At 72.7% G+C, this 57,671-nt stretch carries 48 protein-coding genes (1 of these 48 cut by a window edge); 25 read left to right on the top strand and 23 right to left on the bottom strand.

The genetic code is table 11. The features are described from left to right. Window positions 1-603 carry the beginning of a glycosyltransferase family 2 protein gene (locus tag J2X26_RS07705; protein ID WP_307491182.1) on the bottom strand. 969 nt of this gene lie to the left of the window's left edge, so 603 of the gene's 1,572 nt are visible here — the first part of the coding sequence; it begins with the start codon at window positions 601-603; its stop codon lies off the left edge, out of view. Between the two features lie 95 nt (window positions 604-698). Beyond that, window positions 699-1,715, bottom strand: coding sequence for a class I SAM-dependent methyltransferase (locus J2X26_RS07700; RefSeq protein WP_307491180.1), 1,017 nt, complete (start codon window positions 1,713-1,715; stop codon window positions 699-701). Window positions 1,716-1,844: 129 nt separating this feature from the next. On the opposite strand from J2X26_RS07700, the gene J2X26_RS07695 reads away from it, so the two are divergent. Continuing rightward, complete coding sequence (locus J2X26_RS07695) at window positions 1,845-2,942, top strand: glycosyltransferase family 4 protein (RefSeq protein ID WP_307491178.1); 1,098 nt, start codon at window positions 1,845-1,847, stop codon at window positions 2,940-2,942. After that, window positions 2,939-4,000, top strand: coding sequence for a glycosyltransferase family 2 protein (locus tag J2X26_RS07690; protein ID WP_307491176.1), 1,062 nt, complete (start codon window positions 2,939-2,941; stop codon window positions 3,998-4,000). The genes J2X26_RS07695 and J2X26_RS07690 overlap by 4 nt, the downstream gene beginning before the upstream one ends. An 18-nt stretch (window positions 4,001-4,018) precedes the next feature. Here J2X26_RS07690 and J2X26_RS07685 read toward each other — a convergent pair whose 3' ends face one another. After that, the gene (locus J2X26_RS07685; protein WP_307491173.1) at window positions 4,019-5,353 is read right to left on the bottom strand and encodes a class I SAM-dependent methyltransferase; all 1,335 of its coding nucleotides are present in this window, start codon (window positions 5,351-5,353) and stop codon (window positions 4,019-4,021) included. Window positions 5,354-5,627: 274 nt separating this feature from the next. On the opposite strand from J2X26_RS07685, the gene rfbB reads away from it, so the two are divergent. From rfbB to J2X26_RS07670, 3 genes are all read left to right on the top strand, one after another. Beyond that, on the top strand, window positions 5,628-6,623 hold the full coding sequence (gene rfbB, locus J2X26_RS07680) for a dTDP-glucose 4,6-dehydratase (RefSeq protein ID WP_307492232.1): 996 nt from the start codon (window positions 5,628-5,630) through the stop codon (window positions 6,621-6,623). A 73-nt stretch (window positions 6,624-6,696) separates the two neighbouring features. After that, window positions 6,697-7,938, top strand: a complete 1,242-nt coding sequence (locus J2X26_RS07675; protein WP_307491172.1) for an LCP family protein — start codon at window positions 6,697-6,699, stop codon at window positions 7,936-7,938. Window positions 7,939-8,037: 99 nt separating this feature from the next. Then, window positions 8,038-9,348: an LCP family protein gene (locus J2X26_RS07670; protein ID WP_307491170.1), complete on the top strand. Its 1,311-nt coding sequence runs from the start codon at window positions 8,038-8,040 to the stop codon at window positions 9,346-9,348. Between the two features lie 4 nt (window positions 9,349-9,352). On the opposite strand, the gene J2X26_RS07665 is transcribed toward J2X26_RS07670, so the two are convergent. The 3 genes from J2X26_RS07665 to J2X26_RS07655 all read right to left on the bottom strand — a co-directional run bounded on the left by J2X26_RS07665 (window position 9,353) and on the right by J2X26_RS07655 (window position 12,350). Further along, window positions 9,353-10,480 (bottom strand): acyltransferase family protein, encoded by a 1,128-nt coding sequence (locus tag J2X26_RS07665; protein ID WP_307491169.1) that lies wholly within the window; start codon window positions 10,478-10,480, stop codon window positions 9,353-9,355. A 71-nt stretch (window positions 10,481-10,551) separates the two neighbouring features. Then, complete coding sequence (purE, locus tag J2X26_RS07660) at window positions 10,552-11,091, bottom strand: 5-(carboxyamino)imidazole ribonucleotide mutase (RefSeq protein WP_307491168.1); 540 nt, start codon at window positions 11,089-11,091, stop codon at window positions 10,552-10,554. Between the two features lie 92 nt (window positions 11,092-11,183). After that, on the bottom strand, window positions 11,184-12,350 hold the full coding sequence (locus J2X26_RS07655) for a 5-(carboxyamino)imidazole ribonucleotide synthase (RefSeq protein WP_307491166.1): 1,167 nt from the start codon (window positions 12,348-12,350) through the stop codon (window positions 11,184-11,186). A 122-nt stretch (window positions 12,351-12,472) separates the two neighbouring features. On the opposite strand from J2X26_RS07655, the gene J2X26_RS07650 reads away from it, so the two are divergent. Then, a complete protein-coding gene (locus tag J2X26_RS07650; protein WP_307491165.1) occupies window positions 12,473-12,982 on the top strand; it encodes a GtrA family protein in 510 nt (169 codons plus the stop codon). A 13-nt stretch (window positions 12,983-12,995) separates the two neighbouring features. On the opposite strand, the gene manA is transcribed toward J2X26_RS07650, so the two are convergent. The 3 genes from manA to J2X26_RS07635 all read right to left on the bottom strand — a co-directional run bounded on the left by manA (window position 12,996) and on the right by J2X26_RS07635 (window position 16,319). Beyond that, window positions 12,996-14,192 (bottom strand): mannose-6-phosphate isomerase, class I, encoded by a 1,197-nt coding sequence (gene manA, locus J2X26_RS07645; protein WP_307491163.1) that lies wholly within the window; start codon window positions 14,190-14,192, stop codon window positions 12,996-12,998. A 102-nt stretch (window positions 14,193-14,294) separates the two neighbouring features. Further along, window positions 14,295-15,617, bottom strand: coding sequence for an ATP-binding protein (locus J2X26_RS07640; protein ID WP_307491161.1), 1,323 nt, complete (start codon window positions 15,615-15,617; stop codon window positions 14,295-14,297). A 3-nt stretch (window positions 15,618-15,620) separates the two neighbouring features. Continuing rightward, window positions 15,621-16,319 (bottom strand): response regulator transcription factor, encoded by a 699-nt coding sequence (locus J2X26_RS07635; RefSeq protein WP_056585365.1) that lies wholly within the window; start codon window positions 16,317-16,319, stop codon window positions 15,621-15,623. Window positions 16,320-16,472: 153 nt separating this feature from the next. Between J2X26_RS07635 and J2X26_RS07630 the strand changes: the two genes are divergently transcribed. The 5 genes from J2X26_RS07630 (at window position 16,473) to J2X26_RS07610 (ending at window position 25,909) form a co-directional block, all read left to right on the top strand. Then, the gene (locus J2X26_RS07630) at window positions 16,473-17,807 is read left to right on the top strand and encodes a sensor histidine kinase (RefSeq protein WP_307491158.1); all 1,335 of its coding nucleotides are present in this window, start codon (window positions 16,473-16,475) and stop codon (window positions 17,805-17,807) included. Further along, complete coding sequence (locus J2X26_RS07625) at window positions 17,804-18,520, top strand: response regulator (RefSeq protein ID WP_307491157.1); 717 nt, start codon at window positions 17,804-17,806, stop codon at window positions 18,518-18,520. Before J2X26_RS07630 ends, J2X26_RS07625 begins: the two co-directional genes overlap by 4 nt. Window positions 18,521-18,623: 103 nt before the next feature. Further along, entirely contained in the window at window positions 18,624-19,424 is an 801-nt protein-coding gene (locus tag J2X26_RS07620) for an ABC transporter ATP-binding protein (RefSeq protein WP_439897827.1), read from the top strand. Further along, the gene (locus tag J2X26_RS07615; protein WP_307491155.1) at window positions 19,424-22,015 is read left to right on the top strand and encodes an FtsX-like permease family protein; all 2,592 of its coding nucleotides are present in this window, start codon (window positions 19,424-19,426) and stop codon (window positions 22,013-22,015) included. The genes J2X26_RS07620 and J2X26_RS07615 overlap by 1 nt, the downstream gene beginning before the upstream one ends. A gap of 111 nt (window positions 22,016-22,126) precedes the next feature. Next, window positions 22,127-25,909 (top strand): FtsK/SpoIIIE domain-containing protein, encoded by a 3,783-nt coding sequence (locus J2X26_RS07610; protein ID WP_307491153.1) that lies wholly within the window; start codon window positions 22,127-22,129, stop codon window positions 25,907-25,909. On the opposite strand, the gene J2X26_RS07605 is transcribed toward J2X26_RS07610, so the two are convergent. Beyond that, entirely contained in the window at window positions 25,891-26,286 is a 396-nt protein-coding gene (locus J2X26_RS07605) for a hypothetical protein (RefSeq protein ID WP_307491151.1), read from the bottom strand. The genes J2X26_RS07610 and J2X26_RS07605 overlap by 19 nt on opposite strands. Window positions 26,287-26,668: 382 nt before the next feature. On the opposite strand from J2X26_RS07605, the gene J2X26_RS07600 reads away from it, so the two are divergent. Then, window positions 26,669-26,917: a WhiB family transcriptional regulator gene (locus J2X26_RS07600; protein ID WP_055912771.1), complete on the top strand. Its 249-nt coding sequence runs from the start codon at window positions 26,669-26,671 to the stop codon at window positions 26,915-26,917. Window positions 26,918-27,009: 92 nt separating this feature from the next. Here the strand turns inward: J2X26_RS07600 and J2X26_RS07595 are convergent, their stop codons facing one another. Beyond that, window positions 27,010-28,491 (bottom strand): sensor histidine kinase, encoded by a 1,482-nt coding sequence (locus J2X26_RS07595; RefSeq protein ID WP_056024611.1) that lies wholly within the window; start codon window positions 28,489-28,491, stop codon window positions 27,010-27,012. 100 nt (window positions 28,492-28,591) lie between these two features. Here J2X26_RS07595 and J2X26_RS07590 point away from each other — a divergent pair, with 100 nt between their 5' ends. The 5 genes from J2X26_RS07590 to J2X26_RS07570 all read left to right on the top strand — a co-directional run bounded on the left by J2X26_RS07590 (window position 28,592) and on the right by J2X26_RS07570 (window position 33,928). Then, entirely contained in the window at window positions 28,592-29,134 is a 543-nt protein-coding gene (locus J2X26_RS07590) for a DUF2505 domain-containing protein (RefSeq protein ID WP_307491144.1), read from the top strand. Between the two features lie 287 nt (window positions 29,135-29,421). After that, on the top strand, window positions 29,422-30,723 hold the full coding sequence (locus J2X26_RS07585) for an ABC transporter substrate-binding protein (protein WP_307491142.1): 1,302 nt from the start codon (window positions 29,422-29,424) through the stop codon (window positions 30,721-30,723). Window positions 30,724-30,811: 88 nt separating this feature from the next. Further along, window positions 30,812-31,819, top strand: coding sequence for a carbohydrate ABC transporter permease (locus tag J2X26_RS07580; RefSeq protein ID WP_307491141.1), 1,008 nt, complete (start codon window positions 30,812-30,814; stop codon window positions 31,817-31,819). Continuing rightward, window positions 31,816-32,730: a carbohydrate ABC transporter permease gene (locus J2X26_RS07575; protein ID WP_307491139.1), complete on the top strand. Its 915-nt coding sequence runs from the start codon at window positions 31,816-31,818 to the stop codon at window positions 32,728-32,730. Before J2X26_RS07580 ends, J2X26_RS07575 begins: the two co-directional genes overlap by 4 nt. Before the next feature lie 157 nt (window positions 32,731-32,887). Then, window positions 32,888-33,928 carry a LacI family DNA-binding transcriptional regulator gene (locus J2X26_RS07570; RefSeq protein ID WP_307491138.1) on the top strand — a complete coding sequence of 347 codons (1,041 nt, stop codon included), beginning with the start codon at window positions 32,888-32,890 and terminating at the stop codon, window positions 33,926-33,928. A gap of 57 nt (window positions 33,929-33,985) precedes the next feature. On the opposite strand, the gene J2X26_RS07565 is transcribed toward J2X26_RS07570, so the two are convergent. Further along, window positions 33,986-37,267 carry a bifunctional proline dehydrogenase/L-glutamate gamma-semialdehyde dehydrogenase gene (locus tag J2X26_RS07565; RefSeq protein ID WP_307491137.1) on the bottom strand — a complete coding sequence of 1,094 codons (3,282 nt, stop codon included), beginning with the start codon at window positions 37,265-37,267 and terminating at the stop codon, window positions 33,986-33,988. Between the two features lie 217 nt (window positions 37,268-37,484). On the opposite strand from J2X26_RS07565, the gene J2X26_RS07560 reads away from it, so the two are divergent. The 3 genes from J2X26_RS07560 to J2X26_RS07550 all read left to right on the top strand — a co-directional run bounded on the left by J2X26_RS07560 (window position 37,485) and on the right by J2X26_RS07550 (window position 40,344). Further along, window positions 37,485-37,877: a hypothetical protein gene (locus tag J2X26_RS07560; RefSeq protein ID WP_307491136.1), complete on the top strand. Its 393-nt coding sequence runs from the start codon at window positions 37,485-37,487 to the stop codon at window positions 37,875-37,877. A gap of 87 nt (window positions 37,878-37,964) precedes the next feature. After that, window positions 37,965-39,236: a Glu/Leu/Phe/Val family dehydrogenase gene (locus J2X26_RS07555; protein ID WP_307491134.1), complete on the top strand. Its 1,272-nt coding sequence runs from the start codon at window positions 37,965-37,967 to the stop codon at window positions 39,234-39,236. Between the two features lie 55 nt (window positions 39,237-39,291). Then, a complete protein-coding gene (locus tag J2X26_RS07550; RefSeq protein ID WP_307491132.1) occupies window positions 39,292-40,344 on the top strand; it encodes an LLM class flavin-dependent oxidoreductase in 1,053 nt (350 codons plus the stop codon). Here J2X26_RS07550 and J2X26_RS07545 read toward each other — a convergent pair whose 3' ends face one another. The 9 genes from J2X26_RS07545 to J2X26_RS07505 form a co-directional block, all read right to left on the bottom strand. Further along, window positions 40,345-40,851: a GNAT family N-acetyltransferase gene (locus tag J2X26_RS07545; protein WP_307491130.1), complete on the bottom strand. Its 507-nt coding sequence runs from the start codon at window positions 40,849-40,851 to the stop codon at window positions 40,345-40,347. It abuts the gene before it with no gap. 34 nt (window positions 40,852-40,885) lie between these two features. Then, complete coding sequence (locus J2X26_RS07540; protein ID WP_307491128.1) at window positions 40,886-41,242, bottom strand: META domain-containing protein; 357 nt, start codon at window positions 41,240-41,242, stop codon at window positions 40,886-40,888. 12 nt (window positions 41,243-41,254) lie between these two features. Continuing rightward, window positions 41,255-41,947, bottom strand: a complete 693-nt coding sequence (gene hemQ / locus J2X26_RS07535; protein ID WP_307491126.1) for a hydrogen peroxide-dependent heme synthase — start codon at window positions 41,945-41,947, stop codon at window positions 41,255-41,257. A 22-nt stretch (window positions 41,948-41,969) separates the two neighbouring features. Continuing rightward, complete coding sequence (locus J2X26_RS07530; protein WP_307491124.1) at window positions 41,970-43,187, bottom strand: ferrochelatase; 1,218 nt, start codon at window positions 43,185-43,187, stop codon at window positions 41,970-41,972. An 89-nt stretch (window positions 43,188-43,276) separates the two neighbouring features. Further along, on the bottom strand, window positions 43,277-44,299 hold the full coding sequence (locus J2X26_RS07525) for a carbohydrate ABC transporter permease (protein ID WP_439897826.1): 1,023 nt from the start codon (window positions 44,297-44,299) through the stop codon (window positions 43,277-43,279). Next, the gene (locus tag J2X26_RS07520) at window positions 44,296-45,234 is read right to left on the bottom strand and encodes a carbohydrate ABC transporter permease (RefSeq protein WP_307491123.1); all 939 of its coding nucleotides are present in this window, start codon (window positions 45,232-45,234) and stop codon (window positions 44,296-44,298) included. The genes J2X26_RS07525 and J2X26_RS07520 overlap by 4 nt, the downstream gene beginning before the upstream one ends. 79 nt (window positions 45,235-45,313) lie before the next feature. Further along, on the bottom strand, window positions 45,314-46,687 hold the full coding sequence (locus tag J2X26_RS07515; protein ID WP_307491122.1) for an ABC transporter substrate-binding protein: 1,374 nt from the start codon (window positions 46,685-46,687) through the stop codon (window positions 45,314-45,316). Window positions 46,688-46,763: 76 nt separating this feature from the next. Then, window positions 46,764-48,395 (bottom strand): glycoside hydrolase family 13 protein, encoded by a 1,632-nt coding sequence (locus tag J2X26_RS07510; RefSeq protein ID WP_307491121.1) that lies wholly within the window; start codon window positions 48,393-48,395, stop codon window positions 46,764-46,766. A 259-nt stretch (window positions 48,396-48,654) separates the two neighbouring features. Then, window positions 48,655-49,683 (bottom strand): LacI family DNA-binding transcriptional regulator, encoded by a 1,029-nt coding sequence (locus J2X26_RS07505; protein WP_307491120.1) that lies wholly within the window; start codon window positions 49,681-49,683, stop codon window positions 48,655-48,657. Window positions 49,684-49,851: 168 nt separating this feature from the next. Here J2X26_RS07505 and J2X26_RS07500 point away from each other — a divergent pair, with 168 nt between their 5' ends. Further along, window positions 49,852-50,712: a serine/threonine-protein kinase gene (locus J2X26_RS07500; RefSeq protein ID WP_307491118.1), complete on the top strand. Its 861-nt coding sequence runs from the start codon at window positions 49,852-49,854 to the stop codon at window positions 50,710-50,712. Here J2X26_RS07500 and J2X26_RS07495 read toward each other — a convergent pair. Further along, window positions 50,701-51,186 (bottom strand): MarR family winged helix-turn-helix transcriptional regulator, encoded by a 486-nt coding sequence (locus J2X26_RS07495; protein ID WP_307491117.1) that lies wholly within the window; start codon window positions 51,184-51,186, stop codon window positions 50,701-50,703. The two genes, J2X26_RS07500 and J2X26_RS07495, sit on opposite strands and share 12 nt — an antisense overlap. 191 nt (window positions 51,187-51,377) lie before the next feature. Here J2X26_RS07495 and J2X26_RS07490 point away from each other — a divergent pair, with 191 nt between their 5' ends. The 4 genes from J2X26_RS07490 to J2X26_RS07475 all read left to right on the top strand — a co-directional run bounded on the left by J2X26_RS07490 (window position 51,378) and on the right by J2X26_RS07475 (window position 56,866). Continuing rightward, window positions 51,378-52,853 (top strand): endo-1,4-beta-xylanase, encoded by a 1,476-nt coding sequence (locus tag J2X26_RS07490; RefSeq protein ID WP_307491116.1) that lies wholly within the window; start codon window positions 51,378-51,380, stop codon window positions 52,851-52,853. 95 nt (window positions 52,854-52,948) lie between these two features. Then, window positions 52,949-53,524, top strand: coding sequence for an NYN domain-containing protein (locus J2X26_RS07485; RefSeq protein ID WP_307491115.1), 576 nt, complete (start codon window positions 52,949-52,951; stop codon window positions 53,522-53,524). 260 nt (window positions 53,525-53,784) lie between these two features. Beyond that, window positions 53,785-54,450, top strand: a complete 666-nt coding sequence (locus J2X26_RS07480; RefSeq protein WP_307491113.1) for a hypothetical protein — start codon at window positions 53,785-53,787, stop codon at window positions 54,448-54,450. Window position 54,451: 1 nt separating this feature from the next. After that, window positions 54,452-56,866 carry a hypothetical protein gene (locus J2X26_RS07475; protein ID WP_307491112.1) on the top strand — a complete coding sequence of 805 codons (2,415 nt, stop codon included), beginning with the start codon at window positions 54,452-54,454 and terminating at the stop codon, window positions 56,864-56,866. 50 nt (window positions 56,867-56,916) lie between these two features. Here the strand turns inward: J2X26_RS07475 and J2X26_RS07470 are convergent, their stop codons facing one another. After that, on the bottom strand, window positions 56,917-57,669 hold the full coding sequence (locus tag J2X26_RS07470) for a hypothetical protein (protein ID WP_307491111.1): 753 nt from the start codon (window positions 57,667-57,669) through the stop codon (window positions 56,917-56,919). Window positions 57,670-57,671 lie beyond the last annotated feature (2 nt).

The following is a 57,671-nucleotide window of genomic DNA, read 5'->3' as shown; positions in this document are numbered from 1 at the left end:
GTAGTACACCTCCGGCAGGTGCACGATCGAGCGGGCCTGCTCGGTGACGCGCAGAACGAGGTCGTGGTCCTGGGACCCGTCGGTGCCCACGACGAACCCGCCGACGTCCCGGACCAGCGAGGTCCGCAGCACGGAGAGGTGTCCCGTGTACATCTGGCCGAGGAGCCGCTCGGGGGACCACTCGGGCTTGTCGAAGGCGTCGAAGAAGTCGCCCTGGTCGCTGATCTTGTCCTCGTCGGTGTAGAGGTAGTCCGCGTCGGGCTGCTCGATCAGCGCCTCCGCCACCGCGGCGAGCGCACCCCGCGCCAGCATGTCGTCGTGGTCGAGCAGCGCCACGAACTCGCCCGTGGCGAGCCGCAGCGCATCGCTCGACGCGGCGACGATGCCGCCGTTCTCGGACCGCGTGTGCACGACGATCCGCTTGTCGAGCGCGGCGAGCTCCCGCAACGTCGTCGCCACGGCGGGCGACGGCGAGCAGTCGTTCACCAGGATGAGCTCCCAGTGCGGGTAGTCCTGGGACCGGACGGAACCGATGGCCGCCCGGAGCGCCTCGACGGGAGGGTTGTACACCGGGGTCAGGATCGAGATGACCGGCGCGGGCACTCTCCTACCCCGGGCCTTCCTCGGGTCCTTCACCGTCCTCGTGCTCCCCATCGTCTCCCCCGACACGCCGCCCCCTGCCTTGCTGACCGCTAGCGTCACGCGCTTCCTCGGATCGTGCGCCGCACCCGGCTCAGCGGCGAGACGACGAGCTGACCGACCCGCCAGCTGGCCGACAACCGGAGCTCGGCAACGTCGTGCTCCGCCTTGGCCAGCTTGCGCGCCATGATCGCCTGCTCCCGACGGGCGGTGCCGAGCTCCGCCTCCGCGCCGATGGCGTGGTCCCGCATCGTCAGGACCTTGCGCCGCAGCGCCGTGATCTCCTCGACGAGCGCACGCTTCTCGAGCAGGAGTGCGACACCGTGCTCCTCCGCCTCGCTCATCTCCGGCAGGACGTCCGCCGTCTCCAGCTCGGGTCGTGCCACCGCAGCGCCCGCCGTGGCCGGCTCGACAGCGAGCACGTACTGGTAGTTGAAGCTGTCCGGCTTCGAGCGGACCCACTCCACGAGCTCGGCCGGCAGGTCCTCGGCGTCGAGCTCGACCTCGGACGAGAGCGGGTCGACGACCGTCGACCGCAGCCGGGTCACCTGCAGTCCCGCCTCGGCGACGAGCTCCTGGATCGAGGCTTCCGTGAAGAACCGGACGTGCGTCCGGTCGAGCAGGCCGGTGTCGCGGTAGTCCCAGCGCCCCTGGAGCAGCGCCAGCCGCAGCGAGCCGTGCGTGACGTTCGGGACGGAGATGATGATCTGCCCGCCGGGTGCCAGGAGCATCGCAGCGGCCGCGAGGACGGCTCCGGGTCGCACGAGGTGCTCGAGGACCTCCGACAGGATGATCCGGTCGTACCGCTCGCTGCCGATCGCCGCGGGCAGGTCGTCGTGGTCGAGGTCCAGCACGGTGACGGTGCGCAGACCGCGCTTGCGCGCCAGCTCGGCCGCCTCGGGATCGATCTCGACCCCGTCCACCGTGCAGCCCCGGTCGATCAGGACCTCACCGAGGAAGCCGGTGGAGCAGCCGATGTCCAGGACTCGCTGGCCGGCACCGACGAGGTCGATGACGAGCGCGTGCCCGGTGTTCGTGGCCTCAGGATCGATCGACTCGAGGTCGTAGACACTCACGGCGAGGCGCTCCATCCGTCGCAGGGGTACCACCGGGTCCGGAGGTTCGGCACGATCGTAGCCGCTGGTCCGACGCGACCGGCACGGCAGGGGCCTGCGCTCCGGCCCCGCCGTGGCACCATGTGCGACGTGCGGATCACCCTGGACGCGACCCCTCTCGTCGGAGTCCGCACGGGCATCGGCCGGTACGTCGAGCACCTGGTGGCGGCCCTGCCTGACGCGTTCGAGCGTCGGGGCGTCGCCGCCGAGGTCCGGGTCTCGACGTGGACCGCCCGCGGTGGGGCCGTCCCGGACCTGCCGCCGTCGGTCACCCAGGTGGGCCGACGGGTGCCTGCGCGACTGGTCCGGTCGCTGTGGCGGCGGGGCTCCTGGCCGCCGGTGGAGCTCCTCGTCGGCACGACCGACGTGTTCCACGGGACCAACTTCGTCTCGCCTCCGACCCGCCACGCGCGCGAGGTCGTCACGGTGCACGACCTGACGTACGAGGTGCACGCGCAGACCGTCAGCGACGCCAGCCTGCTGTACCGGGAGCTCGTGCCCCGCGCCCTGGCCCGCGGGGCGCACGTGCTGACGCCGACCGAGGTCGTGGCGGCGGCGGTGCGGGAGCAGTACGGGTTGCCCGCGTCGCAGGTGAGCGTGACGCACCTCGGCGTGGACGCGCCCTGGTTCGACGCGGCGCCGGCGACGTCGGCGTGGCTCCGGTCGCGCGGCCTGCCGGACGAGTACCTCGTTTTTGTCGGCTCGCGCGACCCCCGCAAGAACCTGCACCGGCTCCTGGAGGCCCATGTCGCGCTGCGGGCCCAGGACCGGTCCACCCCCGACCTCGTGCTCGCCGGTCCCGCCGGCCGGGAGGTGGACCTGTCCGAGGGGGCCGGGGTGCACGTGACGGGCTGGCTGACGGACGCCGAGCTGCGGGACCTCGTCGCCGGCGCCCGGGCGCTCGTGCTGCCCTCGATCGACGAGGGCTTCGGGCTGCCCGCCCTCGAGGCGCTCGCTGCCGGCAGGCCCGTGCTCGCCGCCGACATCCCCGTGCTGCGCGAGGTCGCGGGCGAGTGCGCCGTCTTCGCCCCGCCGACGGACGTCGACGCGCTGGCCGCCGGGCTCGCGCGTGTGCTCGCCGAGCAGGACACCGCCGACGCCCGCGCGGCCCGCCGGCGACGCGCACGCGAGTTCACGTGGGACCGGACCGCCGACCGCACGGTCGAGGCCTACCTGGGCGCGTCATGACCGCCGACGTCACCGTCGTCACCGTCTCCTGGGAGGGCCTCGCGCTCACCCTGACCTGCCTGGACGCTCTTCGCACGCAGGACCTCGACGGCCTGCGGATGGACGTGGTCGTGGTGGACAACGGGTCCACCGACGGCACCGCCGAGCGCGTCGCGGAGCTGCACCCGTGGGTCCGCGTGCTGCGCTCGGAGACCAACCGGGGCTTCGCCGGGGGGAACAACCTGGCGCTCCGGCAGGTCCGGACGCCCGCGGTGATCCTGCTGAACAACGACGCCGCGCCGGAGCCGGACTTCGTCGCGGCCCTCGTGCGGGGACTGACGACGGCGGACCCGCGCGTCGCCGCGCTGGCCGCGACGGTGCTGCTGGCGGACAGGTTCCGAGCGGCCGGTCCGGACGACGACCCGGGCGCTGTCGTGACCGGGCCGGACGGGACGTGGGTCGCGGACCCGTCGGGCGCGGTCCGGCTGGTCAACTCGACCGGCAACCAGCTGCGTACCGACGGCTTCGGTGTCGACCGCGGCTGGCTCGCCGACGCCGCGCGGCACGACCCGCCTCCGGCGGTGTTCGGGTTCAGCGGTGCGGCGGCGATCCTGCGCACCTCAGCGCTCACCGAGGTCGGCCTCTTCGACGAGCGCCTCTTCATGTACTACGAGGACACGGACCTGTCCTGGCGACTGCGCCTGGCGGGGTACCACGTCGAGCACGCCGCCGGTGCCGTCGTCTCGCACGTGCACGCCGCATCGTCCCGCGAGGGCAGCGACTTCTTCCGGTTCCACGACGCGCGCAACCGGCTGGCGGTCATCACGAAGAACGCCACACCGCGGTTCGTGCTCCGCGTCTGGGGTGCCTACGTGCTGACCACGGCGTCGGTCGCGCTGCGTCGGCGGCAGCCGTGGGCCCTCGTCCGCACCCGGCTGCGGGCCCTGGGCTCCTGCATCGCGATGCTGCCGCACCTGCTGTCGCAGCGGCGACGCATCGGACGCCGCGCGGTGGTGCGGCGCGACGCGGTCGAGACGCTGTTCATCACGCCTGGCGCCTCGGGCGGCTACCGGGGCTGAGCCCAGCTCACCGCCGGGTCAGCCGCGACGCAGGCGCGAACGGACCGCGCGCAGCGGCTTGGTCACTCGCCAGGAGACGGACCCCTCGACGAGACGCCGGTGCTCCTCACTCGCGGCGAGCCGCTTCTCGCTCCGTGCCAGCCGCTCGTGGAACCCCGCCAGGACGGCGGACTGCTCCGCGTCGAGCCGGGCGGCCGACTCGAGCCGGGCCCGCAGGTCGGCCTGCTCGCTGCGGGCTCGCCGCAGGTCGTCCTCCAGCCCGGCCTGCTCCGCCATCACCGTGTCGACGCCGCCCCCGGCCTCGACGGCGCCGAGCTGGGCCGCCAGCCGGAGGTTCTGGTCCCGCACCGCCGCCAGCTCCTCGCGCACCCGCTCCCGCTCCGCCGAGGACTCCACCGCGATCCGCTCGGAGAACTGGTCGGCGAGGATGTACGACGCTCCGCCCGCGACCTCGTCGAACGCGCGGAACCTCCGCTCGCGGTCGAAGACGACGACGGAGTCGTAGAAGTGCACGCCACCCAGCTCGCGCGCCCACACTGACGACCGGTCGAGGCTCTGGTGGTGCTGCGAGTGCAGGTCGTCGACCCGGTCCCGCGCCCACGTCAGGAACGCGCCGGGCTCGCCCAGGCCGCCCCCGAAGCTGGGCCAGTACGACGTGTGCGTGTCCTCGACGATCAGCAGCCCGTCGTCCTTGAGCAGCGGGAACAGCGTCTCCGCGGTGACGATCTGCTGCTGCATCGTGTGCCCGCCGTCGTCGATGACGACGTCGAACGGGCCGTAGGTCTCGTGCAGTCCACGGAGGAACGCCGGGTCGGCCTGGTCCCCCAGCTCGACCACGAACCGCCCCTTGGTCGCCCGCACCGCGGCGTCGTCGATGTCGGCGCCCACGATGACCGCGTCGGGCCCGAAGTACTTCTGCCACATCGTGAGCCCGCCGCCGCGGTAGACGCCGATCTCGAGGACGCGCACCGGTCGGCCCCGGTACCGCTCGAGGTGGCGGTGGTAGACCGGGAAGTAGTGGGGCCACTTGTGCAGGACGCCGCCACCCGACCGGTTCGCGAGGAAGTAGGCGAAGAGCGGGTTGTCGGCCAGCTCGGGCCAGCGCTCGCCGAGGTAGAAGGCCGCGCGGTAGCACTCGTTGACGATGTCCTTGTCGAGTCCCGCGTCCGCGCAGGCGTCGCCGAGCTGCCGCGCGAGCTCCGTGGGCGGGAGGTCCCGTCGCAGGATGTCGCAGAGCCGCACCACGAGGGCGTCGGAGGCGTGGTCGGACCCCTCGAGGATCAGCCGGGCGTGGGTCGCGTCGTCCGTGGAGACCGCGTACAGCACTCGGGCGATCGTCGTTCGGTCCAGCATGACCACTCCTCCAGGTGACGTCGCGCGGGCCCGGAGGCGTCGACCTCGACGTCGCACGGCCGTCCGTCCGGCGACGGTGTCGGTTGCATCTCTCGCCGTCCCCTGCGCCGCGTACGGACTGCCGGTCGAGCATGCTCGGCGAAACGGTACCAGCGAGGTCCCCGTGACCCGCGACACCGGATCGTGCGAACTGCCCGTCCCCTGCGCTCCTTCGGCCGTCGCGGGCGGCGGCTAGGCTGTGATGTCCCCACCGACCCACCCGGAGGTCCTCGCCGTGCACGTGCTCGTCACCGGCGGAGCCGGCTTCATCGGCTCCAACTTCGTCCACCAGACCGTCCGCGAGCGTCCCGACGTGCAGGTCACGGTGCTCGACGCACTGACCTACGCGGGCGACGAGCGGAGCCTGGACCCGGTCGAGGGGAAGGTCGTCTTCGCCAAGGGCGACATCGCGGACCCGGACATCGTCGACAGCCTGGTCAAGGACGTCGACCTGGTCGTGCACTTCGCGGCGGAGTCGCACAACGACAACTCGCTGCACGACCCGTGGCCGTTCCTGCGCACGAACATCATCGGCACGTACCAGCTCCTCGAGGCGGTCCGGCGGCACGACGTGCGCTTCCACCACATCTCGACCGACGAGGTCTACGGCGACCTCGAGCTGGACGACCCGGCGAAGTTCACGCCGGAGACCCCGTACAACCCGTCGAGCCCGTACTCCTCGACGAAGGCGTCCTCCGACCTCCTGGTGCGCGCCTGGGCCCGCAGCTTCGGCGTCCACGCGACCATCTCCAACTGCTCGAACAACTACGGGCCGTACCAGCACGTGGAGAAGTTCATCCCGCGGCAGATCACGAACGTGATCGACGGGGTGCGCCCCAAGCTCTACGGGTCGGGCGAGAACGTCCGGGACTGGATCCACGTCGAGGACCACAACAGCGCGGTGTGGGCGATCATCGAGCGCGGCCGCCGGGGCGAGACCTACCTCATCGGCGCGGACGGCGAGGAGAACAACAAGACCGTCGTCGAGGACATCCTCGAGATCATGGGCCAGCCGGCCGACGCCTACGACCTGGTGAGCGACCGACCCGGCCACGACCTGCGCTACGCGATCGACTCCACGAAGCTGCGCGACGAGCTCGGCTGGGAGCCTCGGTACCCGAACTTCCGCACCGGTCTGGAGGCGACGGTCGCCTGGTACCAGGCCAACGAGGCGTGGTGGCGACCCCAGAAGGACGCCACGGAGGCGAAGTACGCCCAGCTGGGCCGCTGATCTGCACAGATCCTCCACGACGCCCCTGCGCGCGCTCCCCCGGACAGGCGGGTAGCCCTTCTACCATCGACGGGTGACTCTCCGCCACGCTGCTGTCCAGCGCCCTCGTGCCGCCCGGCACTCACGACGTCTGCGGACCCACGGTGTCGCGCGAGCGATCGCGCTCGGCGTCACCGCCGTCGTGGTCTTCGGTGCGAGCGGGGTGGCCGCGGTCGCGGCCAAGCTCAACGGCAACATGGACAAGGTCGACGTCTCGGCGCTGGTGAACCCGATGCCGACGCCCACCAAGGAGCCGGACCCGGACGACCCGAACGCCGGTCAGGCCGTCAACCTCCTGATCCTCGGCTCCGACCAGCGCGACGGGCTGAACGGCGAGATCGGTGGCGACACCGAGGGGATGCGCTCGGACACGACGATGGTCCTGCACATCTCCGCCGACCGGTCGCGCGTCGAGCTCGTGTCCATCCCGCGCGACTCCCTCGTGGACATCCCGTCGTGCACGATGACCAACGGCAAGACCACCCGCGCGACGCACGGCATGTTCAACTCGGCCTTCGCGACGGGCTGGGACAACGGCGGGGACATGACCTCGGCCGCCGCGTGCACCATCAACACGGTCCAGCTGAACACCGGCCTCACCATCGACCACTTCGTCGTCGTCGACTTCGCGGGCTTCCAGCAGATGGTCGACTCGATCGGCGGCGTGCCGATGTGCATCCCGCACGACATGAGCTCGGAGCAGGCCCAGCTGGAGCTGGCGGCCGGGTTCCAGACGCTCGACGGCCCCACGGCCCTCGCCTACGCACGAGCGCGCAAGGGTCCGGGCGTCGGCGACGGCTCCGACACGAACCGCATCGGCAACCAGCAGAAGCTCATCGCCGCGATGGTGCGCGAGGTCCTCTCCCGGGACGTCCTGACCAATCCGCAGAAGCTGATCTCGTTCCTCAGCGCCGCGACCGGCTCGCTGACGACGGACAGCGGGATGTCGATCGGCAACATGACGGGCCTCGCCTACAACCTTCGCAACATCAGCAGTGGCAACATCACCTTCATGACGATCCCGTTCGCCGCCGCCAAGTCCGACCCGAACAGGGTCGAGTGGACCTCCGCGGCCGACGCCGTGTGGGCGAACATGGTCGCCGACACCCCGGCGCTCGGCGAGACGCCCGTCGCACCGGTCGCGACGACTCCGCCTCCCACCACCACGACGACCGCTCCGGTGGAGCCCGTCGCCCCCGTCGAGCCGGCCCCGGTGGAGACGAAGAAGGCCGGCCAGGAGGCGTTCAGCGTCGACGACACGACGGACGTCTGCTGAGGCATGGCTGCCGACGACCGGACCTCGCGCACACCACCCCCGAGCTTCGCACCCGGCTCTCCTGCACGTCCGGTGCGCCCGGACGACGCGGAGCCGATCGTGGTCGGACGTCCGTCGCGGCCCACCGCGCCGGCCCGGCCCGCGCGTTCGACGGCGGCGCGCGCCCCCCAGCCGGCGGCTCCGAGCTCTGACGCCCGACCGGCGTCCGGCCGTCCGCCGACGATCGCTCCCGCCGGACAGGGCACACGCTCCTCAGGGGCGTCGACACCGGTCGAGGTCCCCGGCCGCGCCGGCCGGCCCACGACACCCGCGCCCGCGCCGGCCCCCGCCGCTCCCCGGTCGACGTCCTCCCGTCCCGCGACCAGCCGTCCGGCCCAGCCGATCCGGCCGGCGGCCGGACGTCCGCCCTCCGGGCCGGCCGGGCCTCGACCGCCCGCGCCGACCGCGCAGCCGGGTGCTCGTCGCCACCGCCAGCTGGCCGTCGGCGCCGTCGCCACCCTGGTGCTCGTCGCGCTGCTCGCCTGGCCGATCGGCCTCGCGGTCTGGGCGAACGGCAAGGTCCAGCACACCCCGGCGCTCAGCGGTGCCGCGAACACCCCCGGCACCACCTACCTGCTGACCGGCTCGGACTCGCGCGGCGACGGCGGCATCGAGGAGGACGGCACCGAGGGCTCCCGGACCGACACGATCCTGCTGCTGCACGTCCCGGACAGCGGACCCACAGCGCTCATCTCGCTCCCGCGGGACACGTACGCCGAGATCCCCGGGAACGGTGCGGCCAAGCTCAACGCCGCCTTCTCCTGGGGTCAGGCGCCGCTGCTCGTGCAGACGGTCGAGGGGCTGACCGGGCTCACGGTCGACCACTACGCCGAGATCGGGATGGCGGGGGTCGAGCAGATCGTCGACGCGGTCGGCGGGGTGAACCTGTGCCACGACGCCGACGTGAACGACGCCGACTCCGGCATGGTGTGGACCGCGGGCTGCCACGACGTCGACGGCACCCAGGCGCTCGCGTTCGCCCGCATGCGCAAGGCGGACCCCACCGGGGACGTCGGCCGTGCGGAGCGGCAGCGGCAGCTGATCGGTGCCGTCATGTCCAAGGTCAAGCCCAGCCAGCTGGTCTTCCGGCCGGGCCAGCAGGTCGCGCTGATCGACGCGGGCACGCACGCGCTGACCGTCGACGACGGGTCGGGCATCCTCGACATGGCGAAGCTCGCGCTCGCGTTCCGCGCGGCCAACGGCGAGGACGGCATCACGGGGACGCCGCCGATCTCCTCCATCGACTACCGCCCGGGGGGCAACGTCGGCTCCACGGTCCTGCTGGACCCGGACCTGGCGCCGGCCTTCTGGGCCGCGATCCGGGACGGGTCCCTGCCGGCCGGTCCCGTCGGGGGCATGCCGGGCGCCTGACGCGTCAGGACATCGCCTGGACCATCCGTGGCCCCCGCATCACGCGGTCGAGGACCACGGACCGCGCACCCTCCAGCAGCGCGAGGGTCTCCCGCCTCAGGTACGGACCGCACGGCACCTCGACGTACCGGTGCACGGCCCAGGCCAGGCCCGTCACGACGACCAGTGCGGCCGCGAGCGCCACGGCCGCGGGCACCTGGTCCGCGAGCAGGCGGATGACGCCGAGCCCCCAGTACTCGTGCACGAGGTACAGCGGGTACGTGAGACCACCGAGCGCGACCAGTCCCCCGTGCTCCCAGCGCGACACGCGCGTCAGGACGACGACCGCGACCGCCGCCACGCACGCCACGACGGCGAGGGCGAGCAGCGGGGCCGAGGGGACGTACCCGGTGGTCCGCTCGAGCACCGCGGTGCGCGACGGCACGACGAGCGCCACGGCCAGCGCGGTGTTCGTCCCGACCGCCAGCCACGGCAGCAGCCGCCGTTCGGCCCTCTCGCGGTCCCCGACGAGCACGAAGAGCGCCATCCCCGCGGCGAACAGCGGGGCGTAGTCGGCCACGAGCAGCGTCGCGAGACCGGTCGCACCCGCGCGCTCGGCGAGCAGTGCGACCCACGGCCACACCAGCGCGACGCCGACGACCCGGCCACGGGTGATGCCGACCAGCGAGAAGATCCCGAGCAGGAGGTAGAACCGCAGCTCCGTCCAGAGGGTCCAGTAGACGCCGTCCACGTGGTCGACGCCGAGCGCCGACTGCAGCATCGTCAGGTTGACGAGCACCTGGTGCGCGGTGACCTGCTTGCCCTCGGGCCAGACCACCAGGAGCAGGAGCCCCGTGCTCAGCACGGCGACCCAGTAGGCCGGATAGAGGCGCCCGATCCGGGACGCGACCACATGCGCGGTCGGGCGGCCCCACGCGGTCATGAGGATGACGAACCCGCTGATGACGAAGAACAGCTCGGGACCCAGCGAGCCGTAGCCCGTCCACCGGCCGGCGCCCCCGAGCCGCTCCGCCTGGCCGTCTCCCCACGCCGAGCTCGTCCGCGCGGTGAAGTGGTAGAGGACGACGGCGGCGGCTGCGCCGAAGCGCAGGGCATCGAGCGCGGCGAGGCGCGGGCGGGGGCTCGCTGTCATCCGCTCGACGCTAGGCACCCGTCCGGGCACCCGCACCTCGAGGAGCGGGCGGTCACCGACCCTTCACAGGGTCAGACGCTGAACCCCACGGTCGGCCGTGACGTCGTCTGGGCGCGCAGGCGCTCCCCCTTGCCGTCGGCCTGACCCTGCAGGTCCTCCTGGAACGCCGCCATCGCGGTGCGGAGACGGGCGGCCTGCTCCCCCTCGCCGGACGCGAGGATGCGCACGGCGAGCAGGCCCGCGTTGCGCGCTCCCCCGATGGAGACCGTGGCCACGGGGACCCCCGCGGGCATCTGCACGATCGAGAGCAGCGAGTCCATGCCGTCCAGGTACGCCAGCGGGACCGGGACGCCGACCACCGGGAGCGTCGTGACGGCGGCGAGCATGCCGGGCAGGTGCGCGGCCCCGCCGGCGCCGGCGATCACCACGCGCAGCCCGCGGTCCGCGGCGCTGCGGCCGTACGCGATCATCTTCTCGGGCTGACGGTGCGCCGAGACCACGTCTATCTCGACCGGGACGTCGAACTCGGCGAGCGCCTCGGAGGCGGCCTTCATGACCGGCCAGTCCGAGTCCGAGCCCATGACGATCCCCACCAAGGGCTGCACAGCCATCACCATCTCCATCCGCACGTCCGACCGTCCCGACGCCGCCCATCATGTCCCAGGCGGTCCGCGTCGTGCCGCACCGGGTGGCCCTGTTCGCGTCAGGCGGACGCGTCGCCCTGCAGGAGGGCCGCGGCGGCGACGGCTCGACCGCGGACATCGTCCAGGTCGTCGCCGCTGACGTTCACGTGTCCGAGCTTGCGCCCCGCACGGACCTCCTTGCCGTACAGGTGCACCTTGGCGGCCGGGTCGAGCCGCGCGACCTCGGCCAGGGCGTTCGTCGGGTCCGGCAGCGTGCTGCCCAGCACGTTCGCCATCACCGTCCAGCGGGAGCGGGCGGCGGTGTCGCCGAGCGGCAGGTCGAGCACCGCGCGCAGGTGCTGTTCGAACTGGCTGGTGACGGCGCCGTCGATGGTCCAGTGGCCCGAGTTGTGCGGGCGCATCGCGAGCTCGTTGACCAGCACCCGGGGCGGACCGCCGGCTGTGTCCGCGACCTCGAACAGCTCCACGGCCAGCACGCCCGTGACCCCCAGCCCGGCGGCGATGCGGGTGGCCACGTCGACCGCCTCCGCCTGCGTCGCAGGGTCCAGGTCCGGGGCGGGGGCGACCACCTGCGCGCACACACCGTCACGCTGGACCGACTCGACCACGGGCCACGTACGCGTCTCGCCGCTGGGCCGCCGGGCGACCAGGACCGCCAGCTCACGGGTGAACGGCACCTTCTCCTCCGCCAGCAGGGGCGCCCCGGTGCCGTCCGCGGCGGCGGTGAACCAGTCCACGACGTCGCCGGCGTCCCGCACGACGCGGACACCCTTGCCGTCGTACCCGCCGCGGGCCGTCTTCACCACGGCCACCCCGCCGTGGTCGGCGAGGAAGGTCGCCAGGTCCGCGGCCGAGGGCAGGGCCGCCCACGACGGGACCGGGATCCCCAGCGCGGTCAGCCGCGTGCGCATGACGATCTTGTCCTGTGCGTGCACCAAGGCTGCCGCGTCCGGGTGGACCGCGATGCCCGCGCTCTCCAGGCGGTCGAGCAGCGCGTTCGGCACGTGCTCGTGCTCGAACGTGAGCGCGTCGGCGCCGTCGACCAGCCGGGTGATCGCCGCCTCGTCGGACGCCGACCCGACCGGTGCGTCGACGACGACCTGGGCGGCCGACGACGTCGAGCTCTCGACGAGCACCCGCAGGTGCACCCCGAGAGCGGTCGCCGGCGGCGCCATCATCCGGGCGAGCTGCCCACCACCGACCACTGCCACCACGGGTGCTGTCACGGGCGACGACACTAGTCGAGCGCCGCTCGACGCCGAAACGCTTCGCGCCGGCCCGGTGCGACGGCGCCCAGGTCGCGGGGCTATCCTCACCAGACCGCTGTGGGACAACACCGAGGAGCTCCGTGAGCGCCAGCGACGAGCTGACCGACGACAGGACCGTCAGCGCGCCCCCCGTCGCCCCGGCCGTGCGCGCCGCCGCGCTGCGGGCCCGCGCCTACGAGCTCGCGCGGTTCCTCTCGGTGGGCGGCATCGCGTTCGTCGTCGACCTCGGTCTGTTCAACCTGCTCCGGTTCGGTCCCGGTGAGGTGCTCGGGCACAAGCCCCTCACCGCCAAGGTCATCTCGGTCGTCGCCGCGACGCTCGTCGCCTGGCTGGGCAACCGGCACTGGACGTTCTCCCAGCAGCGCACCGACCGGCGGGCGCGCGAGCTCGCCGTCTTCGCGGGCATCAACGTCGTCTGCGCCCTCATCCCGGTGCTGACGCTCGCGTTCTCGCACTACACGCTCGGCCAGACGACCGCCCTCGCGGACAACGTCGCCACCGTGATCGGGATCGGGATCGGGACCGTCCTGCGCTACCTCGGCTACAAGCGGTGGGTGTTCACCGGCCTGCGGGTGCCCGCGACGACCTGACGGACGTTCCTCGTCAGGGCACGTCCGCCTGCACGACCGTCGCGTCGCCGGATCCGGTCAGTGCTCCGTCGGACGCCGGCACGAAGACCGACTGTCCGCGGGTCAGCAGGAGCAGGCTCCCGTCCTGCGTCGCGATCTCGACCTCGCCCTCCAGGCACACCAGGATCCGCGGACCACGGCCCGGCAGCCGGGTGGGGCCGTCGTCCGTGAGCCGGGTGACCGAGAGCTCGAAGTCGTCCACGGGCGCGTAGAAGATCCGCGTCGACGTGAACACCTTCTCGGGGGCGATCCGGATCGGGGGCGCGGCGATGCAGTCGACGTTGTCCAGCAGCTCGACGACGTCGACGTGCTTGCGCGTCAGGCCGGCCCGGAGCACGTTGTCCGAGTTCGCCATGATCTCGACGCCGACCCCCTGCAGGTAGGCGTGCACGGTCCCGGCGGGGATGAACAGCGCCTCTCCCCTGTTCAGCGTCACCGGGTTGAGCAGGACGGAGGTCACCGCGCCGGGGTCCCCGGGGTACGCCGCCGCGAGGCGCATCACCGTGCGGTCGGTGCGGGGGGACGGCGACCCGTCGGCCAGGCGGCGCGCGCAGGCCTCGGCGAACTTCGCGACGTCCGCCGCGCCCGGCCGCGTCTCCGGCTGCAGGAGCCACTCGAACGCGGTGCGCACCCCCGCCGACGTGGGGTCCGCGGCGAGCAGCGCGTGCAGGTCGGCCGCGAGCGGGGTGTCGAGGTCCGCCAGCAGCTCCGCGGCCCGTCGCGGGGCACGGAACCCGACCATCGCGTCGAGCCTGCTCAGCGCATAGACCAGCTCCGGCTTGTGGTTGTCGTCCCGGTAGCTGCGCTCGGGTGCGGACACCGGGATCCCCGCCGCGTCCTCGGCCGCGTAGCCGGCGCGGGCCCGCTCGAGCGTGGGGTGGACCTGCAGGGAGAGCGGGGCGTTCGCCGCGATGATCTTGAGCAGGTACGGCAGGCGCGCGCCGAACCGCGACGTGACGTCCGCACCGAGGTGGAGGTCGGCGTCCGCCCCGATGAGCTCGTCGAGCCCGCGCGGTCCGTCGGCGGTCTGCACGGTCGACGCGGCGCTGGTGTGCGCACCGAACCAGGCCTCCGCCACCGGTCGCCCGTCCGGCACCAGGGACAGCACGTCGGGGATCGCCGTCGTCGAACCCCAGGCGTAGTGCTGGATGGCTGGCGTGATCCGGTACACGGCGTACGTCTCCTGCGGGTGCTCGTGGTCGTCGTAGCGACCTAGGTTACGTGGCCCGCACCCGTCCGAGGCGCTGCAGCCGGGTGATCCCGGGCATACCGGTCACCGCCGACGCCGGTCCATCCGTGCCGAGACCACCGCTCCCAGGGGCAGCACGACGTCGGGTCGCATCGAGGCCGGCACCCCCGCGAGGAACAGCGCGAACACCGCCGGACGGCGCTGCGCCAGCTCGAGCCGACCGCCGTCGGCGGACGCCAGGTCGCGGGCCAGCGCGAGCCCGAGGCCGGTGCCCTTCCCGGACGTCACCTCGCGCTCGAAGATCCGGGGGGCTAGGTCGTCGGGTACTCCGGCACCCTCGTCGGCCACCTCGACGACGACCGCGCCCGAGGGCCCGCTCGGCCGGGAGCGGACGGTCGTGGTGCCGGCGCCGTGCCGCAGCGAGTTCTCGATGAGCGTGGCGATCACCTGCGCGAGCGCCCCCGGCGTCGCGAGCACCTGCGTCGCGCGGTCGACCTCCACGACGAGGCGTCGGCCCGACGCGAGGAACGTCGGCTGCCACTCCTCCTCCTGCTGGTGCACGACCTCGAGCAGCCGCACTGCCTCGGTGGTGCCGCCCTGGAGCCGACGGGAGCTGGCCAGCAGGTCGTCGACGACGCGCACCAGCCGCTCGACCTGCTCCAGCGAGATGCGTGCCTCCTCGCTCACGTCCGGGTCGTCCGTGGCGACCATGATCTCCTCGAGCCGCATCGACAGCGCCGTCAGCGGCGTGCGCAGCTGGTGGGAGGCGTCGGAGGCGAACTGCCGCTCGGCCGCCAGCCGGCCGGCCATCCGGTCCGCGCTGCGCGCGAGCTCGGCCGCGACGAGGTCGATCTCCTCGACTCCCGACGGCTCGAGGCGCGGCCGCACCTGACCGGCACCCAGCTGCTCCGCGGACGCGGCCAGGTAGACGAGCGGGGCGGTCAGCCGGTTGGCCTGCCAGATCGCCATCGCGATGCCGGCTGCGAACGCGACGACGGCGGCCACGACGACGAGCGCGATGACGCGGGCACTGAGCCAGAAGACGTCCCACCACGAGACGTACAGCAGGACCTCCGCGCCCGTGTCCGAGTCGACCTTCACCGAGAGGCTGCGGCCCTGGATCCGCTCGCCCGCCTGGTAGAGCTCACCGTCGGGCGTCCGGACGATCACGGAGGCAGGGACCTCCCCCACGTCACCGGTGTAGTTCTCGAGCATCCGGTCCGTGAGCGCGATGTCCTGCTCGACGCGGAAGTCGACGGCCCGCGCGGCGGACTCGGCACGCGCGGACAGCGCCTGCATCTCGTTCTCGCGGACCAGCTGGGCGCCGAGGAAGGCCAGGGGGAAGCCGAGCAGGACGACCGCGACGGTGACCGCGGCGATCGTCGCTTGCAGGACGCGACGGCGCAAGGCTCAGCCCCGCTCGGCGCTCGCGCCGCCCGTCTCGAACCGGAAGCCCATGCCGCGCACCGTGGTGACGTAGCGCGGGGCGTTGGCGTCGTCGCCGAGCTTGCGGCGCAGCCACGAGACGTGCATGTCCAGCGTCTTGGTCGAACCCGTGGGGTCCGACCCCCAGACCTCGCGCATGAGCGTCTCTCGTGCGACGACGGTGCCGGCGGCCCCCACGAGCACGCGCAGCAGGTCGAACTCCTTGGCGGTCAGGTGCAGCTCGCGCTCGCCCTGGAACGCGCGGTGCGCGGCGACGTCGACGCGGACGTTCTGCGCGTGCAGCTCGTCCTCGTCGCCCGGGTCCCCCACGCTGCGGCGCAGCAGCGCCCGGACGCGGGCCAGGAGCTCGGCCAGCCGGAAAGGCTTGGTCACGTAGTCGTCGGCACCGGCGTCGAGCCCGACCACGAGGTCCACCTCGTCGGCGCGCGCGGTGAGCACCAGCAGCGGCGTGGTCAGGCCGAGGTTGCGGATGGCGCGGGCGACGTCGAGGCCGTCCATGTCCGGCAGGCCGAGGTCGAGGACGACCAGGTCAGCCGCTGCGGCGCCGTCGATCGCACCTTGACCAGTACCTTGCACGCGCACGTCATAACCTTCACGCCCGAGGGCGCGGGCCAAAGGTTCGGCAATCGCGGGATCGTCCTCGGCCAGCAGCACCTGGGTCATTCGCCCATGCTAGGTCATGGGACGGTCTTGACCGCCATAGGGGCGCGCACACAGGTTTCCGTGAACTATCTGCTCCTCCGGGCGGACCCGTCGCGCGGCGCGGTCGTCCTGCGGGGGCACGCCGCCGGGAGTCCCCGCGCCTACCCTCGTGGGGTGACGAGATGGGAACGCCTGCTGCGGTGGGAGGAGGCGCACCGGTTCGCGGTGGACGCGACGGGCACCGGGTTCCTGCTGCTGCTCATGGTCACGACGTCGACGGACATCACGACCGCCGCGGCCGACGCGAGCCGCTCGCTCGCCACCCCGCTGATCTCCTTCGCGGTCGTCGCTCCCCTGGCCTGGCGCCGGGTGCGTCCGACGGCCTCCGCGGTCGCCGTCTACTCGTTCGCGCTCCTCCAGCTCGCGTTCTTCGCCCCGCTCGTCGTCCCTGCGGACTTCGCCGTCCTGCTCTCCCTGTACTCCGTCACCGTGCACGGGCCCCGCTGGGCGCACCGCGTCGCGATCGTCGGCGCCCTCGTCGGCTCGGTCCTGCTCGGCATCTCGATGAACGGCTGGTTCGACGCCCCCGGCGCCGCGTCGACCGCGATCTTCACCGGCGTCTTCGCGCTGTCCGTGTGGGCGTTCGGCCTGGTCCGGCGGTCGCGACGAGAGACGATCGAGGCGCTGGTCGACCGCGCCGAACGACTCGAGGTCGAGCGCGACCAGCAGTCCCAGATCGCGACCGCGGCCGAACGGGCCCGGATCGCCCGGGAGATGCACGACATCGTGGCCCACTCGCTCACCGTGATGATCGCCCAGGCAGACGGCGGCCGGTACGCGGCCGACGCCGACCCCGCGGCGGCGACCCGGGCGCTCGGCACCATCGCCGAGACCGGACGGGCTGCGCTCACCGACATGCGGCGCCTGCTCGGGGTGCTCCGCGGCAGCTCCGAGCCGCCCGCGTCGACGGGAGCCGTCCCGGTGCTCCCCGGTCCCGGCGGCCTGAGCCACACCACGAGCCAGGGATTCGCCCCGCAGCCCGCCGAGTCGGACGTCGGGGCACTGGTCGAGCAGGTCCGGGCCAGCGGCCTGCGTGCCTCGCTGGTCCGCATGGGCGAGCCGCGGAACCTCCCGCCCGGAGCGGGTCTCACGGTCTACCGGATCGCCCAGGAGTCGTTGACGAACGTGCTCAAGCACGCCGGCCCCAACCCCAAGGTCACCGTCCTGGTCCAGTGGCTCCCCGACGCCATCGTGGTCGAGGTCAGCGACGACGGCCGCGGCGCGTCGGCGGACTCCGACGGCCTCGGCCAAGGTCTGCTCGGCATGCGCGAGCGGGCCACGATGTTCGGCGGGACGGTCAGCGCCGGTCCTCGCCCCGGTGGCGGCTTCCGGGTGCGCGCCCAGCTGCCGACCCCGACCGACACCGCGCCCGCGCGCACCCCCGCCGACGCAGCCCCCGACGAGAGGACGACACCCGTGCCGAGCACCCAGGACGAGGCCACCCGATGAGCGACGGCACGATCCGCGTCGCCCTGGTCGACGATCAGCAGCTGGTCCGCGCCGGGTTCCGGATGGTCATCGACTCCCAGGCCGACCTCGAGGTCGTGCTCGAGGCCGGTGACGGGGCGCAGGCCGTGCGCGCCCTCGATCCCGCCGCACGGACGGTCACCGGACCGGTCGACGTCGTGCTCATGGACGTCCGCATGCCCACGATGGACGGGCTCACGGCGACCGCGCAGATCACCGCGCGGTCCACGGACGACGCCCCGGCTCCCCGCGTGATCGTCCTGACGACCTTCGACCTCGACGAGTACGTGCTCTCGGCCATCCGGGCGGGCGCCAGCGGGTTCCTGCTCAAGGACGCGCCGCCGGAGGAGATGCTCGCCGCCATCCGCACGGTGCACCGTGGCGACGCGGTCATCGCGCCCTCGAGCACCAAGCGGCTCCTGGAGCACCTCGTCACCGCTCTCCCGCCCGACGAGCCCGGCGGCCCCACCGACCCCGCACGCCTCGCCGTCGCCGATCTCACCGACCGCGAGCGCGAGGTGCTCGTGCTCATGGCGCGCGGCCGGTCGAACACCGAGATCGGCGCCGACCTGTTCGTCGCCGAGGCGACCGTGAAGACGCACGTCGGCCGCATCCTGGCCAAGCTGCGCGTCCGCGACCGGGTGCAGGCCGTCGTGGTCGCGTACGAGACCGGTCTGGTGCGACCGGGCTCCTAGTCGGACCACGGGATGACGGACGACCAGTCCGGGGCCTGATGTGCGGTCGGAGGGCATCTCCGTAGCGTCGGAGATTCGTCACCGCACCCGAAGGAGCCCCTCCGTGGACACCACCGTCTTCCGCCCGATCGACGAGGACCAGCCGCGCGTGCCGGGCGGGTCACCGGTCGCCGTGAGCGCCCGGTCGCTCACCAAGGTCTACGGCCAGGGTGCCGCCGAGGTCCGCGCGCTCGACGGGGTCGACGTCGACTTCGAGGCCGGGGCGTTCACGGCGATCATGGGGCCGTCGGGCTCCGGCAAGTCCACGCTGATGCACGTGCTGGCGGGCCTCGACCAGGCCACGTCGGGCACCGCCCGCCTCGGCGCCACGGAGATCACCGCGCTCGACGACGGCGCGCTGACGCGGCTGCGCCGCGACCGCGTCGGGTTCGTCTTCCAGAGCTTCAACCTGCTGCCGATGTTCACCGCCGAGCAGAACATCCTCCTGCCGCTCGAGCTGGCCGGCACCGCGGTGGACCGCCCGTGGTTCGACACCCTCGTGTCCACCCTGGGGCTCGGTCAGCGGCTCACGCACCGGCCGTCGGAGCTGTCCGGTGGCCAGCAGCAGCGGGTGGCGATCGCCCGCGCGCTCATCGCGAAGCCCGAGGTCGTCTTCGCCGACGAGCCCACCGGCAACCTCGACTCCCGGTCGGGCGCCGAGGTGCTGAGCTTCCTGCGGCGCTCGGTGCGCGAGCTGGGCCGCACGATCATCATGGTCACGCACGACCCGACGGCCGCCGCCTACGCGGACCGGGTGGTCCTGCTGGCCGACGGACGGATCGCCGGCGACATCGCGGACCCGACCCCCGAGTCCGTGCTGACCGGCCTGGAGGCCCTGCGCTCGCTCGACCAGGCGGCCCTCTGATGCTGCGTCTCACCCTGGCGCAGATGCGCCGCAGTCTCGGCCGGCTGACCGCGGCCGCCGTCGCCATCGCGATCGGGACCGCGTTCCTCGCCACCACCCTGATCGCCGGGAACGTCATGACCCGCACGGGGTACGACGCGGTCACCGCGACGTACGCGGACGCCGACATCGTCGTCGCCGGCGACGTCACCGAGGAGCAGCTCGAGGAGGTGCGCGCCCTGCCGGACGTCCAGGCCGCCGACGTCCTCGCCCCCATCGGCATCGAGATCCGCAAGGGCGGCACGAGCCGCTGGCAGCTGATGCTGCCGACGGCCGACGACCCACGGCTGAGCTCGCTCGTGGTCGAGGACGGCGCGGCACCCACCGGGACCGGCGAGATCGCCCTGCCCCCCGCCACGGCGGAGGCGTTCGGCGTGAAGGTCGGTGACCACGTGCAGGTCCGCTGGACCACGTCCGAGCCGGCCGACACCCCGAGCTCCGACGCCACCGCGTCCACGGAACCGTCCGAGGAGGTCTGGCGGACGGTCGACGACGACGTCGTGGTGACCGGTATCGCGACCGATCCTGCGTCCGCGTGGTCGCAGAGCGGCGGCGCCGGTCTGGTCACGACCGACGACCTCCTGCGCTGGAGCGACGCCGGCTCGGTCACGGAGCTCGCCTCGGACACCCTCGTGGCGGCCCGGCCCGGCGTCAGCGCCGAGGCGCTGCGGGACGCCGTCGGCCCGGTCGTCCCCGACGCCGAGGCACTCACCAGGGACGAGGCGGCAGCAGAGTCCATCGCGGCGTTCTCCGACGGTGGCAACGTCCTGGTCACGATCGTCCTCGGGTTCGCCGCGGTGGCGCTGCTCGTCGCCGCCCTCGTCATCGCCAACACGTTCCAGGTGCTCGTCGCGCAGCGCACCCGCACCCTGGCCCTGCTCCGCTGCGTCGGTGCGGGCAAGGGACAGCTGCGCCGCTCCGTGCTGGTGGAGGCGGCGATCCTCGGGGCCGTCGCCTCGGTCGCCGGACTGGTCCTCGGGCTCGTGCTCGGCCAGGGCGCCCTCTTCGTGCTGAGCAACCTCGACCTCGGCGTGCCGCTGCCGTCCACCATCGAGGTGACCCTTCCCGTCGTGCTGCTCCCGCTGCTGGTGGGCACGGTCGTCACGGTCCTTGCCTCCCTCGTGCCGGCCCGCGAGGCCACACGCGTGTCGCCGATCGCGGCGCTGCGTCCGGCCGACGCCCCGGCGATGGGTGCCCGCGGCGGCCGCGTGCGGTTCGCGCTGTCGCTCCTGCTCACCGTCGGCGGTGTCGGGGTCATGCTGCTCGCGACCGTCCTCTCCAGCACGGGTCGGGCCGACCCCACCCTGCTGCTCGGGATCGGGGCGCTCGCGGGTGGGCTGTCGTTCGTCGGCGTGCTGGTCGGCGCGGTGTTCTGGGTGCCGAAGGTCGTCTCGTTCGTGGGACGCGCCCTCGCCAGGACGGGGACCAGCGCGCGGCTGGCTGCGGCCAACACCGTGCGCAACCCCCGCCGGACGGCGGCGACGAGTGCAGCACTGCTCATCGGCGCGACCCTCGTCGCCATGATGAGCACCGGGGCCGCGAGCGCCCGCGTGTCTCTCGCGCAGGAGCTCGACGAGCACTACCCGGTGGACCTCATGGTCGACGGCACCGTGCAGGGCGACGGTGCGAGCCTGCCGGGCGACGTCACCGAGGCCGTCGCCGGGGTCACCGGTGTCGACACCGTGCTCGAGATGCGGGTCGCTCCCGTCCTGCTGGGCGACGACTGGGTCATGGTCGTCGCACCCGTCGACGGCTCCGCGAGGGCCGTGCTGCGCGACCCCGAGACGGCGGACGGTCTGGACGACGGGACGCTGCTGCTCCCGAAGTTCCTCGCGGAGCAGGCGACCGACGAGACGATCCCCGTGACGGCGTACGCCACCCCGTGGGACGACTCCGAGCCGGCACCGGGCGGGTCCGACGTCCCGCTCCGGACGGCGCCCACTGACCTGGGCGGGATCTACGCCCTGGCCACTCTCCCGACCCTCGAGCGGCTCGCACCGCAGGCCCCGGTCGCGATGCTCTGGGTCTCGCTGGACCCGGGTGCCGACGCGGCGCTGGTGCTGCAGGACGTGCGGGCAGCACTGCCCGACACTCCTGCGGAGGTGAGCAGCGCCGGGGCCGAGCGCGCCAGCAACGAGCTGGTGATCAACACGCTCCTCGCGATCGTCGTCGGCCTGCTCGGCGTCGCCGTGGTGATCGCGCTCATCGGCGTGGCCAACACGCTGTCGCTGTCGGTCCTCGAACGCCGCCGGGAGTCCGCGACCCTGCGGGCCATCGGGCTCTCCCGTCGACAGCTGCGCCTGATGCTCGCGATCGAGGGGATGCTCATCGCCGGCGTCGGGGCGGTCCTCGGGGCCGGGCTCGGGCTCCTGTACGGGTGGGCGGGTGCCGTGATCACCTTCGGGGAGATCGGGGACGTCATCCTCGTCATCCCGTGGACGGACCTGGCCCTGCTGCTCGTCGTGGCGCTCGCCGCCGGGCTGCTCGCGTCGGTGCTGCCGGGTCGGGCCGCCGCCCGCACCTCGCCCGTGGCGGCGCTCGCCGTCGACTGACGACCCCGCGGAATCTGCCGAGCCGACCGGCGGACCTGTGGACGGGCCGGCCCGTCCCCCGAGCACCGGGGGCGGGCCGGTCCGTCGTCTCCGCCGCGGCAGGCTCGGGCGATGCGCTTCACCCTGCTCCACCCCGACCCGTCACGCGGCCAGGGACCGGTTGCGACCGACGTCGAGGCGGAGGCCGGCACCCCCTTGTCCGTGCTGCGCCCCGCGCTCGCCCGGGTGAGCGGGTATGCGGGCTGGGCGAGCGTTGGTCTCCGGGCGGCCGTCGCCGACGCGGTGCTCGACGAGCACCACGTCGTCGGCCAGCCTCCCCTGGTCGACGGGTGCGTGCTGCGCACCGGGCCCGGCAGGCGCGCGGGCACGGAGCTCGCCGTCCGAGCCGACTGGCACGTCGCCGTCGTCGCAGGTCCGGACAGCGGCGGGCTCGCTGCGGTGCCCGGCGACGGGCAGCTGACGGTCGGCCCACCCACGGGCGCGGACCCTCCGACGCTCGCCGTCCACGACGCCGGCCTGCCCCGCGTGCAGGTCCGGCGCCGCGGCGACCGCGTTCGCGTGCGTCTCGCCGGCAGCATGCGCTGGCGGCGCTGGCGACCGCACCGCGAGCTCCGCCTCGGTGCCACGACGCTCGCGCTGCGGGGTGCCGGACGCGACCCGGCGCCGGAGGTGGCGAGCCCGGAGCCCGGACTCGCGTCCCGCCCGACGACGTGGCTGGCCCCGCTCCTCGGTTCGGTCGCCCTCGCGGCCGCCCTGCGTCAACCCGTCCTGCTCCTGGCGGGCCTCGCCGTCCCGCTCGTCGTCCTCGGCGCGGCTGCCGTCGGTCGCCTGCGAGAGCGCCACCGAGCCCGCGGCGACGCGACCGTGCGCGACCTCGCCGCCCTGCTCGCCGCGACCGCACGCGCCGCTACCGCCCCGACCGACCCCGTCGTGCTCGACCAGCCGTGGGACCCCGGCGGCTCCCTGGCGGTCGTCGGCCCGCGCGCACTGGCCCTGCCGGTCGCGCGCGCCGCGGTCCTCGGCGCTCTCGGCACGCACCTGACCACGGCCCTCGCGGTCCGCGCCGGCCGACCCGACGACTGGTCCTGGTGCGTGTGGGCGACCGCCCCCGACGCGCCCCTGCCGCTCGGCCCGAGCGAGGCTCTCGTCGTCGCGGACGACCCGCCCGACCCGGCGGAGCTGGCCCGGTGGCGGTCGTCGGCGCCCGCCTCGCGGCGTCTGCTCCTCCTCGCGGAGTCCTCGGCGGCGGTCCCCGCGTGGTGCCGGGCGCAGCTCGAGGTGGGACCGTGGTCCGTGCGCCTGCACGCTGCGGACGGCAGCGCGCACGACGTCCCCCGGCAGAGCGCAGACGCCGCACGCGCCCTGGAACAGGTCCGCGCCGCGGCATCGGCACGGGCGATGGCCGCACCCGGCGCGGTCGACCACGCGGCGCTGCCCGTCCGGGCGTCGCTGGCCGCGCTCGACGGCATCCCCGCTCCGGACCGGGTGGCGGCGGCGTGGGCGACCCCCCGGACCGGTCTCGTCGTGGCGCTCGGGATCGGATCCGGCGGCCGGAGCGTGTCCGTCGACCTCGTCTCCGACGGCCCGCACGCGTTGGTGGCGGGGACCACGGGGGCCGGGAAGTCGGAGCTGCTCACCACCCTCGTGCTCTCGCTCGCGCTGACGCACCCCCCGGACCGTCTGGCGATCCTGCTGGTCGACTTCAAGGGCGGGACCGGCCTCGGACCGGTGGCCGGGCTGCCGCACGTGCTGGAGCACGTCACAGACCTCGACGCCGTGCACGCCCGGCGCGTCCTCGCGTCGCTCCGCGCGGAGCTACGTCGGCGCGAGGCGGTCCTCGCCGCCGCCGGCGCCCGCGACCTGCTCGAGCTCGACCCCATCGACTCCACGACGCCACCTCGCCTGCTCGTCGTCGTCGACGAGCTGCGCGCACTCACCGAGGACGTCCCCGACGCGTCCGCGGCACTCACCCGGATCGCCGCCCAGGGACGCGCGCTCGGTGTGCACCTGGTCCTGGCCACCCAACGGCCGGCGGGCGCCGTCGGCGCCGACCTGCGCGCGAACGTCGCCCTGCGGATCGCGCTCCGGGTGACCGACCAGGCGGACTCGACCGACGTGCTGGACGCCCCGGACGCCGCCCGGCTCGACCCGGCGACCCCCGGTCGAGCATGGGTGCGACGCGGGACGCGGCCGCTGGAGCCGGTTCAGGTCGCGCGTGCGGTCGCGGCAGCCGCGGCGCCGACCGTGCGCCTCGCCCGTGCGTGGTCGGACGTCGGCGCCGCGTGGTCGCCGGCGCCGACGACAGGTCCGCACATAGACGACGCGCGACAGGCGTGGCTGCTCGCGGCCGCGCGGGCGGCGACCCTCCGGCCCATGAGCGACGGATGCCCCTGGCTCCCCGGTCTGCCCGCGGTGGTCCGGGTGGCGGACGTCCCGGACGGACCCGGGCTGGCGCTCGCGGTCGCGGACCTCCCCGAGGAGCAGCGGCGCGGCGCGGTGCGGTGGGACCCCGCCGACGGTCCGCTCCTGGTCCTGGGCGGACCTCGCTCAGGCCGCACGACGACGCTGGTGGCCGCAGGGCTCGAGGCTCTCGAGCAGGGGTGGACCGTGCACACCGTGGGACTGCCGGCCGCAGCGGTCGGCAGGCTGCGGGCGGGTGACCTGCACGGTCGGCTGGGCAGCGGGCTGGAGACCGACGACGCCCGGGCCGTCGCACGTCTCCTCGAGCTCCTCTCGGTCGCGGGGCGATCAGCGCCCGATTGCGTCCTGCTCCTCGTCGACCGCCTCGACCTGCTGCTCGACTCGCTCGGCCGACTCGCGCGCGGAGCAGGCGTCGACCGGCTGACCGCGCTCTGGCGGGGCAGCACCACCGGCACGGCGCTCGCGGCAGGGGCGGACGCGGGTGCGGCCGCGATGCAGCACGCGGGTGCGTTCGCCCACCGCCTCGTGCTCCCGCTCGCCGATGCGGCACTGGACACGCTCGCGGGGGTGCCCACCGACCTGGCCGGTCGGCGCACCACCCCGGGGAGGGCCGTGCACCTGCACGCGACCGGCGCCGAGCTGTGCCAGGTGGTCCTGCCCGGGCCACCCGACCCCGGGGTCACCGGAGGCCACCCGCACGCAGCCGCGGTGCCGGTCGCCGGAGGTGACCCGAACAGGGTCGCGGCGCTGGTCGCCGAAGGTGACCCGAACAGAGTCCCCGCGCTGGTCGCCGGAGGTGACCCGCGCAGCGTCTCGGTGCTCGTGCGACCCCTGCCCGAGCGTGCGGACCTGCCTCCAGGGCTCACTGCGGGGCCGGGTGGGGCACAGGTGCCGCTGGGGCTGGGCGGCGACGACGCTGGCATCGTGCGGGTGGACGTCGGCCACGGGCTTCTCGTCGCCGGACCGCCGGGCTCGGGCCGGACCACCGTGCTGAGCGTCGTCGCCTGCGCGCTCGTGCGGGCGGGCGTACGGGTCCTGAGGCTGGTCGACCCTGCCGGTCCCCCGGTCCCCGCGCTGACCGGGGTGCGGGACGTGGGACCGACGGACGTGGCGGCGGCGTGCAGTGCCGGTGCCGGTTCCGGTTCCGGTTCCGGCGAGACCGTCCTGCTCATCGACGACCTGGACGAGCTCCAGCGGGCCCACCCCGGCCTCGACGAGCTCCTCCCACCGACTCTGCCCGTCGTCGCCAGCGTGACGTCGTCGGCTGCGGCTCAGGCGTTCCGGGGCACGGTCGCGACGCTCGTCCGGCGCCGTCGCACGCTCGTGCTGGACGCGCACGACCCCGCCTCCGCGGAGCTGGTGGGACCACGCGCGCCGTGGTGCGTCGACCCGTCCCGTCGACCCGCAGGACGAGGGGTCCTGCTACGCGGGCGGGACGCCGTCGTCGTGCAGGTCTACTCCGGGGGTGCCTGACGGCGCGCGGTCGCCGCCACGACCGACGGCAGCAGGAGCCCGGCGCCGATCAGCACCGCGACGACGAGGACCACGACGGCCCACACGGTCGGGTCGGCGCCGAGCCAGCCGATCGCCAGAACCGCGAGCAGGATCTGCCACATGATCACCGGGGAGCGCGCCCACCGGCGCCCGCGCCACAGCCCGCGCGCCGCGAGCAGGAGCAGCAGAGCCACCCCGGCGCCGAAGACAGCGAGGAAGAGGCTCGCGGCCGGCATGGTCGCGGCTCCTCGCACGACGTCGGCGATCCACGCGACCCCGAGACCGAGGAAGGCGGCGGCCTCGACGGTGACGAGGAGGCAGACGACGAGCAGCACGGGAGGACGGCGTTCGGTCACAGCAGGAGCCTAGGCACGCCCCGCACGACCCGTCGCCGTCGCTGCTGACCTGCACCGACGCTCACTCCCCGATACCACGGTTCCGGAGTGACTCACGCCACCTCGTGACCCCGATCACCGCCTCGGCGAGGTGTCAACTCCTGGACGTTTGTCCGACTATCCCCCTCACCTGCGGCAACATGCGGGACACCGCGGAGCACAGCAGGTGCACAGGTGTGACGAACGCCTCAGTCGTTACGGATATGAAACCTCCCCGTAACCCTTGTGGAGTTCCCGGACCGGTGCGAGCCTTGATGCAGTACGTCCCCCACCCCCGATCTCACGTCCAGACTCGCGCGCCCTGACCCCGGGCGCCCCTCGACGTGTGCCTAGGAGAGAACTCATGGATTGGCGCCACCGCGCAGCGTGTCTCGACGAGGACCCGGAGCTGTTCTTCCCCATCGGGAACACGGGCCCCGCCCTGCTGCAGATCGACGAGGCGAAGGCTGTCTGCCGCCGCTGCCCCGTCGTCGACACGTGCCTGAAGTGGGCGATCGAGACCGGTCAGGACGCGGGCGTCTGGGGCGGTCTGTCCGAGGACGAGCGCCGCGCGCTCAAGCGTCGCACCGCGCGCCAGCGCCGCGCCGGCTGACCTCACCGCCACCTCGCTCGACCCCGAACCCGGCCCCGCTGCGCACCGCGCGGCGGGGCCGCGTCGCGTCCGGAACCGGTCGCACGCGGTCGTCAGATCAGCGCTGCGGCGTCGCGCGGTCCACGCAACCGGGCCTCGATGATCACGGACGTCCCGCCACCCTCGCGGCTGGCCCACTCGATGGTGCCGCGCATCTCGTTGGTCACCAGGGTGGACACGATCTGCGTCCCGAGCCCGGTGCCGGCGCCGCGCTCGGTCGGCAGCCCGGAGCCGTCGTCGGCGACCTCGACCCGCAGGGCGTCGTCCTGCCGCTCGACGATGACCTCGACGGTCCCCGACTCCCGCCCCTCGAACCCGTGCTCGACCGCGTTGGTCACCAGCTCGGTCAGGATGAGCGCGAGTGCCGTGGCGTCCTCCGCGGGGATCGACCCGAACGACCCGCGCACCAGCGTGCGCACGTGCGCGCCCTCCGTCGCGACGTCCGCAGCGAGCCGGAGGCTGCGACCGACGAGGTCGTCGAACGGCACGCTCTCGTCGAGCGTCTGCGACAGGGTCTCGTGCACGAGCGCGATCGTGGCGACGCGGCGCATCGCCTCGCCGAGCGCCTCCTTGGCCTCCGGCGAGGCCACCCGCCGGGACTGGAGCCGCAGCAGGGCCGCGACCGTCTGGAGGTTGTTCTTCACGCGGTGGTGGATCTCGCGGATCGTGGCGTCCTTGGTGATGAGCTCGCGCTCCCGGCGCCGCAGCTCCGAGACGTCGCGGCACAGCAGCACGGCGCCGACGCGCTGGCCGTGCTCGGTCAGCGGCACCGCCCGCAGGGACAGCGCGACCCCGCGGGCCTCGACGTCGACCCGCCACGGAGCGCGTCCCATGAGCACCAGCGGCATCGACTCGTCGACGGTGTCGTGCTGCTCGATCAGCTCGGCGGTCACCTCGACGAGCGAGCGTCCGACCAGGTCACCCACCACGCCGAGCCGGTGGAAGCACGACAGGGCGTTGGGGCTCGCGTAGAGGACCTCGCCCTCGGAGTTGAGGCGCACGAGCCCGTCCCCCACACGCGGGGCTCCGCGGCGCGGGCCGGTCGGGGCGTCGGGTGCCGGGAACTCGCCGCGGCCGACCATCGCAAAGACGTCGTCGGCAGCCTCGACGTAGTTGAGCTCGAGCCGGCTGGGGGTCCGCGCGCCGCCGAGGTTGGTCTGGCGGGCCAGCACGGCGATCGCCTTGCCGCGCCGGACCACCGGGACGGCCTCCTCGCGCACGGCGTAGGAGCCGAACCAGCGCGGCTCGCGCGAGCGTTGCGCCGCCCGCTCGTCGAGCGACCGCTGCAGCTGCGGGCGCTGACCCTCCGGTGCGCTCGACCCGACGACGTCGTCGTAGTGGACGGTCGCGCCGGTCGAGGGCCGCGCCTGGGCGATCGCGACGAAGTCGCCGTCGGTCGTCGGCAGCCACAGCACGAGGTCGGCGAACGCGAGGTCGGACAGGACCTGCCAGTCACCGACCAGCAGGTGCAGCCACTCGAGGTCGTGAGCATCGAGCGCGGCGTATCGAGCGGCGAGGGTGCTCAGCGTGGACACGGGCACCAGGGTAGGTGGCGGTGGACGGGTGGCGAGCAGGACGGCCAGGACGTGGGCGGATAGCCTCGGACCCACCGACTCGATCATCGAAGGACCCATCGTGCGACTGAGCGTGACGCTCGACCTCCCGACGGACGCCCGCGCCGCGGCGCGGCTCCTGGCGGACCCGGAGTACGTGCACCTGAAGGTCCGCGCCAGCGGCGCGCTGGAGCAGCACGTGGACGTGACCGGGGACGCGGACGACGCGTTCACCGTGACGACGCGCCGCGCGCTGCCCACCGACCAGATCCCGGCGCACCTGCGGAGCTTCGTCGGGAGCCGGATCGACGTCCGGCAGGTCGAGGCGTGGGAGGCACCTGCTCCCGACGGCTCGCGCGTCGGGACGGTCGTCGTCGAGATCGCCGGCGCCCCGGTGCGGCTCAGCGGACGCACGGCGCTGACCCCCACCGGAACGGGCTCCACGACGGTCATGTACGACGGCGACCTCCGCGCGACGGTGCCGCTGTTCGCGTCCGCGATCGAGCAGGCCACGGCGGGCGCGATCCGCTCCGCGCTGGAGGTCGAGCAGGACGTGGCACGCCGGTGGATCGACGATCACGCGGACGGTCACGCCGATGGTCACAGCCAGGCGCCGCAGCCGTAACGATTCGGTAACACGGACCGATGTCCATATCGCTCTGACCTGCAGAAACGTTGGTGTGGGATCGCTACCACGCCATTTACTCCGCTCGGCGTCCTTGACACTCGCTGAGGCGCCGACGACAGTACTCCGCAGCGCGTGGGAACGCTCCCGCATCACTGCGGAAGGGAACGTGACCGCGCCGGGTCCACACGGCCCAACCCGATGTTCGCACGCCCCCTTTCGGCGGGCGGACGACGGGTGCCCTAGGGGTACGGCGAGGACGCCGTCCGACTGACAAGGGAGTCACAGTGCGCAAGACCACCAGCAAGATGTGGGCAGCCGCGGCGGGGGTCACGGGCATCGCCCTGCTCGCCACGGCCTGCTCCGGCAACTCGGACACGCCGAGCGACGAGGGTTCGGACGGCGGCTCCGAGAACATCACCCTGACGCTGGGCACGTTCAACGAGCCCGGGTACACGGACGAGATGTTCGCGGCGTACGAGGCCGAGAACCCGGGCGTGACCATCGAGAACAAGAAGGCCGCGACCTCGAACGAGGCCCGCGACAACCTGAACACGCGCCTCGCGTCGGGTTCCGGTGCCTCGGACGTCGAGATGATCGAGATCGACTGGCTCCCCGAGCTCATGCAGTACCCGGACAAGTTCGTCGACCTGACCGACCCCGCGCTCGAGGGTCGCTGGCTCGACTGGAAGGTCGCGCAGGCCACGACGCCCGACGGCATCCTGCTCGGCTACGGCACCGACATCGGCCCGGAGGCCATCGCGTTCCGCGGCGACCTGCTCGCCGCCGCCGGCCTGCCCTCCACGCGTGAGGAGGTCGCCGCCGCTCTCGGTGGCGCCGACGCCACGTGGGAGGACTACTTCGAGTTCGGCAAGCAGTACACCGAGGCCACGGGCAAGCCCTTCTTCGACGCTGCTGGCGCCATCTACCAGGGCATGATCAACCAGGTCGAGAACGCCTACGAGGACAACGACGGCACCATCATCGCCGCCGAGAACCCCGAGGTGAAGGCGATCTACGACGCCGTCACCACGGCCTCCGTCACCGACAACCTGTCGGCCCACCTCGGTCAGTGGAGCGACGACTGGAACGCCTCGTTCCAGACGGACGGCTTCGCGACCATGCTGGCTCCGGGCTGGATGCTCGGTGTCATCGAGGGCAACTCGGCCGGCGTGACCGGCTGGGACATCGCGGACGTCTTCCCCGGCGGCGCCGGCAACTGGGGCGGTTCGTTCATGACCGTTCCCGCCCAGGGCAAGAACACCGAGGCCGCGAAGAAGTTCGCTGCCTGGCTGACGGCCCCGGAGCAGCAGCTCCAGGCCTACAAGAACAAGGGCACGTTCCCGAGCCAGACCGAGGCGCTCGCCTCGGACGAGCTGCTCAGCTCCACGAACGCGTTCTTCAACAACGCCCCGGCCGGCCAGATCCTGGCCAACCGTGCCGAGGGCATCGTCGCCCCGTTCAAGGGCCCGAACTACTTCGCCGTCAACGACGCGATGCAGTCGGCTCTGACCGAGGTCGACGTCAACGGCGGTGACGCCGCTGCTCAGTGGGACACCTTCATCGCCGCGGTCAACGCACTCGGCTGACGCACGCCACAGGGCCGGGCCGATGGGTCAATCCATCGGCCCGGCCCTGCCAGCGTAGGCTCCTGACCACCGCCACGAAGGACACCTGATGGCTACCTCCACCACCCCACCTCAGCTCGACAGTGGTCGGCTCCCTGACCCTGAGCGCAACCCGCGCCGGATCGGCTTCAGCCAGACCCTCGGTCGCTGGGATGTCAAGGTCTCGCCCTACCTCTACATCTCGCCGTTCTTCATCCTGTTTGCTCTCACGGGCCTGTTCCCGCTCGTGTACACGGCCTACGTGTCGGTGCACGACTGGAACCTGATCGGCGGCAAGGGTGCCTTCGTCGGCCTCGAGAACTACGTGTTCGTCGTCCAGGAGCCCAACTTCTGGAAGAGCCTGCGGAACACCTTCAGCATCTTCTTCCTGTCGACGGTCCCCCAGCTGGTCATCGCGATCGTGCTCGCGGCGCTCCTCGACGCGAACCTGCGCGCGCGCACCTTCTGGCGGATGGGCGTTCTCCTGCCCTACGTCGTGGCGCCCGTCGCGGTCAGCCTCATCTTCGGCAAGCTCTTCGCCGACAAGTCCGGCCTCATCAACACGGTGCTCGGCTACATCGGGATCGACCCGATCGGCTGGCACGCGCAGGTCCTGCCCAGCCACATCGCGATCGCGACGATGGTCGACTTCCGGTGGACCGGCTACAACACGCTGATCCTGCTCGCCGCGATGCAGGCCATCCCGAAGGACCTCTACGAGGCTGCCGTCCTGGACGGCGCCACGCGAGTCCGCCAGTTCTTCTCCGTCACCGTGCCGATGCTGCGCCCGACGATCATCTTCGTGGTCATCACCTCGACGATCGGTGGCCTGCAGATCTTCGACGAGCCGCGTCTGTTCGACCAGATCGGTCAGGGTGGCCCGAGCCGCCAGTGGATGACGACGACCATGTACATCTACGAGCTTGGTTGGGGTAACCAGAAGAGCTTCGGACGTGCGTCCGCGGTCGCCTGGATCCTGTTCCTCATCATCGTCGTCATCGGCCTGATCAACTTCTCGATCACGCGGAAGATCTCGTCCGAGACGTCGACGACCAAGCGGAAGAAGGTTTCCCGATGAGCGCCCCCTCCCTGCCGGTCATCCGGCAGACCGCCGGCCGTGGTGCCGCCCGCTCAGCCGGGCGCAGCCGCTCGACGGCCGCCGGTTCCGACCGTCGGCCGGGCTGGGTCACGTACACGCTGGTCTCGGTCGCGATCGTCCTGGCGATCGCACCCCTGTACTACGCGTTCCTGCTCGCCTCGGCGAACTCGGCGTACATCGCACAGAACCCGATCCCGTCGCTGATCCCCCAGGGCGAGTTCTTCACCAACGTCGGCAAGGTGCTGAACGGCGAGATCCAGTTCTGGAAGGCGCTCGGCAACTCGATCATCGTCGGGACGATCACGGCGCTGTCCGTGGTGCTGTTCTCGACGCTGGCCGGGTTCTCGTTCTCCAAGCTGCGCTTCCGTGGCCGCAACGCCCTGCTCGTGTTCGTCATCGCCACCACGGCCGTGCCGACGCAGCTGGGCATCGTCCCGCTGTTCATCCTCATGTCGCAGCTCGGGTGGACCGGCAAGCTCATCGCCGTCATCGTCCCGGGTCTGGTCACCGCGTTCGGTGTGTTCTGGATGACGCAGTACCTCGAGGCGGCCCTGCCCTACGAGCTCGTCGAGGCAGCCCGCGTCGACGGTGCGTCGATGATCCGGACGTTCTGGCACATCGCCCTCCCGGCGGCGCGCCCGGCGGCCGTCATGCTCGGCCTGTTCACGTTCGTCGCCTCGTGGACGAACTTCTTCTGGCCGTTCATCGTCCTCGGACCGCAGAACCCGACGCTGCCGGTGGCCATCCAGCTGCTCCAGGCGTCGTACTTCAAGGACATGTCGCTGATCATGGCGGGCGTCACGATCTCGACGATCCCGCTCATCATCCTGTTCTTCATCGCCGGCCGTCAGCTGGTCGCCGGCATCATGCAGGGTGCCGTCAAGGGCTGATCCGCGCACACTGTCTGGCACGCCCCGGGCGTCCATGGTCCCCTGACCGTGGCAGAAACCCGGTCGATGGAAAGGCGGGGTGCTCCCCGAGCACCCCGCCTTTCCCATCACCAGCTCGTCATCGCTGCTCCGGCAGCCACAGGAGGGAAGACCAACGGTGGTCGACAACATCCCGGTCCACGTGGACCCCGCGCGGCCCGCCGCGCCGACGCTCGAGCAGGTCGCCGAGCGCGCCGGTGTCTCACGCTCAACAGCCTCCCGCGCCATCAACGGCGGTCTGCGCGTGTCTCCCGAGGCGCTCGCCTCGGTCGAGGCTGCGGTGACCGATCTCGGGTACACCCCGAACCGCGCCGCACGCTCTCTGGTCACCAAGCGCACGGACTCGATCGCCCTCGTGGTGCCCGAGCCCGACGAGCGCGTGCTGTCCGACCCGTTCTTCGCGGGCACCCTGAACGGCCTGAGCTCCTCGCTCGCCGACTCGGACATGCAGGTCGTGCTCGTCATCGCCCGCCCGGGTGAGAGCGAGCGCACCGTCCGCTACCTGCGCAACGGTCACGTCGACGGCGCGATCGTCGTGTCGCACCACGCGAACGACGAGCTCGACCGGGCGCTGCAGCTCTCCCGGGTGCCGAACGTGTTCGTCGGCCGACCGCTCTCCGCGGACGAGCGCGACGTGCAGTACGTCGACACCGACAACGTCGAGGGCGGCCGGCTGGCCACCCAGCACCTCATCGACCGGGGCTGCCGTCGCATCGCGACGATCGCCGGTCCGGCGGACATGTCGGCCGGCATCGACCGGCTCACCGGCTGGCGCAACGCGATCCGCGCGGCGGGCATGTCGGACGACGCGGTCGTGCGCGGGGACTTCACGATGGCGTCCGGCACCATCGCGGCGCGCGAGCTGCTCGCGAAGTTCCCTGATGTCGACGCGATCTTCATCGCCTCCGACCTGATGGCGGCCGGAGCGCTCAGCGTGCTGGCGGAGCACGGCAAGGAGGTCCCCGGCGACATCGCGGTGGTCGGGTACGACAACCTCGGGGTCGCGGCGTCGACCACTCCCCCGCTGACCAGCGTGATCCAGCCGGTCGTCGCGATGGCCCGGGCCGCGGGTGCGCGTCTCCTCGACCAGCTGAACGGCGCACCGGCGTCGCCGCCGCTGATCTTCGCTCCCGAGCTGGTCATCCGCGCCTCGGCGTAGAACCTGGCAGACGCAGAGGGCCCGGTGGACATCGTCCACCGGGCCCTCTGCGCATCGTCAGTCCCTCGTCGGCGGGACGTGCCCGAAGCGGTGCAGCGTCCGGCTCACCGCCTGCTCGCGCACGACCGTGAGCAGCTCCCGCGCGCCGGAGGCGAGCACGGGTCCGTCGAGCACGGTGACCTCGCCGACGCGGGTCGCCGCGGCCTCGCGCAGGCCGGGTGCCGACCCGACCACGCGGACGCGGCCGGTCACGCCGCCGGAGCGGACCCGCGCGGCGAACGCCTCGTGGGACTCGCCGGACACATCGCTCACGGTCACGCGGACCCCGGCGGTCCGTGCGGCGTGGCACACCCGGTCGACCTCCCGGGCCGGCGCGTCGGAGCCGGTCCGGACGGTGAGCTGCGGCACCCGCCGGTAGCGCAGGACGTTGGCCTCGACTCGCAAGCCCGACGGGTCGTGCTCGCGCGAGAGCTCGTCCGCCCACACGCGCGCATCGTCGTCCTGCGCCCAGGCGAGCCAGGCGGCGTCGTCCTGCGGGACGTCGGCGGAGTCCTGCCAGTCGCCGATCTGCGCGACGTAGTGGGGGCCACCGGCCTTGGCGCCGGGACCGACCGTGGAGGCCTTCCAGCCGCCGAACGGCTGGCGCTGCACGATCGCCCCGGTGATGTGCCGGTTGATGTAGGCGTTGCCGACCTCGACGCGCTCCAGCCAGTGGTCGATCTCGGCCTCGTCGAGCGAGTGCAGCCCGCCGGTGAGACCGAAGGCGACGGCGTTCTGCAGGTCGATCGCCTCGTCGAGCGTCTCGACGCGCATGATCCCGAGGACCGGTCCGAAGCACTCCGTGGTGTGGAACCACGACCCGGGCGCGACGCCGAACTTCACGCCGGGGCTCCACAGCCGGCCCTCGTCGTCGAGCTTCCGCGGGGCGACCAGCCACGACTCCCCCGGGTCGAGGGTGGTCAGGGCGCGCAGGAGCTTGCCGGACGCCGGCTCGGTCAGCGGCCCGACGGCCGTGCCCAGGTCGGTCGCGGGCCCGACGCGCAGCGACGCCACGGCGTCGGCCAGCTGGCGGCGCAGCCGGTCGGAACGGCCCGCGGAGCCGACGAGGATCGCCAGCGACGCCGCGGAGCACTTCTGCCCGGCATGCCCGAACGCGGAGCGCACCAGGTCGGCGACCGCGAGGTCCACGTCCGCGGACGGCGTGATGACCAGGGCGTTCTTGCCGGAGGTCTCGGCCAGGACGTCGAGGTCGGCCCGCCAGCCGGCGAACAGCTGCGCGGTCTCGATGGAGCCCGTGAGGACGACGCGGGCGACGTCCGGGTGGGCGACGAGCCGGCGTCCGACGTCACCCTCGGGGCTCAGCACGACCGTGAGGATGCCGCCGGGCGCGCCGGCATCGTCGAGACCGCGCTGGATCGCGGCCATCGCGACCTGCCCGCACCGCGGTGCCTGCGGCGCCGGCTTGACCAGCACCGGGCTGCCCGCGGCGAGGGAGGCCAGGACCGAGCCGACCGGGATCGCGACGGGGAAGTTCCACGGGGGCGTGACCACGGTCAGCCCTGCCGGCCGGTGCACGGCGCCGGGGACGACGCCGTCGGCGAGGTCGGCCGCACGGTCGGCGTAGTAGCGGGCGAAGTCGACCGCCTCGCTCACCTCCGGGTCGGCCTCCGCGACGGTCTTGCCGGTCTCGTGGACCATCGTCGCGACGAGGTCCGCCCGCGCGTCCTCCAGGGCGACCGCGACGGCGTGCAGCACCCGAGCACGGTCCGCGGGCTGCGTCGCGGCCCACGCGGGCTGCGCCGAGACGGCACGCGCGACGATCGCGTCGACCTCCGCCGCCGTGGACACCGTGACCGCGCCGGGCGGTACCGGCACGTCCCGGTCGACGAGGCTCTGCGCCCAGACGCGCGCCACCGCGACGGCCGGGTCGGTGTCCGGGGTGTTGGCGAAGGGGCCCGTCCCGGGTGCGTCGGCGTACGGTCGCGCGGTGCGCCGGGCCGCGGTCGACGGCTCGTCCCGGTCACGGAGGGCGACGCGGAACGCCTCCTCCTGCGCGTCCATCGCGGAACCCTCCGCGAAGAGGGCGTGCAGGAAGTTCTGGCTCGCGGAGTTCTCCTCGAGCCGTCGCACCAGGTAGGAGATCGCGACGTCGAAGTCGTGCCGGGCGACGACCGGCGTGTAGAGCAGGACTGCCCCGACCTCGTCGCGCACGGCACGCGCCTGCGCGGGCGCCATGCCCTGGAGCATCTCCACGTCGAGCGCCTCGCTGACGCCCCGCCGCTGCGCGAGCAGGTGGGCCGCGGCGACGTGGAACAGGTTGTGGCTGGCGATCCCGACCCGCAGCGCGGCCGTCCGGGCCGGGTCGAGGGCCCGGTCCACCAGCCGCAGGTAGGCCGCGTCGACGTCCGCCTTCGAGCCGTACGGAGCCTGCGACCACCCGTGCAGCTCGGCCTCCACCTGCTCCATGGCCAGGTTGGCACCCTTGACCAGGCGGACCTTGAGGCGGGCACCACCGGCCGCGCGGCGGGCGGTCGCGATCTGGGTGAGCTCGTCGAAGGCGTCGGCGGCGTCCGGCAGGTAGGCCTGCAGCACGATGCCCGCCTCGACGCCCAGGAGCTCCGGGTCCGAGACGAGGCGCTCGAACACCCGCACGGTGAGGGCGAGGTCGCGGTACTCCTCCATGTCGAGGTTGAGGAAGGTGCCGTGCCGGGCCGCGGTCAGGTACAGCGGGCGCAGCCTCTCGACCACGCGCTCCACGCTGCCGTCGGTGTCCCACGTGGACAGCTGGCTGGCCACCGCCGACACCTTGACGGACACGTAGTCCACGTCGGGCCGCTCCACCAGGGCCGTCACGCGCGCCAGCCGGGCGGCCGCCTCGCGCTCCCCCAGGACGGCCTCACCGAGCAGGTTGAGGTTGAGCCGGAAGCCCTCGGCGCGGGTGGCCGCCAGGTGCGCGGCCAGGCCGGGGCCGTCGTCGGCGACCAGGTGGCCGACGAGGCTGCGCAGACGCAGCCGGGCGGCCGGCACGACGACGTCGGGGAGCACGGGCGCGACGAGCGCCCCGACCCCGAGCATCGCCCGGTCGAGCGGGCCGAGGAAGCCCGCAGCTGCGCCCGACGTGAGAGCGGCGAGCTCCCGGGCAGCCACCCGGACGTCCTGCGGGCGAGCCACACGGTCCACGAACCGCACCGCGAGCTCGAGCCCTGCCGGGTCCGCGACGAGGTCCGCCAAGCGCCCCGTCGTGCGCCGTTCCTTGGCCGTCTGGCCCTCCGCCGTCGCCGAGAGCCAGGACCGGGCCAGCCGGATCGCGTCCTCGGTGACGTCGTCAGTCGTCGACATGCTGCTCCTTCGTCCGCCGGTCGGCCGGGTCGCGGCCGAGCTCGGTGTGCTCGTGGGCCGGGTCCGGCCTGGGCTCAGTCTGGCTGTCAAGGGCCTTCCGTGCGACGTCCGTCGCCCGGATGCCGGTTGACCACCCGTTCGGCAGTCGTCAGGGTGAACCATCCGTCCGCCGCGGGGCGGACGAGCCGACGCCACCGTCGACCCCGAGGGAAGCCACATGCGCACACCTGCCCGCACCCGACGCGCTCTCGTCTCCGTCCTGAGCGCCCTGACCCTCCTCGGCGGCGGCATCGCCGCCGCCGAACCGTCCGTCGCCGGCGACCGCCTCGACCCTGCGCTGCTCGAGGTCCAGACGGGCACCGGAGGCGTCGTGCGGCCCTTCGCCACGATCGAGGGCGAGGAGGAGTTCTGCAAGTGGCTGACCGGGGTCTACGTCAACCACCCGACGTACTACACGGTGCGCGTCTACAACTGCCGGCAGACGGACATCTTCGTCAAGGCCGTCTACCTCAACGGCACGTTCGGCACGTGCGTCCTCGTCCCGGCGCGGCACTCGCGACACCTCGGCGGCTCCGTCGTGAAGCCGATCGACGACGCGCAGATCTGCTGACACGCTCCACTGCCCGCAGGTCGGACACGCCCGGCTCGCCTGTCGGTCCTCTCGTGATGCAGCGCCGTGGGATGCCACAGTGTGCACGTGACGGACCTCACAGCGGAGACCCCGCAACAGACCACGCCCCTCGCCACCGCCAAGGCACAGCTTGCCGGTGCAGTCGAGATCCTCGGCTATACCGAGGGGCTCCACCGCATGCTCGCCACACCCCGGCGCGAGATGAACGTCGCTGTCCCCCTGCGTCGGGACGACGGCGAGATCGAGCTCTTCACCGGGTACCGCGTGCAGCACAACATCTCCCGCGGCCCGGGCAAGGGCGGGCTGCGCTACTCGGCCGGCGTCGACGTCGACGAGGTGCGGGCGCTCGCCATGTGGATGACCTGGAAGTGTGCGGTCGTCGACGTGCCGTACGGCGGTGCCAAGGGCGGCGTCACCATCGACCCGCGGCTGTACAGCCAGGCCGAGCTCGAGCGTGTCACCCGGCGCTACACCAGCGAGATCATGCCGATCATCGGCCCCGAGCGGGACATCATGGCGCCCGACATCGGCACCAACGAGCAGACCATGGCGTGGGTCATGGACACCTACTCCGTGAACCTCGGCTACACCATCCCCGCGGTCACCACGGGCAAGCCGCTCGCGGTCGGTGGCTCGCTCGGGCGCGCGACCGCCACGTCGCGTGGCGTCGTTCACTCGGCGGCCGCCGCGCTGGGTGACGCGGGCGTGCAGCTGCGCGAGGTGAGCGCCGCGGTGCAGGGCTTCGGCAAGGTCGGCTCGCACGCCTCCCGCTTCCTGCACGACGCGGGCACCCGCGTGGTCGCGGTCAGCGACGAGCAGGGCGGCGTCATGCACAACGACGGCCTCGACATCGCCGGGCTCGAGCGGCACGTCGCGGTGACCGGCACCGTGGTCGGCTTCGAGGGCGGCGAGCCGATCGACAACACCGAGCTCCTCGCGCTCGACGTCGACCTGCTCATCCCGGCCGCCGTCGAGGGTGTCCTGGACGCCGAGGCGGCCGGCCGGGTCAAGGCGCGGTGGGTCGTCGAGGCCGCCAACGGCCCGACGACGCATGAGGGCGACCGCGTGCTGGCGGAGCGCGGCGTCGTCGTCGTGCCGGACATCCTGGCCAACGCCGGTGGTGTCGTCGTGTCGTACTTCGAGTGGGTGCAGGCGAACCAGGCGTACTGGTGGACCGAGCGCGAGATCGAGGACCGCCTGGAGCACCGGATGGTCACGGCCCACCGCGCGGTCGCTGCCGTGGCGAGCGCCGAGGGCATCTCGCTGCGCGACGCGGCGCTGACCATCGGGGTCCGACGCGTCGCCGAGGCGCACCAGATCCGCGGCCTGTACCCCTGACCGTCCCGGAAGTCGTCCCGGGAGTACGGACGGGGGTACAGGTGTTGCTGACGAGGTGACCCGTCGCAACCCTGTGCCCCTGTCCGTGCTCGACACCTCCCCCGTCGCCGTCGGCCAGACCTCCGGCGACGCGCTCGCCGCGACGACCGCCCTGGCCCGCGCCGCCGACGCCGCCGGCTACGCCCGGTTCTGGGTGGCCGAGCACCACGCGATGCCGGCGGTCGCGTCGACGTCCCCGGGCGTCCTCCTGGCGCACCTCGCGGCGTCGACGGACCGTATCCGGCTCGGCTCCGGCGGCGTCATGCTGCCGAACCACCCGACGCTGGTCGTCGCGGAGCAGTTCGCCATGCTCGAGGCGCTGCACCCCGGTCGCATCGACCTGGGCATCGGCCGGGCGCCCGGGGCGGACCCCATGACGGCCGCGGCGCTGCGGCGCACGGTGGAAGGGCTGGGGGCCGACGACTTCCCGGCGGAGGTCATCGACGTCCTCGCCCTGCTCGGGCAGGACCTCCCCGGTCGGGCGCCGTCGCTGCGCGCCTCCCGGCTGTCCGCGACCCCGGTCGCGACGTCGTCGCCGCAGGTCTGGCTGCTGGGCTCCAGTCTGTTCAGCGCGGAGCTGGCCGGGTCGCTGGGCCTGCCGTTCAGCTACGCGCACCACTTCAACACCGGCCACACGCTGCAGGCCGCCGACGCCTACCGCCGCGCGTTCCGTCCGTCGCCGGTGCTCGACGAACCGCGCCTGATGGTCTCGGCCTCGGTGCTCGTCGCGGACTCCGACGACGAGGCGCAGTACCTGGCCGGACCCAGCCGCGTCATGGCCCTGTCGCTGCGGACCGGCCGACCGCTGGGACCGATCGTGTCCCCCGAGGACGCCGCCCGCGAGCTCGACGCCCTCGACCCCGTGGCCGCGGCCGACTTCTTCGCGCGCGTCCCCGGGACCCAGGTCGCGACGACCGCGGACCGGGCGGTCGACGAGCTCGACGCGCTGGTCGCACGGACCGGCGCCGACGAGCTGATGATCACCGGCACGGCGTTCGACGTGGCGACCCGGGTGCACACCCTGGAGCAGGTCGCGGCGCGCTGGCCGTCGGACGTGGTCGCCGCCTGACTAGCTGTCCGGCAGCACGCTCGCTCGGGGCAGGGTCCGAGCGCGCCACACCACGTCGAGCGCCGGATCGCCGACCCCGCTGGGTTCCGTCCGTTCCACGGTGAAGCCCTCGCGCTCGTAGAACGCCCCAGCCCGTTCGTTGCTCGCGAAGTGCTCGACGCACAACCGGCTCGCCTCCGGCGGCAGGCGCAGGACGAGGGCCTCGATCAGTCGTGGGCCGAGCCCGTGGCTCCTGTGCCGGGGATCGACGTAGAGCTTGTAGATGACGTGGTCGACGCCGTCCCGCCCGAGCTGGGCAACTCCCACGACGTGGTCGTCCGACACCGCGACGACGACCAGCCCTCCGGACACGGCGGCAACGATCTGTCCCTCGTTCCACCATCGGGCCACCTGCGCGTCCGCGGCACGCGCACCGATCAGCGGCGTGTAGTGCGGTCGGACGTGCGAATCACCGAACTCGCAGATCGCACGGACGTCGTGCGCGTCAGCGCCACGGATGACCTCCACGCCTCGGCACCTCCTGCGCCCGGGTGAGCTCGGTCTACGTCGGCTCGTCGCCGGCGTGCGGGTCCCGGACCAGCGTGGCCCGCAGGACGCCGCTGAGCTCGAGCGTGTCGCCGTCGGGCGCCGACACGGTCGAGGGCTCCCCCAGCAGGCGGAGCACCTGCTGCTCGCGGGTCATCGCGTCCGGCGGGCCCGCCATGAGGGTGGACACGACGGGGCCGAACGTCAGCGTCTGCCCCTCGAGCCGCCACGTGCCGCGCACCCGGTTGACCCCCGCCAGGCCGAAGACCTGACCGTCACCGTCGAACGTCAGGAACGGCGTGGCACGCCCCGCCGCGTCGAGCTCGGCGCCCTCGAGCGCCGTGAACCGCCATGTCCCCGCCAGATCGACCATCTGCCGATGATGTCACCCGCGGGGCTGGCGGTCCGCCCAGGTCTCCAGCGTCACGCGCGGGCCGGTGTAGAACGGCACCTCCTCGCGCACGTGCAGGCGGGCGTCGGTGGCGCGCAGGTCCCGCATCAGGTCGACGATCCGGTGCAGCTCGGGGGCCTCGAACGCGAGGATCCACTCGTAGTCCCCGAGCGCGAAGGCCGAGACCGTGTTGGCGCGCACGTCGGCGTACCCGCGGGCCGCCTGGCCGTGCTCGACGAGCATCCGCCGGCGGTCGTCCTCGGGCAGCACGTACCAGTCGTACGAGCGCACGAACGGGTACACCGTCATGTAGTCGCCGGCCGGCTCGCCCGCGAGGAACGCGGGGACGTGCGACCGGTTGAACTCCGCCGGCCGGTGCAGACCCACGACGGACCAGACGGGCAGCAGGTGCCGGCCGAGGTCGCTGGCGCGCAGCCGCTGGTAGGCGCCCTGCACCTCCTCGATGGTCTCGGCGTGCCACCAGACCATGAGGTCGGCGTCGGCGCGCAGACCGGCGACGTCGTACCAGCCACGGACCACCAGGCCCTCGTCGGCGACGGCCGCCAGGGCGGCTGCGATGAGCTCGGCGCGCTCGTCGTCGTCCTCGGGCAGCACCTCTTCGAGCGCGAAGACGGTCCACATCGTGTACCGGACGGTGGCGTTGAGGGTCTCGGCGTCGTGCGACATCGCGAAGGGCTCCAAGAGGGGGTCAGGACCAGGGGTCGGTCGAGCAAGCGGCGGGGATGCCGGTGGGGCTCTCGGCGCGCATCTGGCAGCAGCCCGGCCGACAGACGGAGCGGAAGGGCGGCAGCTCCCCGACCGTGGCCTCGACGACCGGGCGGGCGGTCGCGTCCGCGACGACGTCGGCCGTGACCGGGTGGGCACCGTGCGCGTCGGCGTCACGGGCCAGCGCAGCCCGCTCGAGCACCAGGTCGACCAGCCCGCGCACGAACGGCTCGCGCGTCCCGACCGTGTCGGCGCGCACCGCCACCAGGCCGAGCCCGGCCGCGGTCTCCAGCGCCTCGGTATCGAGGTCGAAGGCGACCTCCATGTGGTCGGAGATGAACCCGATCGGCGACAGGACCACGGCCTGCGCCCCGTCGGCCGCGAGCGCGGTCAGGTGGTCGTTGACGTCCGGCTCGAGCCAGGGCTGGCTCGGCGGGCCGGAGCGCGAGCAGTACGTGAGGTCCCAGGTCACGGGCCGCCCGAGTCGCTGCTCGACGGCCGCGGCGACCGTGGCCGCGACGTCCAGGTGCTGGGCGCGGTACGAGGCGCCGGAGACCGCCGACGCCTCTTCCATCGTGTCGGGGATCGAGTGCGTGACGAACACCAGGCGCGCGTCGCGGCCGATCGACTCGAACGCCTCGGTCACCGCGTCGACGTTCGCCTGCACGAAGCCCGGGTGGTTGAAGTAGGACCGCACCTTGTCGACGGCCAGCGGGTGCTCGCCCTCACCGAGACCGTCGTCGATGCCGAGCTCGTCGAGCGAGGCCCAGAGGTTCTCCCGGTACTGGCGGCAGCCCGAGTACGAGGAGTACGCGCTGGTGACCAGGGCGACGACCCGGCGGGCGCCGTCGGAGTACGCGGCCGACAGGGCGTCGGTCGTGTACGGCTCCCAGTTCCGGTTGCCCCACACCACCGGGAGGTCGATGCCGCGACGGGCGAGCTCGTCGGTGAGCGCCTTCTGCAGGGCCAGGTTCTGGCCGTTGATCGGGCTCGCGCCACCGAAGTGGTGGTAGTGCTCCGCGACCACCGCGAGCCGCTCGTCGGGGATGTTCTTCCCGGCGGTGACGTTGCGCAGGAACGGCAGGACGTCGTCGGGACCGTCGGGCCCCCCGAACGAGAAGAGCAGCAGCGCGTCGTACGGGGCGACAGGGCTCAGGTCGGTCGGGGACAGCGAGGTGCTCACGGCAGTGTCGGGGGCCACCGAACGATCATCGCACCGGGCACGCGACCCGCTCGCGGCGAGCGGCCCGACGAGCCCGTGAGATTGTCGGGACGCGTTGTCAGAAACCTTCAGCCCTTGACCGCTCCTCCCAGCCCGGCGCCGCGCAGGAAGCTGCGCTGGAAGACGAGGAACAGCACGATCGGGATCAGGGTGGAGATGGCCAGGGCGGCCATGAGCACGCCCTTGTCGGTGGTCGCCTCGATGGACGGCAACCGCACCGACAGTGGCTGCAGGTCCGGGTTGCGCAGGACCAGCAGCGGCCAGAGGAAGTCCTTCCACGACGCGATGACGGCGAAGATCGACACGACGCCGAGGATCGGCTTGCTCATGGGCAGCACGATCGACCAGAACAGCCGGTAGGGCCCCGCGCCGTCGACGCGGGCGGCCTCGAAGATCTCCCGCGGCAGGTTGTCGAAGAACCGCTGGACGAGCACCACGTTGAACGCGCTCGCGCCGGCGGGCAGCCAGACGCCCCAGAACGAGTTGACCAGGGACGTGTGGAACACGGGCGTGTCCAGGACGGTCAGGTACAGCGGCACGAGCAGCACGACCGCGGGGACGAACAGCGTGGCCAGCACGGCCGCCTGCAGCACCCGGGCGTAGCGCGGACGCAGCACCGAGAGCAGGTAGCCGCCGGTCGTCGCGACGAGGATCTGGCTGAACCAGGCCCCGGCGGCGAGCACGATCGTGTTCGCGAAGTACTTGCTGACCTGCACGTCGTTCCAGGCCTCGCTGAGGTTCGACCACGCGATCCCGTTCGGGAAGATCGCCATCGGGGTGCGCAGGATGTCCTGCGTGGGGGTGACGGCGAACTTGGCCAGGAGCAGGAGCGGGCCGACGCACCAGACGACGAGCAGCACGAGCAGCAGCCAGTGCGTGGTGCCGAGCGACCACTTCACGGACGGGCGGCGCCAGTCGGCGACGGAGACCGCGCTGCGGTCCTCGCCGTCGTCGGACGAGGACGCCTTGCGGACCCGGCGCGCGCGCGTCGCACTCGGCAGCTCGGCGCCCGGGATCACGGGCACCTCGCCCGGCGCGGTGCCGAGCACGGGCCGGGGGCTGGTGGGCCCGAGGGGCGAGGTCGTCGTCACGAGGTGCTCCAGCGGCGGGTGAGGCGGAAGTACACGAGGGACATGACGGCGAGGAACACCGCGAGCAGCAGGCTGAGCGCCGTCGCCTCGCCGTAGTTCCCGCCGAGGCTGTTGCCGAACGCGTAGCGGTAGATGAGCAGCAGGATCGTCACGGTCGCGTTGGCCGGGCCGCCGCCGGTGAACAGGTAGGGCTCGAGGAACACCTGGGCGGTCCCGATGATCTGCAGGATCAGCGTGATGAACAGGACCCCGCGCAGCTGCGGCACGAGCACGTGCCAGACCTTGCGCCAGACGCCGGCGCCGTCGACCTCCGCCGCGTCGTACAGCTCGGGCGGGACGGCCGTCAGCGCGGCGAGGTAGATGATCACGGTGCCGCCGGCCGCCGCCCACGTGGCCTCCAGCACGAGCGACGGCATCGCCATCGTCATGCTCTGCAACCAGGGTTGGGGCGGGATGCCGACCCAGCCGAGGATCGTGTTGAACACGCCCTCGGGCCGCGGGTCGTAGAAGAACTTCCACAGCAGGACCGCCACCACGGGCGGCACGACGACGGGCAGGTAGGCCAGGGCCGAGTACAGCCCCTTCGCCCGGCGGACCTCACGCATGAGCACCGCGGCGACGAGCGGGACGGGGTAGCCGAACACGAGCGCGAGCAGCGCGAACCAGAGGGTGTTGCGCGTCGCGACGGGCAGGAGCGGGTCGGCGAACACGTTCTGGAAGTTCTGCAGCCCCACCCACGACGTGGTGATGAGGTTCGTCTTCTGGAAGCTCATCACCACCGCGCGGACGATCGGCAGCCACGAGAAGACGCCGAAGATCACGAGCAGGGGTAGGGCGAACACCAGCGCGCTCAGACCGCCGCCGCGCACCCAGGTGAGCGGGGTGCCGCGGCGTCGGGGGCGGGCGCCGACGAGGACGACGTCGTCCGTGGTCATCAGGGGCCTTCCTCGGGGGTACGGACGTTCGAGCAACGGTGCCCGGCCGGGACGCTCCCCGGCCGGGCACCGCGCGGTCTTACTGGTCGAGCAGAGCCTGACCCTGGGTGTTCGCCGTCTCGAGCAGGGCGTCGATGTCGGCGTTCTCGTCCGTCAGGACCGCCTGCACGACCGGGAAGAGCAGCGCATAGGTGTCCTGGGTGGACGCGCTGATCTCACCGATGCTGGGCTGCGTGAACATGACGTCCGTGTAGCCCTTCATGTTGTCGAGCGGGACGTTGACGTAGTCCTTGACCCACTCGAGCGACGTGGCGTACTGCTCCTCGCTGAAGATCGGGAGCACCGGGGTGCCCACGGCCTGGCCGTTCTCGTTGCGGAGCTTGGCGTCGGCCACCGCCTGGTCCTGGTCCAGCATCTTGGACAGGTACCAGAAGTCGATCCACTTGACCGCGGCGTCCTTCTGCGCGTCGGTGGACTCCTTGGTCACCGCGGCGAGCGTGCCGCCGGTGAGGGCGCCACCACCGTTGGTCGTCGGGATCGCCGTGAGGCCGTAGCCCCAGTCCTCGGTGAGCCCGTTGTTCTCGACGAGCGCGTTGTAGACGTCCGAGCCGGACGTGTACATGGCCAGCTGGCCACCGGCGAACGCCTCGTTGATCTCACCCCAGCCGAGGTCGGTGCGGGGCAGGATCGAGTTGTCCGTGAAGCGCAGGTCGTGCAGCCACTGCAGGTGCTCCTTGACGGCCGGGTCGTCCAGCGTGGCGACGTACGCGTCACCGTCCTGCTCCTGGATGACGCCGCCGCGCGAGTTCGCCGCGGCGGCCAGCTGCCACCCGCCGGCGTTGTCGAGCGCCATCGTCGCGTAGCCCGCGACACCGGTGGCGTCGTGGATGGTCTTGGCGTACTCGCGGACCTCGTCCCACGTCGTCGGCGGCTGGTCGGGGTCGAGCCCGGCCTGCTCGAACAGATTGCGGTTGTAGTGCAGCGCGACGCCGTAGATGGACTTGGCGGGGATCGCGTAGACCTTGCCGTCCGAGCCGGTGCCGGCCTCGAGCAGGTTCTCGTTGAAGTCGTCCGCGAACGACAGGGAGTCGAACTGCGTCGAGATGTCGGCCAGCTGGCCGTTCTCGATGAGCGTCTTGGCGTCGGTCAGCGGGATCTCGAACACGTTCGGCAGCGTGCCGCCGGCCAGCTGCGCGGAGAAGGTCGACGCGAGCCAGTTGTACTCCTCCGGCTCCACGTTGATGTCGGGGTTGGCGGCCTCGAACTCCTCGACGCGCGCGTTCAGCGCGTCGACGGCCTCCGTCTCGGCACCGGGCTGGAGGCCGGCCACCGTGAGGGTGATCTTGCCGTCGGACTCGCCGCCCGTGGGTTCGTCGTCGTTGCTGCACGCGGCCAGCAGGCCGAGCGAGAGCACACCGGCCATGGCGAGCGCGGTGGTGCGTGAGGACCTCATCGTCACTCCTTCGTGAGGGAACGCGCCGGACGGGGTGCCAGGTCGCGATCAGGTGCTGCGGTCGGGTTGGTGCGGATCAGGCGGGGGTGCGCAGCCACGCGGCGGTGTCGCGCGGCAGCAGGCCTGCCTCGAGCGGGGCGCTCGAGAGCAGGACGTCGGTGTGGGCGGGCAGGGCGGCGGGCTCGTCGCCCAGGTTGACGACGCACACGAGGTCGCCACGGGCGAACGCGAGCACGTCGTCGGAGCTGTCGATCCACGTCATCGGCCCGTCGCCCAGGGTGGGCTCGGCCCGGCGGATCGCCAGGAGATCGCGGTAGAGGTGCAGGGTGGACGCGGGGTCGACCTCCTGCGCCGCGACGGTCAGCTCCGCCCAGCCGGCGGGCTGCGGGAGCCACGACCCGCCGGACCCGAACCCGTAGGGCGCGGCGGAACCCGTCCAGGGCAGCGGGACCCGGCAGCCGTCCCGACCGGGGTCGACGCCCTCGGAGCGGAAGTGCATCGGGTCCTGCAGCAGGCCCAGCGGCAGGTCCTCGACCTCCGGCAGGCCCAGCTCGTCGCCCTGGTAGATGTACAGCGAGCCGGGCAGGGCCGCCGTGAGCAGGGCCGCGGCCCGCGCGCGGCGCAGGCCCACGTCCAGGTCGGTCGGGGTGCCGAAGCGCTTGGCGGTGAACGCGAACGACGTGTCCTCGCGGCCGTACCGCGTGACCGGGCGGGTGATGTCGTGGTTGGACAGCACCCAGGTGGCGGGGGCGCCGACGGGACCGTGGGCGGCGAGCGTGATGTCGATCGACTCCCGCAGCTGCTTGGCGTCCCACGGCCGCGCCATGAAGTCGAAGTTGAACGCGGTGTGCATCTCGTCCGGACGCAGGTACTGCGCGAACCGGGTCTTGTCCTGGAGCCAGACCTCGCCGACGAGGACGCGCGTGCCCTCGTAGGAGTCGGCGACGGCGCGCCACCCGCGGTAGACGTCGTGCAGCTCGTCGCGGTCGACGTGCGGGTGCTCGCCCGGTCCGGGGTGGACCGGTACCTCCGGCAGCGTCGCGTCCTTGACCAGCAGCGCGGCCGAGTCGATCCGGATGCCCGCGACGCCGCGGTCGAACCAGAACCGCAGGACCGCCTCGAACTCGGCGACGACGTCGGGGTGCGACCAGTTGAGGTCGGGCTGCTGCGGCGCGAACAGGTGCAGGTACCACTCCCCGGGGGTGCCGTCCGGGTTGGTGGTGCGCGTCCACGTGTTGCCCTGGAAGTCGGAGACCCAGCCGGTCGGGATCTGCTCCCCGTGCTCACCCTTGCCGGGGTGGAACCAGAACCGGTCGCGTTCCGCGGAGCCGGGGCCTGCGGCGAGCGCGGCCTGGAACCACTCGTGCTGGTCCGAGACGTGGTTCGGGACGACGTCGATGATCGTCCGGATCCCCACGTGCAGGGCCTCGGCGATGAGCAGCTCGGCCTCCTCGAGGGTGCCGAAGGCCGGGTCGATGGCCCGGTAGTCGGCGACGTCGTACCCGCCGTCGGCGAGCGGGGAGACGTACCAGGGGGTGACCCAGATCGCGTCGACACCGAGGTCGCGCAGGTACGGGAGCCGCGAGCGCAGGCCCGCCAGGTCACCGGTCCCGTCGCCGTTCCCGTCCGCGAAGCTGCGCGGGTAGACCTGGTAGATCACTGCGCCGCGCCACCACTGCGGATCGGTCTCCGGCTGCGCCTGCGCCACTCGCGTCTCGTCTCTCGTGGGCCGCCGTCGATGTCGCCGGGGCCGGGCTGTCCTGTGTGACACGCGACGAGGACGGCCCTGCGGGACGCCGTCGTCGCGATCCAGACGCTAAAGGAAACGACTGGATTAACGCAAGAACCCGACAGAGTAGTTATCGAAGTGTGACCGTTGCGCCATCGAATCTCGATAAGTGCCCACGCGCGACACAGGCCCCGCCCCGCCGAGAACGGCGGGACGGGGCCTGGGGAACGCGCTGAGGTCAGTCGGCCAGCGCCACCGGTTGCGTCGGCGCGGGACCGGTGGAGCCGCGCACGACGAGCTCCGGCTCGAAGAGCAGCTCGTCCTGCGGCACGACGGCGCCGTGGATCTGGCTGACCAGCAGGTCGATCGCCGCGCGGCCCATCGGCTCGATCGGCTGGCGGACCGTGGTCAGGGGCGGCTCGGTGCAGCTCATGAAGGCGGAGTCGTCGTAGCCGACGACGGAGATGTCGTCCGGGACGCGCAGCCCGGCCCGACGTGCGGCCCGGATCACACCGAGCGCCAGCGGGTCGCTCGCGCACACGATGCCCGTGACGCCCTCACGCAGGAGCCGGTTCCCCGCGGCCTGCCCGCTCTCGAGGGAGTAGGCGCTGCGGACGACCTGACGCTCCCCCAGCTCCAGGCCCAGACGCTGCATCATCGCCTGCGCCGCCCGCAGCTTGCGCTCGGACGGCACGTGGTCGACCGGTCCGAGGACCAGGCCGATCGTGGTGTGGCCCAGCGAGGCCAGGTGCCCGATCGCCTGCTCGATCGCCACCTCGTCGTCGCAGGACACCCGCGGGAAGGGCAGCTCCTCGATCGAGGCGTTGATCAGCACGACCGGCAGGTTGCGCCCGGCGAGGCGCTCGTAGTGCCCGTGCGTGGCGTCCCGCTGCGCGTAGTGGCCGCCGGCGAAGACGATCCCCGACACCTGCTGACCGAGCAGGAGCTCGACGTAGTCCGCCTCCGAGACGCCGCCGGCGGTCTGCGTGCACAGGACGGGGGTGAAGCCCTGCTGGGCCAGCGCCCCACCGACCACCTCTGCGAACGCGGGGAAGATCGGGTTCTGGAGCTCGGGCAGCACGAGGCCCACCAGCCGGGCGCGCTCGCCGCGCAGCTTGGTGGGGCGCTCGTAACCGAGCACGTCGAGCGCCGTCAGCACCGCCTCCCGCGTCGACTCCGCGACGCCGGGCTTGCCGTTGAGCACGCGGCTCACGGTCGCCTCCGAGACGCCGACCTTGCGTGCTACCTCTGCGAGTCGCCTGGACATACGTGTCAGCGTACTGCTCAACGCTGCAAGTGGCTTGCAGGACGCTGCAAGCAGTTTCACGTCGCAGCCGTCACCCGTTCGCCGTATCCCGGTTGCCCCGAGGTGCGGACGTGCCCGCAGGCTTCTACCGTCGTACAGCCCCGATCGCCGCCCACAGACAGGACTCCCGTGCCCCCGACCGAGTCCCGCACCCCGGAGCGCTCGGCTCTGGGCCGCCGGTACCAGCTGGAGCAGCAGCTCGGGCGCGGTGGGTCGGGCGAGGTCTTCCGGGCGACGGACGTCCGCCTGCAGCGCGCGGTGGCCCTCAAGCTGTTCGCGATCGGTGCCGCCACGCCGCAGGACATCCGGCGCTACGCGCACGAAGCCCGCGTGCTGTCCTCCCTCACGCACCCGAGCCTGGTCGCGCTCCTCGACGTCGGCGCCGACGTCCTCCCCGACGGGGGTCCCGTGGCCTTCCTCGTCATGGAGCTGGTCGACGGTCGCACCCTGCGCGACACGATCGCCGACGGCCCGCTCACGCCGTCTCTCACGGCCGACGTCGGACGGCAGCTCGCACTCGCGCTCGGGCACGCCCACGGTGCCGGTGTGGTGCACCGCGACGTCAAGCCGTCCAACGTCCTGGTCGCGGCGGACCGGTCCGCCGGCGGGCGCCTCGACGCACCGTGGATGCCCGTCGTGCTGGCCGACTTCGGCATCGCCGTGACGACCGCGAGCGCTCCCGAAGCGCCGCGCGGCACGTCGGGGACTGCCGGGTACCAGAGCCCGGAGCAGGCGCTGGGCCACCCCGCGGGCCCGGCGAGCGACGTCTACTCGCTCGGCCTCGTCCTGCTCGAGTGCCTGACGGGCGTGCGCGCCTACCCGGGCGACCCGCTGACCAGCTCGCTCGCGCGCCTGCTCGACCCCGTCGAGGTCCCCGCACGGTTCGGCCGGGACTGGAGCCGGCTGCTGCTGGCGATGACCGCCGAGGACCCTGCCGCCCGCCCGGTGCCCGCCGTCGTCGCCGCAGAGCTGCGGGCGCTACGCGTCTGAGTCGGCGTCGGGGATCCCCGCCTGGGCCGCACGCAGCTTGTCGGTGAGGGCCCGCAGCGTCGCCAGCTCCTGCGTGTCCAGCGCGCCGCCGACGAGGCGCCGGATGGTGCGCACGTGCCGGCGGCCGATCTCGCGCTGCACCCGCCAGCCGTCCGCGGTCAGGCCGACCGCCACCCCTCGCGCGTCGCCCTCGACCGGGCCACGCGTCACCAGGCCTGCCAGCTCGAGCCGCTCGACCATCCGGGAGAGGCTCGGCTGCGTGAGCAGGCTGTTCTCCCCCAGGTCGCGCAGACGCGCGGTGCCGTCGACGCAGCCCGACAGGGTGAACAGGACGTCGTACTCGCGGATGCTCAGGTCACCCCAGACGTCGTCGCGCTGGAAGCGCCGCATGAGCGCCACCTGCGCGCGGAACAGCGACTCCCACGCCTCGGCGGCCTCCCGTGTCCCGGGCAGCTCCCGTGCGTTGTCGGTCATCGACTCACACTCCCACTTTCATGCATACGTATCGATCATCGACTCAACCACGTCGCCACCTGGGGTGTTCCACGCCCTGCGCTATCGAAAGTGTCGTGCGCCGGATACTGAAATGTTTCGGTACCTCGCGGCGCCCCCCTCCGACGACCACTGTGCGATCCGGCACCTGGCTTCAACGAGGAGGAACCCCCATGGCCGTCACACGCCCCCCTGCCCACAACCGGCGCCGAGCCGCGACCCGCACCATCGCCGTCGCGCTCGCAGCCACGATCGCCGTCGGCGCCGCCGCCGTCGCGATCCCCGCCGCCCAGGCAGCGACCACCCTGAAGGACCTGGCGACCGCGGCCGGCAAGGACATCGGCTTCGCGCTCGACCCGAACCGGCTCTCGGAGTCGGCCTACAAGTCCATCGCCGACAGCGAGTTCAACCTCGTCGTCGCCGAGAACGCGATGAAGTGGGACGCCACCGAGCCGTCGCAGAACTCGTTCAGCTACGGCTCCGGCGACCAGGTGGCCAGCTACGCGGCCAGCACGGGCAAGGAGCTCTACGGCCACACGCTCGTGTGGCACTCGCAGATGCCGGGCTGGACCAACAACCTGTCCGGGACGGCCCTCGAGTCGGCGATGAAGAACCACGTCACCAACGTCGCGACGCACTTCAAGGGCAAGGTCTCGTCGTGGGACGTGGTCAACGAGGCGTTCGGTGAGAACGGCGAGCGCCGCTCCGACTCGCCGCTCCAGCAGAAGATCGGCGACGGGTACATCGAGACGGCGTTCCGGACGGCGCGGGCCGCGGACCCGAACGCCAAGCTGTGCATCAACGACTACAACACCGACGCCATCAACTCGAAGAGCACCGCGATCTACAACCTCGTCCGGGACTTCAAGTCCCGGGGCGTGCCGATCGACTGCGTCGGGTTCCAGTCCCACCTGATCACAGGGCAGGTCCCGTCGTCCATGCAGCAGAACCTGCAGCGCTTTGCCGACCTGGGCGTGGACGTGCGGATCACCGAGCTCGACATCCGCATGACGATGCCCTCGGACTCCTCCAAGCTGGCCACGCAGGCTGCCGACTACAAGAAGGTCTTCCAGATCTGCAACGCGGTCAGCCGCTGCCAGGGTGTGACCATCTGGGGCATCACCGACAAGTACTCGTGGGTCCCCGGCGTCTTCTCCGGACAGGGCGCCGCCCTGGTCTGGGACGACAACTACAACAAGAAGCCCGCGTACGACGCCATCGCCTCGGCCTTCGGCGGGATCACCCCGACGGCCACGCCGACGGTGACCCCGACGGTCACCCCGACGCCGACCGTCACGCCGACGCCCACCGTCACCCCCACCACACCGACCGGCGGATGCCAGGTGTCCTACAGCGTCAACCAGTGGAATACCGGCTTCACCGCCAACGTCACCGTGAAGAACACCTCGACCAGCGCCGTCAACGGCTGGACGCTGACGTTCAGCTTCCCGTCGGGCCAGACCGTCACCCAGGCGTGGAGCTCGGTGACAACGCAGTCCGGCTCCGCGGTCACGGTGAAGAACGCGGCCTGGAACGGCTCGATCCCTGCGGGCGGCAGCCAGCAGTTCGGGTTCAACGGCTCGCACACCGGCACGAACACCGCACCGAGCTCGTTCAGCCTCAACGGCACGGCCTGCTCGCGGGCCTGACGAACACCGCCTGACGAACACCGCCTGACGCACCCGGCCCGGGACCCGCACAGGGTCCTGGGCCGGTGCGCGTCACCTGCGGATACGCTGACGCGATGACGACCGAGGCAGCGCCGCGCACCACATACCTCCTGGTCGACGGCGAGAACATCGACGCGACCCTCGGCTCGTCCATCCTCGGCGGCCGGCCCACCCCCGAGCAGCGGCCCCGCTGGGAGCGCGTGCTGACCTTCGCGCAGCAGGCGTTCGACCAGCCCGTGAAGGCGCTGTTCTTCCTCAACGCCTCGAGCGGCTCGCTGCCCATGTCGTTCGTGCAGGCGCTGCTGGCCATCGGCTTCCAGCCGATCCCGCTGTCGGGCGAGTCGTACGAGAAGGTCGTCGACATCGGCATCAAGCGCACGCTGGACGCCATCGCGGGCCGCGGGGGCGACGTGCTCCTCGCCAGCCACGACGGCGACTTCGCGCCCGAGCTGGAGACGCTCGTCGACGACGAGGACCGTCGCGTGGGCCTCCTGGCGTTCCGCGAGTTCACGAGCACGCAGCTGTCGGCCCTCGTCGCGAAGGGTCTGGAGACCTTCGACCTGGAGAGCGACGTGGCCGCGTTCAACGTGCAGCTGCCCCGCCTGCGGATCATCCCGCTCGACGAGTTCGACCCGCTGCGCTACCTCTGAGGGCCTCGCGCGGGCCCTTCGCACGAGGGAGGTCACGGCGGCATAACGATGTACCTGCTACCGGTGCCCTTTTACCTAGTACCGCGTGGCTCAGATGCTTTGTGCGCTGGTAGACAGTGCGCTGGTCCCGCCCGAGATGTCTGCTGACCTGCATCGTCAATGGCGACGGTGCAGGTCAACAGCGCCTCGGGCGCGCCACTCACCAGCAGCACTGCCCGGACGGTCTCCCCGTCCGGACCAGTCACCACGACGAGGTGGTCATGAAGCGTCACATCTTGGCGGGGCTCGTCCTCGCGGTCCTCACGACGGCGATCGTCCTGTTCTCCGGACCGGAGCTGCAGGGCGTCGCCCTGCTCGGTGCCGCGCTCGGCGGCGCCCTGGGTCTCGTGCCCGACCGCTCCCCCGCGCAGCGCGCCGCGGGCTTCGGGGTCGGGTTCCTCGCCGCCTGGCTCGGCTACGGGCTGCGTGCCGCGGTCCTGCCCGACGCAGCCGCGGGCCGCGCGATCGCGGTCCTCGTCGTCGTGCTGGTCTGCCTCGGTGTCGCCGGCCTCACGCGGGGCAGGCTGCCGCTGTGGTCCGCGCTGCTCGGTGCCGCCGCGATGGCCGGCGCCTACGAGGCGACCTACGCGGCCGACCCGTCCTCGTTCGTCACCTCGTCCGCCACGACCGCGACGTCCATCCTGCTCGCCGCCGGAGCCGGGTTCCTGGCCACGTCCCTGCTCGGCGTCGTCGTCGTGCAGGACCGCGAGGAGGAGCGTGCCGCCGAGGCAGCCGCCGAGTCGCCGCTGTTCGCGCCGACCGAGCCGCCCGTCGGCGAGTACGAGGGCGCGGGCAACCACGCCCCCGCGCGCCCCTACACCGCCGCCGAAGCCCCCCGTCGGGGCCTGCCCGCCACCCGTCCCCTCGACCCCCAGCCGGAGGCCTGACGTGCGACGCACGACCACCACCGCGACCGCCGCCGCCATCCTTCTTCCCCTCCTCGTCGGCACCGCGGCGTCCCCCGCGCTCGCCGCCGACTCGGGCGACGTGGCCGTCACCAACACCGAGACCGTGCAGGCGCGCCTGTCCGCCACCGGTGTGTTCCAGGGCGCCCGCGTCTACGAGCAGCTCGCGCTGACCGGCCACGGCACCGCGACCATCGAGAACCCCGTCTCCACCGACGGGCTGCGCAACCTGGACGGCTTCGGCGGCTACACAGTGGTCGACGGCAAGCTGGTCAGCACGCTGGCCGTCGACGGCGAGCGGCGCGAACGCTCCCTGAGCACCTACGACAAGGACCTCCCGCTCACCGTCGAGATCACCTACACGTTCGACGGCAAGGCGGTGCAGCCCGGCACCGTCGTCGGCAAGTCCGGCACGCTCGGCGTGCACTTCAAGGTGACCAACGTGACCGGCAAGACCCAGGACGTCACCTACGACGACGGCACCGGCACGATGGCCACCGCCTCCGCCGAGACGGTCATCCCCATGATCGGCCAGCTGGTCACCGTCCTGCCGTCCACGTTCACCGACGTGCAGTCCGACGAGGCGGGCATCGCCGGCGACGGCCGCGGCGGCACCCGCATGCAGTTCCAGATGACCCTGTTCCCGCCCATCGGGTCCGCGACAGCCGAGTTCGGCTACACGGCGAAGGTCAGCCACGCGGTCATCCCGAAGGCCACCCTCACGTCCATGCCCGTCTCCCCGCTCGAGTACCCCTCGTTCAAGGGCGGCGCGGCCAGCTACCAGGCGGGCGCGCAGAAGGGCGTGGACCTCACGTCCGGCGCGATGCAGATCGACGACTCCGTCCTGAAGCTGCACGACGGCGCCGCCCAGCTGCTCGCGGGGCTGCTCCAGCTGCGCGACGGCGCGGAGACGCTCTCGGACGGGCTCAACGACGAGGCCGCACCGGGCGCCGCCGAGCTGTCCGCCGGACTGAACGGGAAGGCCGCTCCCGGAGCCGCCCGCCTCGCCGCCGGCCTGAACAACCAGCTGGCCCCCGGGGCCCAGCAGCTGGCCGCCGGTCTCACCAAGGATGCTGCCCCCGGGGCGGCGGCCCTCGCCCTCGGCGCCGGTCAGCTCGACACCGGCCTCGCGCAGGCGCGGGCGAAGGCTCCCGAGCTGCTCGCCGGCCTGACCCAGGTCTCGGGCGGTCTCGCGAACGTCGATGCCGGGCTGGCCCTGCTGTACGACAAGGTCGGGGCCGCAGGCGCCGACACCGCACCCCTGCGCGGCGGTCTGGCCGTGCTGCGCAGCAAGATCGGTACGCCGGCGAGCCCGGGACCGCTGCTCGGCGGCCTCCAGCTGCTGCAGTCGCAGACGACGACCTCGGCAACGTCCGCTGCGACCATCGCCGGGGTCGCGGGCGCCAAGGCCACCGCACTGGCGGACGAGGTCGACAACCTCGACGACCTGGCGGCCCTGCTGTCCGACCCGGCCCAGCAGGCCGAGCTCGCGGCGATCGCCGACCGGATCGCCGACACGAGCCCCGCGTCGATCGCGACCGACGCGGGCGGACTGGCGACCAGCCTCCAGGGCTCTGCGACTCTCGCCGCCCAGCTCCAGTGCGGACTCACCGGCGAGCCGTCGTTCTGCCCCCGCGACAAGGACGGCAACGTGACGCCCGGCCTGCTCCAGGGTCTCGTCGGGATCGACGCGGGTGTCGCCACTCTCGTCGCGACGGTGCAGGGCAGCATCGCCAGCTCGGACCCGAAGGCCGCGACCCTGCGGGCCGGCGTCAAGCAGCTCCAGGCAGGAACCGGCTCGCTGACCACGGGTGGCAACACCCTCGTGCAGGGGCTGGGCGACCTCGGTGCCGGCGCGACGAAGCTGAACGCCGGTGCGGACTCGCTGTCGAAGGGCCTCGCCACCGCGGCGACGGGATCGGCAGCGCTCGCCGCCGGGCTCCAGGACGCCGCGACGGGTTCCAGCACGCTCTCGGCCGGGATCGGCGATGCCGCGGTCGGCTCCCAGCAGCTCGCCGTCGGCCTCCAGAGCGCAGCCGACGGGTCCACGCAGCTGTCCGACGGGCTCACCACGGCCGCAGACGGTGCGCCGAAGCTCGTCGACGGCACCCAGCAGCTGTCCGACGAGGGCACCTCGCAGGTGGTCGTCAGCGGGCAGGGCACCGCCGAGGACTTCGGGGTGAAGTACGCGGTGCTCAGCGCGGGCGCCGAGCGTGCGCAGACCGAGGGCATGGCCTACGGCGCACCGGACGGTGCGGCGGGGTCCACGGCGTACTCGATCGAGATCGCCGGGGTCGACGGCAACGGGGCCAGCTCGGTCGGGCGCCTCATCCTGGCGGTCGTCCTGTTCGCCGCCGGGATCGGGCTCGCGACGCTCGCGCGGCGCCGGTTCGTCTGATCGACCATCGACGGCGGGCCACCCAGGCGGGTGGTCCGCCGTCGGCGTCTCTAGCCGCCGAAGCCCGAGGCCAGCGCGTCGTCGATCAGCTGCTCGACCTGCGCGCGGTGCTCCCCCGTGAAGAGCTCGACGCCGTGCGCGCTGCCACTGAGCTCGAGGAACGTGGCGGGATCGTCCGCCCGTGAGACCAGCTTCGACGACAGAGCGGGCACGCTGCGGTCCTCGGTGGAGGCGATCACGAGGAGCGGTCCGGTGTAGCTGCTCGACGCCGAGCGTGCGTCGTGCCCGTCGTACTCCGCCGGCGGGCCGAGGGCGACGACGGTGACCGGGTCGAGCTCGTCGGCCAGGGCGGCGGAGTACATGCCGCCCTTCGAGGCGCCCACGAACGCGACCTCCGTCGCGCCGACCCCGCGCAGCACGTCGACGGCGTCGATGAACGAGCGCTCACCATCCCCGGACCAGCCGAACGTCGCGACGAGGTAGCCCTCCTCGACCAGCCGGACGAGCTGCTGCGCCCACTGGCACACCTGGCCGTCGCTCTGGGGGGCGAGCACCACGCCGCGGGTACCGGAACCCGCGAAGGCCACCAGCGTCGGGTCGTCCTCGGGCCCGGTCGTGACCGCCGCGGCGCCCTCCGGCAGGCACGTCGGCCGGTCCGCGGGCCGCATCGACGCGACGATGCCGGTCGGTGCGGACGGGGTGGTCGAGGGTGCGGCAGTGTCGTCGGTCGGCGCGGTGCACGCGACGAGGACGAGCGCGGCTGCCGCGACGGCAGCGGCGACGGCGGGCCGGAGGGTGGGCATCC

Origin of the sequence: Cellulomonas humilata (assembly GCF_030814415.1) — a bacterium.
Taxonomy (GTDB): Bacteria; Actinomycetota; Actinomycetes; order Actinomycetales; family Cellulomonadaceae; genus Cellulomonas; species Cellulomonas humilata_A.
Note: the sequence above shows the minus strand (reverse complement) of the source record. Positions and strands in the feature narration are given on the sequence as shown.

Coding starts and splice junctions, on each gene's coding strand:
- J2X26_RS07690 (WP_307491176.1), top strand. CDS start 2,939: ATGACCGCCGACGTCACCGTCGTCACCGTCTCCTGGGAGGGCCTCGCG.
- J2X26_RS07685 (WP_307491173.1), bottom strand. CDS start 5,353: ATGCTGGACCGAACGACGATCGCCCGAGTGCTGTACGCGGTCTCCACG.
- J2X26_RS07665 (WP_307491169.1), bottom strand. CDS start 10,480: ATGACAGCGAGCCCCCGCCCGCGCCTCGCCGCGCTCGATGCCCTGCGC.
- purE (WP_307491168.1), bottom strand. CDS start 11,091: ATGGCTGTGCAGCCCTTGGTGGGGATCGTCATGGGCTCGGACTCGGAC.
- J2X26_RS07635 (WP_056585365.1), bottom strand. CDS start 16,319: ATGACCCAGGTGCTGCTGGCCGAGGACGATCCCGCGATTGCCGAACCT.
- J2X26_RS07625 (WP_307491157.1), top strand. CDS start 17,804: ATGAGCGACGGCACGATCCGCGTCGCCCTGGTCGACGATCAGCAGCTG.
- J2X26_RS07615 (WP_307491155.1), top strand. CDS start 19,424: ATGCTGCGTCTCACCCTGGCGCAGATGCGCCGCAGTCTCGGCCGGCTG.
- J2X26_RS07610 (WP_307491153.1), top strand. CDS start 22,127: ATGCGCTTCACCCTGCTCCACCCCGACCCGTCACGCGGCCAGGGACCG.
- J2X26_RS07600 (WP_055912771.1), top strand. CDS start 26,669: ATGGATTGGCGCCACCGCGCAGCGTGTCTCGACGAGGACCCGGAGCTG.
- J2X26_RS07580 (WP_307491141.1), top strand. CDS start 30,812: ATGGCTACCTCCACCACCCCACCTCAGCTCGACAGTGGTCGGCTCCCT.
- J2X26_RS07575 (WP_307491139.1), top strand. CDS start 31,816: ATGAGCGCCCCCTCCCTGCCGGTCATCCGGCAGACCGCCGGCCGTGGT.
- J2X26_RS07565 (WP_307491137.1), bottom strand. CDS start 37,267: ATGTCGACGACTGACGACGTCACCGAGGACGCGATCCGGCTGGCCCGG.
- J2X26_RS07560 (WP_307491136.1), top strand. CDS start 37,485: ATGCGCACACCTGCCCGCACCCGACGCGCTCTCGTCTCCGTCCTGAGC.
- J2X26_RS07540 (WP_307491128.1), bottom strand. CDS start 41,242: ATGGTCGATCTGGCGGGGACATGGCGGTTCACGGCGCTCGAGGGCGCC.
- hemQ (WP_307491126.1), bottom strand. CDS start 41,947: ATGTCGCACGACGCCGAGACCCTCAACGCCACCGTCCGGTACACGATG.
- J2X26_RS07520 (WP_307491123.1), bottom strand. CDS start 45,234: ATGACCACGGACGACGTCGTCCTCGTCGGCGCCCGCCCCCGACGCCGC.
- J2X26_RS07515 (WP_307491122.1), bottom strand. CDS start 46,687: ATGAGGTCCTCACGCACCACCGCGCTCGCCATGGCCGGTGTGCTCTCG.
- J2X26_RS07505 (WP_307491120.1), bottom strand. CDS start 49,683: ATGTCCAGGCGACTCGCAGAGGTAGCACGCAAGGTCGGCGTCTCGGAG.
- J2X26_RS07495 (WP_307491117.1), bottom strand. CDS start 51,186: ATGACCGACAACGCACGGGAGCTGCCCGGGACACGGGAGGCCGCCGAG.
- J2X26_RS07490 (WP_307491116.1), top strand. CDS start 51,378: ATGGCCGTCACACGCCCCCCTGCCCACAACCGGCGCCGAGCCGCGACC.
- J2X26_RS07485 (WP_307491115.1), top strand. CDS start 52,949: ATGACGACCGAGGCAGCGCCGCGCACCACATACCTCCTGGTCGACGGC.
- J2X26_RS07480 (WP_307491113.1), top strand. CDS start 53,785: ATGAAGCGTCACATCTTGGCGGGGCTCGTCCTCGCGGTCCTCACGACG.
- J2X26_RS07470 (WP_307491111.1), bottom strand. CDS start 57,669: ATGCCCACCCTCCGGCCCGCCGTCGCCGCTGCCGTCGCGGCAGCCGCG.